Source organism: Listeria rocourtiae FSL F6-920, from assembly GCF_000525975.1.
In the GTDB taxonomy this organism is placed as follows: Bacteria; Bacillota; Bacilli; order Lactobacillales; family Listeriaceae; genus Listeria_A; species Listeria_A rocourtiae.
Map to the genome: position 1 here is coordinate 1 of NZ_AODK01000030.1, position 57,671 is coordinate 57,671.

The following is a 57,671-nucleotide window of genomic DNA, read 5'->3' on the forward strand; positions in this document are numbered from 1 at the left end:
TTAATACATGGAAAAAAATATTGAACAAATCTTCTTTTCGGAAGCTAAGTATACTCAACTTACTATTTTACTCCGATTCTTATATCGAAAAGCAGCAAATGTCAGATAAATTAGGCATCACTATAAAAACACTCAACAAAGATATCGATGAAATAAACCAGCTTTATGAAACGTTTTCCTTTCAAATTGCAGTGTACCAAAAAATTTATTATATTTAAAAAAGCATAATGATACTACCATAAATATTTCATTAATAAGCGCTTATATGACATATCATAGTGATATCTATAAAATAGCGAAATTAACATTTAGTGATACTCCTGAATTCGTCGAAAAAATTGCGGAGTCAGAATCTATTAGTATTTCCAACGCCTATTTAAAATTAGAAGAGTTCGATGCTATCCTGGCAGAGAATCGTTTATTTTTGGGGCGACAACCTCTAGAAATTTTAGGAAACGAAGTAAATATTCGATTTTTTTAATTTTCATCTATTTGAAAGAGCCTACCTTTTTTCAGGTTGGGATTTTCCAGGCATTCCTCTGGAGATAATAAATACATTTATAGAAAAAACAACACGTTTTCTTGGCATTTATCTGCCACCTGCCTCCAAAATTGACTATGCTATTGCGCTTGGTATAAGTCTCACTCGAATAAAGAATGGTCACTTTGCGCAACTATCTAAACAGAGTCTTTCCTTAATAAATGATTTTTCAAGTTTATACTATCTAGCTGCGATTGATTTTACTATTTTAGAAGAAGGGATAGGTCTAGAATTACCAGATACTGAGTGTTACTTATTACTATTGGCATGTTTTTTAACTCCGTTTACTTTTTTTGATAATGACATTATGTTCCGAATGCTCACCTACAACAAAAAATGGCGACCCGCAAGATATAATCTTGTTAATCAGTTAGTACAACTGATTGGAGGGAAAAATAAAAATTTGGAGGCCTTAAAAGCTGACCTTCTTAATTATTTTTCTAAGTTCACATTCATAGAACGAACCACCCATATTGTTGATATTGATTATTTCTCAAGAACAACTTATCCTGAATGGCTAGATAAGAACAAAATTCAACAGATTATTGATGAGGCATCACAAAATAAAGAACTCGAATTCATTAAAGATAATAAAGCTGTTATTCTTACCTACTTGTACGAGTTTATTAATGTCGCCACCTTATCAAAAACAATCTATAGCCCTATAAAAATTAAAGTTTTATCAAAAAAAGGACATCTGTGGGAGCAATTCATGAAATATGAGATTCGAAAATGTTTTCCTAAGGAACTTGTAGACTTTAGTGAGGATCTTTATTCATACGAACACTTAGAAGAGTATGACATAATCATTAGTGACTACCCACTCATATTATCCAATACAGTAGAGACTTTATTATGGAATATGCCTCCCACAAAGGGAGATCTGGACCGGCTCAAATCTATTGTTGATAACTTTTAATATCTCGAATCTACAATTGAAGTGCGACAGTATCGAACATGAAATAACAACGTGAACGCTTAGATATGTTTATACATCTTGCTCCTTCTATAACATATTCCCTTTATTGACCTTTTCTGGACGAAAGTCTCGCAGAATAGATGTCTTTTCTCTCCCAGACATGGTATCTTGCCACACATTCTAAATGCTGTATTTTTTATAAATAAAAAGGGCTGCAATCTATTTTATATCCATAGGTTACAGCCTTTTTAAAATTTTTTTAGCATTGTATATCAGCGTTTTGCTCTTCCTCCCCCTACTAAACGCTGCTTGAAAATCACCATAACTAACGTAACACATAATACTTACAGATTTAACGCGCCACTCATCGTATAGAAAATCCAATACATTTTTCAGAACTGCGGGATATCCCCAATTATATTGTGGAAAAACAAGGACGAATCCATCATATTCATTAATCACACGACTCCAAGCTTTCGTGTGCTACTGCTCATAATTATGATGTACTGGAATCTTTGGTTCATCTAAAAATGGAAGATTTACCTTAACAAGACCAATCAAATTAGATTTAGCAATTCATGTTACACCTCTTTCATTGCCCATTCTGCCACCGTGTGGCAAGCACGCATTGGACGAGTGCTCTCAATAATGAAGCCTATTATTGGTTTTTCTGTCATTTTATTCGCTCCTATACAAGAAAATCCGCACCTCCAAAAATGGGGATGCAGACCTTTCCTAATTTGCATGCAAAATATCTTATTTTTCTACGCCTAGAGTCTATACAAGAAGATACTATCCACCTATCTGGCTCATGCGTCGTGTCGTCGGTTTATGAGACTGCATTTCATCCTGCAAAGCAATCGCCATCTCGTGACTTTCTGGTTTATTATCAATAGATTTTTGCACGAGCGCCATTAATTTTTCTGGGTCATTGATGAACGGGCGAATATTCATTTCTTCATCCCAATAGAGACATGCTTTAATGTAGCCATCCGCAGTTAAGCGCAACCTGTTACAACTCGCGCAAAAATGAGAACTAACTGGGTGAATCAAGCCAAATGTGCCTTTCGCGCCTTCTAACCGATAGTTCTCCGATGGACCGTTGCCACGAATCGAGTCTACTGATTGATAGGAAAGTCCGGCCTCATCACATGCATCGAAAATTGTTTGTAATGATAAATACTGTTTTTTCCAACCATCACCAGCGTGACCAATCGGCATATATTCAATAAAACGGATGTTGATATCCTTATCTTTCGTAAACTGAAGAAAATCTAAAATTTCATCGTCATTCTGGCCTTTAATCAAAACAACATTCAGCTTAATCGGAAAAAAGCCGACTTCTTCTGCTTTCGCGATGCCGTCCAATACTTTTTGTAGCTTACCACCACGTGTAATTGTTTTGAAACGGTCTTCATGTAAGGAATCTAAGCTTATATTAACGCGTGTTAGCCCAGCTGCTTTCAAGGCTTCTGCTTTTTTGACAAGGTACATTGCATTCGTTGTTACTGCGATATCTTCAATTTCTGGAATAGCGCTGATGCCTGCAATAATGTCTACAATATCTGTTCGTAAAAGCGGCTCACCACCTGTAATTCGAACTTTTTTGATGCCAAAACCGACCATGATTTTCATAAAGTCAATAATTTCATCTTTGGATAAGACTTGTTCGTGAGGTAGGAATGTCATACCTTCATCAGGCATACAGTATACGCAGCGCAAATTACAACGATCTGTAACAGAAATGCGTATATAATCATGGACGCGTCCAAAGCGATCGGTTAATAATTGCATAATACCTGCCTCCTATTTATTATTTATCGAAACGGAATTTTCCGCTTTTACCTCCTGTTTTTTCAACAAGATGCGTGTTTTCAATGACTATTTTTTTTATCTATCGCTTTGCACATGTCGTAAACTGTTAATGCGGTCACAGTTACAGCAGTAAGAGCCTCCATCTCGACACCAGTTTTGCCGATAGTCACAACCTCTGCGATAATCGTTAGATGGTCTTTACCATCATCAGTAAACATGATATTCACTTTGGTCGTCATAATCGGGTGACACATTGGGATTAGTTCACTTGTTTTTTTCGTAGCCATAATTCCTGCTACTTGTGCAACAGCGAGTACATCACCTTTATCAATACGTCCATCTTTAATACGTGTCAAAGTCGCTTCTTCCATATGTAGCGTCGTTTGAGCAATAGCACGTCTTTGTGTTTCACTTTTCTTCGTTACATCTACCATGTGAGCACGCTGTTCCTCATTGAAGTGTGATAATTCATCCGTCATTTTATCGTCTCCTTCATCTCATCCTCCGCTTACTGGAGGGATTATCGCGATTTCTGAAACATCTGTCAATTGGTAATCATCTGCTTGGAACTCCATGTTGACCGCGATCATGCATTTGGCAACATCAGCTTCAATTGCTGGAATTTCCTTACTCACTAACTGTCTCACATCTGCAACAGTCTTGCAATCAGAAAGGTCGAAATTTATTTGAGAAAAGCCTGCTTTCTGGACAAGAAAAGCGAATAGTTTAATGGGCGTCATCTCGCTCACCTCCCCATCGAACACGATCCGTATCCATCTCTTCTTTCCAAATAGGTACCCGTTTTTTTTAGTTCCTCAATGATAAAACGTGAACCTTCATAGGAAGCGGCACGGTGAGGCGTTGCAACCCCAATGAATACAGCGATATCAGTCAACTGTAACTCGCCTAAACGGTGAATGACAATCACATCCGCATCATATTTCACTTCTACTTCATGCGCCAATTTCGACAGTTCCTTCATCGCCATTTCTTTGTATGCCGTGTAACGAATTGTCTGCGTCTGAATCTCGCCGGTCCATTCGCGAATCGTACCGACAAACATGTTCACAGCGCCGAACTTAGCATTCACTAACGCTTGGTATGACGAGCCTACATCAATCGGCTCATGCTGCAATCTAACATCTATCATTGTAAAAATTCCTCGATTATCTTTTGACATAGTGCTTCTTGTGCGGCTTGTGTGCCTACTTTCAAAATGTCAGCTGGAAGACTGTCATACAACGTTGCTATCGTATGGATTGCTGGCAGTGTTTTTAATGTTGCAATGTCCTCTGCATCTCGTACCATCACAATTTTTGGAAATGGCGCCTCCTTATAACCCTCGATTAGAATTACGTCCGTCATCGGCAAACTGGCAATCATATCTTTCAGTGTGATTCCTCGATCTACCATAATCGCGTGTTGGGATGCGGAGGATAGAGCGACAATATCTGCGCCACTTTCGCGAAAGGAATAGGAATCAGTATCTGGGTGATCGATTGCGAACGCATGAGCATCATGTTTAATAACAGCAACCGTATAATCCTTCATTTTTAACTGTTGCACAAAACAGTTTGTAAGCGTTGTTTTGCCACTTTTTTTGAATCCTGTTATTTGGAAGATAAGCGCCATATCTCAATCTCCTCTCCTTTATATTTGCCCGTTTTGCCACTCGGTATTCTGATAAGGCATTCCGTTAAGTGTAAATTGCCAAGCGCACTCGACATGTCGCTACCGACTGGAACCGCGATGAGTTCGCTTCCTTCGTATAGCAATTGCCCACGTAGAAAACGATCGTAAGCATTATTTTTCGAATAATCCGCCCCCATTTTTGCCCGTTGAAAAGTAAACTGGGTTTCGATATCTCCGCTCATTTTGGCAAGGATTGGTGCAATTAGCAAATGGAATGCGGTGAAACATGCGCCGGGATTACCGGAAAGAGCTGCAACTAGTGTGTTTTCATAGCGCATCGCTGTCGTGACGCTTCCTGGTCGCATTTGAATTTTATTATAGAGAAGTTCGGCATCTTCTTTTGCAATGATTGCCATAAAATCGAAGTCTCCGACAGAAACTCCGCCTGTTGTGAGGATTAGATCTGCTTGTTTGGCAAGGTCGGTGAGCCGTTTTTTTGTTAACGCTAAATCATCCTCTATTTGTTCTATTGCAATGACTTGTGCGCCTGCATCTTTTGCTAAAGCCGCCAACATAAGGTGGTTACTATTGAAGATTTTACCGTCTGGGAGAGACTCTCCAGGTTGGATAAGTTCGGAGCCTGTGGATAAAATTGCGACACGTGGCTTGCGGAAAACTGTCACATTTGGAATGCCGAATGCGGCAAGTAAACTGATAGAGCCAGGATTCAAGTGATGATGTGCTTGGAGTAGCGTAGCGCCTACTTCAAACTCTTCGCCGCGCTCTGTAATATTTGTATTTTTGTGCGTATTAATGAGTGTAATCGTTGCTGGATTATCCGTTTCACGTGATTGCTCCAACATAATAACTTTACCAGCATTCTCTGGAACTTTGGCACCTGTCATAATTCGCACCGTCTCATTTTCCTGTAAGTCATGATTATAGGTAGCACCACACGGCACGTCTGCCACAACTTGAAAAGTTCGCGGATAGTCCGTATCATCTTCCGCCCGAATCGCAAAACCGTCATAGCCTGAACGCCTAAAATATGGCATTGCCATCGCTGCTTTTACTTCCTGCGCTAGAATCCGACCATTTGCGTCTGTGATTGCAAGCTCTTCTACACCAAGCATGACAGCGTTCTCCATTAATCGCTTTTGTGCTTCCTCTATTCGAATTGCTACTCGTCTATCCAACATGCCAGACACTTTCCTTTCTCGCAAAATTCAACTAGTTCCACTATACATCAATCCTTGTGAAAATAACAGTGTAAGCGCTCACTTGTAATTATTTTACCTCACCAAATCCATACTTCTTTAAAATACGCTGCGCTTGATTTCCTTTCATGTACTCCATAAATTGAGATGTCTCATCAGCCATATCAGAATCTTTAATCACTGCTGCATAATAACCAATCGGATTATACAGTGCACTATCAATTTTATATGCTGTTTGCACTTTTTTCGAAATCATTGCATCTGTTTTATAAACAAATCCAATATCTGCATTGCCTGATTCCACATACGCAAGGACTTGTCGAACGTCACTTGCCTTCACGAATCGTGATTTTACGCTGTCCATTAACTGCTCTTTCATTAAAAATTCCACTGCATATTTTCCAGCTGGAACAGAGTTCGGATCACCGATAGCAATCACATGGGCCTTTGCTAATTCTTCCTTAATATTATTAGTTGGAATACTCTTATTCGGCATCACAGCCACCAAGGTATTTGACGCAATTTGTTGCTTATTGCCAACTAATTTTTTATCCATCAATGTATCCATATCCGTCACGCTTGCCAATACAACACCATCAATTGGTGCTCCATTAACCACACGCTCACGTATCTGCCCTGAACCAGCAAAGTCAAATTCCAATTTCACATGATTATGACTCTTCTCATACAAAGGCTTCACGTCATCCATTACGTCCTTCAAACTCGCCGCCACGGAAATATGTATTGTTTGCGTTTCCTGTGTGCCACATCCAGCCAAAATAGCCAGTAACACAACAAAAACTAAACTACTTGCCATCCATTTTTTCATCAAATTCCCCCACTTCAATCTATCCCTATTGTACGGAATTTCTTTAAAAAAAGACAGTGAAATAGTTTCACTGTCTCAGACTGTAGAAAAACTATTTCACCTGATTTTTCACCAAACTTCAGCATGTCGACAAATCATGTTGTTACAACTGGTTTCCGTAGATAAACAGCCCAAACTGTTATAAGACAAACGAACGCAAACACGCCAAGTAAAATAAATCCGAGCGCATAAGAACCTGTATTTTGTTTAATAATACCGAGTAGAAGGGGCGGGAAAAAGCCACCAAGTCCACCAGCAGCACCAACAAATCCCGTTACTGCTCCTGTATTTCCTTTTGAAACCATCGGTACCATTTTGAAGATAATCCCGTTTCCAAGTCCCACGATAAGTGCTGTAATGAAGATAAGCGTTGTGAACAAGCCGTATTGTGTCAGCGAAAAAGCAATCAAGAACGCCAGCACAGCAACCATCGCAAAACCTGTTGTCAGCAATTTTGTCGGGTTCAGCCTATCCGCTAGAATGCCGCCAACAGGGCGCATGAACGTTGCAGTTGCTGCGAAACCAGCAGAGAATAATCCAGCATTTACGGCACCAATCGAGAACTGATCTCCCATGAAAGCTGGTAAATAATTGCTAAGCGCCACAAAAGAACCAAATGTAAGGAAGTAGAACAAAGATAAGTACCATGTATTTTTATCCTTAACGACCGATAAAGATTGCTTCAATGTTTTCTTCTCTTCTGGAAGCTTCATCTCTTTGGCAAAGATAGCAAAGATAGCGACAATAATCACAATCGCAATCATCAAGGAATAGTAAATCCAATCGAATCCCCAATTCGCATTAATACGCGGAATTATAAGACCTGCTAAAGCATTACCTATATTCCCCATTCCGGCGATACCTAAAATTAAGCCTTGCTTTTCAGCTGGAAAAAATGTAGAAACGTAGGAAATTGCGATAGCAAATGTTGTTCCTGCCATACCGATGAAAAATGCGCAGGTTATTAAGTAAACATAGGAGCTAGCGAATGGAATTAAAACTAGCGGAATCAATGTAAATAGCATCGTAATGATATATATTTTTTTTACCACCGTACCGATCGCTCAAAATCCCCATTGGAATTCGCATAATCGAACCTAGAAGTACCGGTGTGGCAATAAGTAAACTTTTTTGCGAATCAGACAAACCAAATTCCGTAGCAATCTGATTGGAAACTGGCGATAAAGAAGCCCAGACCATAAATGAAATCGCCATCGCAACCGTGGCAATAGTAAGTGCGATATACGCATCTTTTTTCGATGTGTGTTGCATTTTTATTTCTCCCTTCCGTTTAGAACCTCAATATGCATGTGAACGAAGTGAACATGTAATCCATGTACTGCGCCTCCCAAGCCAGCCCTTCGAAAATTTCGTGGCCTCCGTAAAAGTCAAAGGAGGACTTTTACTGCGCCTCCTAACATTTTTTTCAGGGCTAAACGGGCTTCTTCGGCTTTTCATTTTCGATAAATAATATAGCTCCTCTTCAAATATGACAATGGAACGCTCCATGCATGTACCAATCTTGTATATGGGAACAACGCAAAAATGATAAAAGCGCTAATAATATGCAACTGGAAAAACACCGGCACATTCGCCATTAAACTCGCATCTGGCTGGAAAATAAACAATTGCCTAAACCAAATAGCAATCGATTCCCGGTAATCAAATCCAGGATTCGCTGGATTGGCGAATAACGTACTCGCCATTCCAAGAAACAGCGTCAACAGCAAGGTCACATTTACGATGATATCCATAATCGAGCTCGTCATTCGCACGCGATCATTTGACAGTCTCCGGAACGTCAATAAAAACATCCCTACAAACGCCATAATCCCGAACACGCTACCAATCCCGACAGCAACTAAATGATACATATGCTCACTAATCCCAATTGAAGTCGTCCAACTTTTGGGAATGACTAATCCGATAAAATGACCGCCAACAACAAAAATAATACCGACATGGAACAAAATACTCCCAATCATTAATTGTCTCTTTTCAATCATTTCCGAAGACTTCGAGGTCACTGTAAAATGGTCATAACGATAGCGGAAAATATGACCGAACACAAAACTTGCCAAAACAAGATAGGGCAAAACAACCCATAAAAAATTATTCCACATGTTGCTTCTCCTCTCCCTGCTTCACACAAACACGCAATTCATTTCGCATTGCCTCAATCACATAACGGTACGGATTCCCAGCTGCTTCAAGCGCTTGGAGCAAATGATACGAACCATCCTCAATAACACCAATCAAAAGCTCAAATGCTCTCTCCAGAACGCTCATCCATATACCAATCGCCCGCATCAATAAACTCGAGCATCAGTGGCAAATAATCTGTTAACTCAGCATCATCTGGCAATAAACCGAACATCTCATATAGCACTTTCAGCTTCGCCAGCATCTGCCCACGTTCCCGCGCATCCTCAAATTTATAGAAAGTCATGTAAAGCGTTGTTTTTTTTATTAAAATCAAATGTATCCACATATGTCTCCGTTATCTGCCCAAATGTCAACGTCGAAATTTCCTCCCAAAACGCCGTAATTAAATCTAGCGTTTTAGGATTCTTAAATGTTTCTAAAAGCAAAAATCGATCATTAATAAAGCGTTTCTCTGGATACGATAGCACCGCCGAAAGAGCACCAAAAACAGCACGTTTTTCGTCTAGTAAGGCATAATTAATCACGCCAAATCCCCCCATAAAAACTTTCTTCATACATGTCTTGCGTCGATTTTGACGGTTGTTGCGTACTACTTCCCATCGGCATTGGTGTATTGGTCACATCTGGATTATTAATCTGGTCCGCTAAGCTACAACCACCACAAACATCCTCAGAAAAGCCGGATGAGCCTTGCGCTTTATACGTATCAATGTATTCCTCTTTATGGCTCGCAGGGATTACAAAACGGTCCTCATATTTGGCAATCGCCAGCAAGCGGTACATCTTCTTAACTTCTTGCTCTGTCATACCAACCCGCGCCAATTTCTCTGTATCAAAATCCTTACCAGAGCTCACCGCTCGCATATACATCCGCATCATCGCCATTTTTTGTAGCGATGTCTTAATCACATCTGTATTCCCAGCCGTCAGCAAACTCGCCAAGTAATCGACAGGAATCCGCATTTCGTCAATCGCTGGAAAAATCATATCTGGATTATTAATCGAATCTTTCCCTTCAAAATAATTCATGATTGGTGAAAGTGGTGGCACGTACCAAACCATTGGCATTGTACGGTATTCTGGATGTAGCGGAAACGCAATCTTATATTCCTTCGCCATTTTGTAAATTGGTGAGTTTTGCGCCGCTTTAATCCAATCTTCTTTAATTCCATCTTTACGCGCCTGCTCAATTACTGCTGGGTCATGCGGATCAAGGAACAAGTCCAGTTGCTTCTCATACAACTCTTTTTCATCCTCCACCGAAGCCGCCTCCTTCACACCGTCCGCATCATAGAGCATCACGCCAAGATAGCGAATCCGACCTGTACACGTCTCTGAACAAACCGTTGGCAAACCAGCCTCGATACGAGGAAAACAGAAGGTACATTTTTCGGCCTTATTCGTTTTCCAGTTAAAGTAAACCTTTTTATAGGGACAACCAGTCATACAATAACGCCAGCCACGACACGCTTCCTGATCGACAAGCACAATCCCGTCCTCATCACGTTTGTACATCGCACCGCTTGGACAAGATGCCACACAAGATGGATTCAAACAATGTTCACATAAACGAGGCAAATACATCATAAACGCCGTCTCAAAATTCGTTTTTATCTCCGTTTCAATATTTTTCATGTTCGGATCAAGCGGCATCGTCGTTGGAGCACCCGCCAAATCATCCTCCCAGTTTGGACCCCATTCGATTTCCATATCTTTTCCTGTGATTACAGATTTTGGACGAGCAACTGGCTGATTTTTCTTCTCTTTCGGTGTGAAAAGCGTATCGTAATTATATGTCCACGGTTCGTAATAATCCTTTAACTCTGGCATATCTGGATTGTAGAAAATTTTCCCAAGCATAACCTTATTCCACTTCGAGCCAGCTGCAAGCTCCAATTTTCCTTTCTTCAGTTTCCAGCCGCCTTTGTAGCGCTCTTGGTCTTCCCATTGTTTCGGATAACCAATACCTGGCTTCGTTTCCACGTTATTAAACCAAACATATTCAGCACCAGGGCGGTTTGTCCACGTATTTTTACATGTCACACTACACGTATGGCAACCGATGCATTTGTCTAAATTCATTACCATTCCAACTTGCGCTTTAATCTTCAAGCCAATTCACCTCATTCAGTTTCCGGACCGCAACATAGAGATCTCGCTGATTTCCAATTGGTCCATAATAGTTAAAGCCGTAGCTAAGCTGTGCATAACCGCCAACCATTTGTGTTGGTTTCACGTGGATTTTCGTCGGCGCATTATGACTACCACCGCGTGTCCCCGTAATCGAAGTTCCTGGAACGTTGATATGACGGTCTTGCGCGTGATACATGTACATCGTTCCTTTTGGCATTCTATGACTAACGACCGCACGTGCCGTTACCACACCATTTCGGTTGTAAACTTCCAACCAATCGTTATCTTTAATTTTGCCAGCCTCAGCGTCTTCATGATTAATCCACACATTCGGACCACCGCGGAAAAGCGTCAACATGTGCTGATTGTCTTGATACATACTATGAATATTCCATTTACCATGTGGTGTCAAATAGCGCAAAACAATCGTATCTGGTGTCTCAACAATCTCTTTATCACGGGGTGCAAAAACTTGTGGAGGTAACGTCGGCTTGTAAACCGGAAGCGCCTCCCCGTATTGTAAAAACATCTCATGATCAATGTAAAAATGTTGTCGCCCAGTCAGCGTACGAAACGGAACTAAATGTTCAATGTTCGTCGTAAACGGCGAGTAACGCTTGCCATCTGTGTTCGACCCTGTAAATACTGGCGTTGGAATTACTTCTCGTGGTTGTGACGTAATGCTCTGGAATGTAATTCGCTCTGCCTCGCGCGGCTTCGCCAGATGACTTAGCTCCATTCCTGTCGCATCTTCTGCCACTTCCCAAGCACGGACCGCCACTTTTCCATTTGTAGCACTAGAAATATGCAAAATCGCATTCGCTGCTTGTCTTTCATTTTCCATAATTGGCATCCCGTCTTTAATCGAATCGTCCTCATAAATCCCATTGATGCCTTTTATTTCTTCATACTCATTTGCAACCGGGAACTGTGTCCCATGTGCGCCGACCTTGCCCGTTCCAACATTTGGACCCAGCGTAATAAATTTATCGTAAATCTGTGTATAATCACGCTCTACAAATTGGAAATGTGGCATCGTTTTACCTGGAATTGCCTCAATTTCACCTTTTTTCCAATCCTTGATTTCACCATAAGGTTGTGATATTTCCATTTGCGTATCATGATTCAGCGGCAACATAATCACATCACGCTGTACCTCATGCAAATGATCTTTCGCCATCTCAGAAAACGCATGACTCAAATCTTTGAAAATGTTCCAATCCGATTTCGACTCCCAAAGCGGACTAATCGCTGGGTTAAATGGATGCACAAAGGGATGCATATCTGTACTCGAAATATCCGTCTTCTCATACCACGTTGCAGCAGGAAACACTACATCCGAATAAATTGGCGTCGCCGTCATCCTAAAATCAAGCGTCACCATCAAATCTAGTTTTCCTTCTGCCTCCTCATCACGCCATACCATTTCCTCGGGCTTAAACTCATCGTTTGGCGTTGACAATAGATTATTCGTCGTTCCAAACAAATGCTTCATAAAATACTCTTGTCCTTTTCCACTAGAAGAAACAAGATTTGAACGCCACACAAAAAGGCCACGTGGGAAATTCACAGGGTTACCTGGGTCTTCCACTGCAAACTGCAATTTCTCCGACTTCAAATCATCAACAATTCCTGACACGATTTCCGCATCCGATTTGTCCTTATTTTCCGCCGCAAAGAGCAAACTATTCTTGTTAAACTGCGGATAAGAAGGCAGCCAGCCAAGGCGCGCCGCCAGTACATTATAATCTGCCGCGTGTTTATAGCTCATTTTTTTGGCTAGAGGTGATTTCAAAGCATCCGTATCCATTTCTTCATAACGCCATTGATCCGTGGCAAAATACCAGAAACTCGTTGCATTCTGTTGTCTCACTGCGCCTTGCCAATCCTTCGCAAAAGCCACTGTTTGCCAGCCTTCGATGGGACGACATTTCTCCTGACCAACATAATGCGCCCAGCCTCCGCCGTTCACACCTTGAGAAGCAGTCAAAATTACTAAGTTCAAAATCGAGCGGTAAATCGTGTCACTATTAAACCAGTGATTAATACCTGCACCCATAATAATCATCGAGCGACCGCCAGTATCAATCGCATTCTGTGCAAATTCCCGCGCAATCTGCGTCACGATATCTGCCTTCACACCCGTAACCGACTCCTGCCAAGCAGGTGTATATAAACTTTCCGCATCATCTAAACCACGCGCTGCCAGTTGATCTCCGTCATGTCGCGCCACACCATATTGACTTAGCATCACATCATAAACCGTTGCTACTAAGCGCTTCGAACCATCAGCAAGCGTAATTTCGCGAACAGGCAATTCCCGTTCAAAAATACCATTCCCATTGTTATCAAAGTAAGGAAACGCAACCGTATCGATTCTATCCAAACCAACCGTCATCGCAGGCACAATCATCGATCCATCCTCGCGTTCAAGCGACAAGTTCCATTTTACGCCCTCTTCCCAACGCTGCCCCATCGTCCCATTTGGAACCACAATATCCCCCGTTGTCTCATCAATCAAGCACGTTTTCCAATCCGCATGCGTCGCTTTTTCCAACCCTGCATACAAATCATCCTCACGTAGGAACCGCCCCGGCGTCAAGCCCTTATCTGTCTCATCAAGCAGCAGCAAAAACGGTAAATCAGTAAACTGTTTCGCGTAATCCATGAACAGCGGCTCCGCACGTTCCACATAAAATTCCTTCAAAATAACATGCGTCATCGCTTGTGCAAGTGCAGCATCCGTCCCAGGATTCGGTGCTAGCCAGTTATCCGCAAACTTCACGTTCTCCGCATAGTCTGGTGCTACCGCAACCACCTTCGTCCCCTTATAACGAACTTCCGTCATGAAATGCGCATCTGGTGTCCGAGTAAGTGGCACATTTGACCCCCACATCATGATATAACCTGCGTTATACCAATCACTAGACTCTGGCACATCTGTTTGCTCACCCCAAATTTGTGGAGAAGCAGGCGGTAAATCCGCATACCAATCATAAAAGCTCAACATTTCACCACCGAGCAATGTCAAGAAGCGCGAGCCAGCTGCATAGCTAATCATCGACATCGCAGGAATCGGCGTAAACCCAGCCAAACGATCCGGTCCATATTTCTTAATCGTATAAATCAACATCGCTGCAACCATATAATACGCTTCTTGCCACGACACCCTGATTTGTCCGCCCTTCCCACGCGCACCCTTGTAGCTCTCTGCCTTCTCGGGGTCTTCCACGATACTCGCCCAAGCTTTAATTGGATCGCCATATTGCTTCAATGCATTTTGCCATAGGCGCCACAGTTTCCCGCGCACATAAGGATATTTCACACGTAATGGGCTATACTCATACCACGAAAAACTCGCACCACGCGGACAGCCACGAGGCTCAAATTCCGGCATATCCGGCCCACAACTTGGGTAATCTGTCGCCTGATTTTCCCACGTAATAATCCCGTTCTTCACGAAAACCTGCCAACTGCACGAACCAGTACAATTAACACCATGCGTCGTACGAACCACTTTGTCATGACTCCAACGATCTCGATACATCTTCTCCCAAGCACGGCTTTTCTCCTCCATTACCGTCCAGTTTCCATTAAATTTCTCCGTCCGTTTAAAGAATCGTAAACCTTTCTTCCTCACTATGTACCACCTCATTTTGTTATTTTATTCACAAAGAAAATCAGTAAAATTGCTATTTAATTTGATGGTACAACTTCTATCGTTTTCACGCATCGGGAAAATCCCTATATTTTTTATATTTGATATTACATCACGCAACAAGTCTCTTTTGACGACAATTTTAAATAGTGCTATAATTGCATTGGAAAGAGAGCCATACTAAGCGCATGACTCTTTTTAAGAGTAGAATCTGTTAAGGTGGTAGCTCGTGTTAATTAAATAATTCCTTTATAACCATCTATTGCTCTATTAAAGTGAATAGATGGTTATTCTCTGTCTGTTGCATTGTCCGATTAAATATGCAATAAGCTTCCTAAATCGAGCGTACGAACCACTCTTGTACATGTGTTTAATCAACAATACATAAAAATTTGGAGGTTTATTCATGCTCACACCAGTTCTACACTCACTTATAGTAGCATTTGTATCCACGTTTATCGCTTTTATTATCATGCTTCCACTAAGCTACTATTTCACAAATCGTAAATCACGCTTCCAACTAATTACAGAGGTTATTATTCTCCTGCCACTCGTTCTACCGCCAACAGTCGTAGGTCTCATTCTGCTCAGCTTGTTCGGTAAAAACGATCTAATCGGTGCTTTTTTATGGAATAACTTCAATTTCAGTTTCATCTTCACATTAGCCGGTGCAATTATCGCAACAACGATTATCATCCTACCAATCATGTACCAAGGATTAAAAAGTGCGTTTCTTTCTATTGATCATGACCTCGTTTGGGCTGCAAAAACTTTATCCGCAAACGCTCGAACTATCTTTATAAAAATCATCTTACCAAATTGTTGGCAACCAATTCTAGCAGGAATCTTACTCAGCTTTTGCCGAGCGATGGGTGAGTTTGGGGCTAGCCTCATGATTGCCGGTTACATCGAGGGGAAAACGGATACTATCGCCTCTAGTATATTTTTCATGGTACAGCAAGGTGACATGCTCACTGCCATTTATTTGGGCCTTATCAACGCTGTCATCGGTATTATCGCGCTGCTAGTTATTCACATCCTGACAGTGCGCCAAACTAACTTAACGAGAGGAATGTGACTCATGGGACTGCGTTTAAAATTTAAAAAAGAAACTACCATTTCACGATCTCGATATTAATCACGATTTTATAACTCCAGTCACAGCTATCATGGGGGCGAGCGGTTCCGGCAAATCGACACTATTCCAATGTATCAGCGGTTTAAAAACAATCGATGAAGGCATTATCGAATTTGGCAACACCGCTTGGGACGACACATACAGCGATATAACCGTCCCAACTGCCGCTCGCAAAGTCGGCTATCTCTTCCAAAATCTAGCCCTATTCCCAAATATGAACGTTTTTCAAAATATCGCATTCGGCCTGACTGTCCATAAAAAAAATCGCATCGAAATCGAACAAAAAGTCCGTAAAATTAGTGATTACCTAAAGATTTCCCATCTTTTGTTTTCCTCCGTCCAAAAATTATCTGGTGGTGAAAAGCAGCGTGTAGCAATGGCTCGGGCAGTGATTATTAACCCCAATTTACTCCTCCTTGACGAACCTTTCAACGGTTTAGATGAAGACACTCGTAACATCTGCATCGAACTCGTTGGTCAGATGGCGCGTGATTTTGAGATTCCTGTCATTTTTGTTACCCATTACCACCAGGAAGCCGCCTCTCTCACAGGAGAAATTCTAAAACTAAAGGATGGTCGTCTTGTCAAAAACTAAGAAAATCGCAGGAATTGTACTTGCAGGTGGAAATTCCAGAAGATTCGGTGAGGATAAAGCTTTGTATAGAAAGACATCTGATGCACAAACTTGGGTAGAACAAACTGCTAATAAAATACTTCCAGTTGTCGATCATGTATTCATCGTAACTAACAGAGGGCTGTTCACGAGCATTGATTCTCTATTCAATGACAGCAACATAACTGTGCTATCAGACCAAGAACCATTCCTTGATAAAGGGCCACTTGGCGGTATTTACGCGGTCATGAGCAATACAAAATACGAATATTACCTCCTAACGCCGACTGACACACCACAAATCACAACAGCCATTTTTGCGGAGCTTATCCATCAGGGAAATGCCTATGCTGCAACTGAAAATGCTGAACATTATCTCACAGCTTGCATCCCCTACTGCAAAAACGAAACCCAAGCCTTGCTAAATAGCGGTAACCTTCGTATCCGTCAACTTTTGCAGACAATCAACACTCAAAAATACATGTTTCCAAACGAATCCCCATTCCAAAATGAAAACTACAAATAACCATCTTCAGGAGGTACTAGATGCGATTTCTATCCCTACTCTGGCAATTCACATGGACACAAATACTTTGTTGTATTTTCCCAGCTATCATTTTTCTCTCACTCGCTCTTTCTAAATATATCAACATTTCCCTTATTCCAAGGTACGACATATTGCTCGTCATCTGCATCATCGCACAAATGCTTTTGATTAAATTCGGTTTAGAAACGTGGGACGAGCTCAAAGTCATCATGCTTTTTCACGTCATCGGTCTTGTTCTTGAAATCTATAAAATCCAGATGGGCTCATGGGCTTACCCAGAAGATGCCTATACAAAAGTTTTTGGCGTCCCACTATATAGCGGTTTCATGTATTCGAGCGTCGCCAGCTATATTTGTCAAGCTTGGAAACGCTTCGATCTCAATGTCAAAAACTGGCCCAAGAGTGGCTATGTTATCACGCTCTGCGCTGCGATTTACCTTAACTTTTTCACGCATCATTACATCTGGGACTTTCGCTACATACTCATTATCGCCGTCCTAATCCTCTTTCTGCGCACTGTCGTATCATTCACTGTTGGCGACAGACGCTTAAAAATGCCATTATCTCTATCCTTCTTGCTCATCGCGTTCTTCATCTGGGTTGCAGAAAACATCGCCAGCTTCTTCGGTGCTTGGTATTATCCCAATCAAGAAGTTACCTGGCAACTCGTGGGATTCGGCAAAATTACTAGCTGGTACTTGCTGATAATCATCAGCGTTATGATTATCGCTGAACTGAAATTCCTCAAGGAAGAGAGGCAAGGAGACAGCAAAAAGCCACCGATTCGATATTGATTCGATGGCTTTTTGCTCATTCTATTGATATTTTTCCGCTTTTGCACATACTTATTAATGAAAAATATACCCTAAACATGGCCACGAAAATAATAATTTGATACAAATATGGAAAACCGTAATTCGGAGCTAAGATCGCAACACCAACGAAGCAGGCAACGTTACAGCCCCGTACGTTTAGCCAAACCTTTTTAGTCATGCCTCCGCTCCTCCCTCTTTATCCGCTTTTCATAAGGAATCAGTTCTAAACCAATTCCCTTTTGCTCCTTAAATTCCGTAAACGCCTCCAGGTCAAATGGTCCAAAAGGCTTTTCCCTCTTCAAATCAAAAAGCCAATACTGCGGATTGCGATGCTTCAAACGACTCGCCCCCGTTTCCTCCGTGTCCTCTGATTTAGCAATTAAATACGTCTCATCCCAATCTAACGCTACAATATTCCCAATCGGTTCTTCTGTATCATCTTTGACAACTTTAAAAACATTATCCATAGCACCATCAGGATATCTTCGTACAAAATCATGTTCCATCGTGTTAATCGCTACAATTTGATACTTATCATTCACATCAATCTCATAATCACCGGCACCAGAACAAGCCGCCAGCGTCAATATACTCAAACTACCAAACAATTTCTTTATCATCTAAACCACTCTTCCTGCGATTCCTTGCGTAATATATTCCATCTCACCATATCATATTCCGTAGCGTTACAACAAAAAATAAAGGTATATTAGGTGACATTCATCGGAATAGCAACACTCCCACGAGGTATTCTCCTACGCTTTTAAAAGAATACGGTGCTTTGTTGGGTGATTACAGTAATATCCGTTTTATTAGCGTGAATTCTCTCTAATAGGCTAAGTTACTGTACTACAAAAGATAACTCTATGACACCTTACTTATTAGATTTTAACACTTCGATTGCCTTTTCACTCATTCGTCTTTGGCAACTATAGCAAAGATATTTATCTCCAAATACACTAGTTAATCCAAGAATATCATCTGTTAAATAAGGGCATAAAAAAGGAGCGAAGACCAAAATACTGACCTCCGCTACTCCTCTTCATCCTCGTTTCCACTTCAACCAACTGTACGAATCCATAATCTGCAAAAATCGGACCAATCTTGATAAACTCATCCCATCCTCATTCCCAAATGTTCGCGAAAATCGCTCCTCCATCTCTGGAATTGTCGTCTTCCCGTCCATTTGCGTAAGAATAAAATAACCATGCTCATCCAACTTAATTCGCCGCTCTGTTGGTTGTTTCAAAAGCTTCGTCGCCACGCGCTCCAACCAAGCAGAGCGCGGTACAATCAAATACTTCTCTTTATCTATAACTTCCAAAGCTAGATTATCTTTCAAAATCGGAATTTCTTCCAACATATTTCGCCGTTCTTTTTTTCGCATATTCAGCACCTCATTTATGCTTTTTGTTTCCTTGGTACTGTAGAGAAGTAAAGCAACGTACATACAATCAAGAATACCAGGAACGGTAGCCATTGATTTGTCAACAAGTACTCCGTTGGAATAATATTCGGATTAACTGAAATCATGAACGCAATAATAACGCCTAGTAATGATTCCCCAGCAATTAAACCAGATGCAAATAATGTCCCACGCTCAATCCGTGCTGCTTTTTCCTTATCTTTTTTCACTTTGATCACTTGGTTTACGATTAAGCGCACGAACCCACCGAACATAACGGTTGCACTGATGTTTAGTGGCAAATAGAGACCTACCGCGAACACAAGCGAGTTCATACCTAAGAATTCAATAACAATAGCAATCGAAACACCGATAAAAATTAAGGTCCAAGGCAAATTGCCATTTAAGATACCTTCTGCTAAAATTTTCATCAGCGCAGCTTTTGGAGCTGGTAAAGCTTCTGAACCCATGCCATATGCGTTATCTAGCAGTGTCAAAATGTAACCCATCACAAGACCACTAGCGATAACACCAATCATCATCGCAACTTGTTGCTTCCAAGGCGTTCCACCAACGAGGTACCCTGTTTTTAAATCTTGTGAAATATCACCCGCAACAGCAAGTGCCGTACAAACAATCGCCGCAACCGTCAATGTCAGTACAATGCCTTCTGTGCCACTATAACCGAATGATTTATAAGCAATCGCTACGATCAGAAGTGTCGCAATTGTCATCCCAGAAACTGGCGAAGAAGAACTACCAACAATCCCAACAATTCGCGATGCAACCGTAACAAATAAGAATCCGAAAATCGCAATTGCTAAAGCACCAATAATGCCCACATTCGTAAATGGGTCAAACGCGATAATAACGATTAACACAGTAATCCCGATTAAAACCCATTTCATTGGAATATCTTTATCTGTACGCTCAATTTCTAGCATTTTCTGTCCTTTATTCTTATTAATTCCAACCATCGTGCTACGCAACGTCTGGATAATCGCTGGCATCGTTTTCGCAAGCGTAATCAAACCACCCGCTGCAACTGCACCGGCACCAATATAGCGAATGTAATTATCCCAAATCATGCTGGCATCTAGCGTTTTCAATGCTTCTGAAGCTGGAAAAATAATGTCTGAACTACCAGCACCGAAAAACGCAATAGCTGGAATCAAAACAAGGGACGCCATCAAGCCACCCGCTACCATCTGACCCGCAATTTTTGGACCAATAATAAAACCAACACCAAGTAGAGCCGGATAAATCTGTGTACCGATAAAAGCATTTTGAAAATTATAAATACCCGTCTGTACGTCACTTCGGAAAACTTTGAAACCATCTGTAAGAACTTTCACAAGAGCCCCAATTCCGAAACCAAATACAACGAGTTTTGCCTGTGCCCCGCCACCTTTCTCACCTGTTTTTAGAACTTCCGCACAAGCCGTTCCTTCTGGATAAGGCAATGTCTCATGTTCATTAACAATCAGCATTCTTCTAAGCGGTACCATCATGAACACGCCCAGGAATCCCCCTGTTAGCACGATGAATACTAGCATAATCTGGTTGATGTCTACACCTAGCATAAAGAGCGCTGGAATCGTAAACACCGCACCAGCACCGAGCGCTTCCCCTGCTGTTGTCATCGTCTGTACAATGTTGTTTTCTAAAATCGAATCCCGCCTAAAAATACCACGCAAAATTCCCATCGAAATAACAGCTGCCGGAATTGACGCAGATACCGTCAAGCCTACTTTGAGCCCTAAGTAAGCATTTGCCGCACCAAATAAAATTGCAAGAATAATACCAAGAACGATAGAAGTTACTGTCAATTCCGGAAGTGATTTGGAAGCAGGTATGTAAGGCTGAAACTGCTTGCTACCCATTTTATCATTCATTTTGTAACTACTCCTTTTAAGTTTTGTGTAATCTTTGTTCCTTTAAAGCAAAGATTCAGTTCTATTTTACCCCTACATACCCATTTTCGCAACGGATATATGGAAGAAACAACAAGAAATCACAATCACGGTAATTAATTTGAGAGCAGAAAGATACTATCCTTAACAACCTACTCTAGACGACAAAGCGACGAATCTTCGCTCTGATTCGCCGCTCTTCTGCTTATAATAACCCTAAACGTTGTAATCCCTTCAAAACCCCGTCATTATCCACGGAATCCGTCACAAAGTCAGCAATTGCCTTTACTTCATCACGTCCATTCTCCATCGCGACTCCCGTGCCAACTTCTTGTAACATTTCAATATCATTCAACCCATCGCCAAACGCATAAGCATCCTCAATGTTGAAATCCAAGCGCTTCAACATTTCTCGAATTCCAACCGCCTTCGAGCCGTTTGCGGGAGCCACGTCCATCGACACATCATGCCAGCGCAAGAAACCATACTCTGGAAAATTATCCTTGTAAAATGCATCATGGCTCTCATCAGCGAACAATAAACATTGATACAGCGTTCGGCCTTTATAAAATTCTGCGTCAAGCTCTGGATAACCTTCTTTCAGCGAATTCATACCCTCATGTACCTTATGATGATCCGGAATATTCGTCCGCAGTGTCTCCTCATTCATAAACACAAGTGGATGGTCCAAATTCTCCGTAATTTCAATTAAGCGCTCCATTGAATCCTGTGGCAGGGGGTTATCAAACACCATTTCCCCCTCAAAAACAACATATTGTCCATTAAAACTCACATAAGAATTAATATTCAATTCCTCACATATATCTTTCAGTAAAAAAGGAGCCCTCCCAGATGCAATCGCCACATAAACACCTTTATCTTGTAAGGCTTTCACAGCTTTTCTGGCTGAATCTGGAATCTCCTTGTTGTCATTAACCAACGTACCGTCTACATCAAAAAACACAATTTTCTTCATCGCTCAAATCTCCTCAGACCAAATTTGCGGGAAAAATGCACCCAATTACTAATCTCATCATAAGTATACCAAAAAAAAGTGCGATAGCGGATAGAAACTATGCAATTAATCTCACCACTTTGAAAACAAATCATACCTCTATAAAAAATATCTGTACAATCAAAATATGATTTTCCAAGCTTCTATCACTTTTTCAATCTATTTGAGTAGATTGTAGTAGCATTTATCTTTTTTTATGGTATATTAGAATTCAAGGATAAAAGTTCGGATTTTATTTTTACAAAGAAGTGACTTATGAAACCTACCGTGAATTGAAATCATTTGCTGTCCATTTTGTTTAAAATGCGCAGAATAATGGTATTCAATTGGAGTAGGTGAAAAAAACGCAGAATGTCATGTATATTCTAAAATCGTAGCCAAACTTTATGCACGGCTACCATTGTTTCTTTTTGCCTTTTTCACAAGTCATACCATTTTATCCATGAATTTATTATGTAAATAGATTGCAAATGAGGAGCAATGCTATTTTTACAATGAATAATAACGAAACATAAAGGAGAGAAAAAAATGATTTTTAAAGTTTATTATCAAGCAACAAAAACCGAAACACCTGTCAGAGAAAAAACACAGTCCATCTACGTGGAAGCAAGTGGCGTGCCAGAAGTGCGCGTTATTCTTAAAGACCAACCCTTCCATATTGAGTTAGTAGAACAATTGAGTGAAGCCCATCTACAATACGAAAAACAAAATGAAGATTTCCAACTGTGGGGGCAGTAAACCGCTATGAAATTTGTAAAAAATAATGAAACAGCTGTTTTCGCACTCGGTGGTCTAGGCGAAATCGGAAAAAACACTTACGGCGTGCAGTTTCAGGATGAGATAATCCTCATCGATGCTGGTATCAAGTTCCCAGAGGACGAGCTACTTGGTATTGATTACGTTATTCCTGACTACACGTATTTAATCAAAAACAAAGAAAAAAATTAAAGGTTTATTCATTACGCACGGTCACGAAGATCATATCGGTGGCGTTCCTTACTTGCTTCGTGAGCTCAATATTCCCATTTATGCTGGAAAACTCGCAGCAGCACTTATCCGCAATAAATTAGAGGAACACGGCTTACTGCGTCAAACGAAAATTTACGAGTTTGAAGAAGAAGATGTTTTCAAATTCCGAAAAACAAGTGTTTCCTTCTTCGCAACGACGCACAGTATCCCTGATTCCTACGGGGTTGTTGTCAAAACACCATCTGGAAATATAGTTCACACAGGTGATTTCAAATTCGACTTTACACCTGTTGGTGAGCCTGCAAACTTAACAAAAATGGCGGAAATAGGAAAAGAAGGTGTGCTATGCCTCCTTTCAGATTCTACCAATGCGGAAGTTCCTAATTTTACGATGAGCGAGCGTATCGTTGGCGAAAGTATTAAAAATATTTTCCGCGATGTCGATGGTCGGATTATTTTCGCGACATTTGCATCCAATATTTATCGTCTGCAACAAGTTGTAGAATCATCTGTTGCAACTGGTCGTAAAATTGCTGTTTTCGGTCGTAGTATGGACTCGGCTATCACAATTGGTATCGAGCTTGGCTACATCCAAGCGCCGAAAGACACATTTATCGAATGGGGACAATTGAATAAACTACCCGCCAATGAGGTCACGATTCTTTGTACCGGTAGTCAAGGAGAACCGATGGCTGCACTTTCGCGTATTGCGAACGGTACCCATCGTCAAATCCAAATTCAACCCGGCGATACCGTTGTCTTTTCTTCCTCACCAATTCCGGGAAATACACTTAGCGTAAACCGCACAATTAATCTACTTTTCCAAGCCGGTGCAGAGGTTGTTCACGGTAAAGTTAACAACATTCATACATCTGGTCACGGTGGCCAACAAGAACAGAAACTGATGCTTCGTCTCATGAAACCTAAATATTTCATGCCAATTCATGGGGAATTCCGAATGCAGAAATTACATGCCCAGTCCGCGTTTTATTGTGGTGTTCCTCATGAAAATAGCTTCATCATGGAAAATGGAGATGTGCTGGCTCTAACTGCTGATACTGCACACGTTGCAGGAAAAATCCAAGCAGCCAACGTATATATCGATGGTAGCGGAATTGGTGATATCGGTAATATCGTTTTACGCGATCGCCGTGTCTTGTCCGAAGAAGGCTTAGTTATCGTTGTTGTCTCCATCAGTGCGGCTAAAAATAAAGTGATGGCTGGTCCAGATATCATTTCCCGTGGCTTCATCTACATGCGTGAATCTGGCAATCTGATTAATGAGGCACAAGGTTTATTGCGCCGTCATTTAAACAAAGTAATGGACAGCAAAACGACACAATGGTCCGAGATTAAAAATGAAGTCACAGATACGCTACAACCGTTTTTATATGAAAAAACAAAGCGCCGTCCGATGATTTTACCAATCATTATGGAAGTTTAGTATAGAAAAGACTCCAATCAGAATTTCCTGATTGGAGTCTTTTTTGCATGATTAAGCTTTTCGTCTTACGTAATAAAGTCCAACACCGATTAACACTAATCCACCGAGCACAATACCCGTTTGATTTTCGTCACCAGTTTGTGGCAAGTTCTCATTTTTCACAGGAACAACCACTGATGATTTATCCCCTGTTGCTGGAGGAATAACCGGTTCTAACGTTGCCGTACTGCCGTTCCCATTACCCATATCCGGTAAGTCTATGTCACTCCCGTTATTATCGCCAGGAATTTCTTCACTACCACCATTATCAATTGGATCTGCAGCCATAACAGCTACTGTAAATGTCTTGCTGTAACCGTCTGCATCCGTTACCGTGATGCCAAATGTATCTCCTTCTTTCAAATTTTCACTACTCATATCAATTTCAAAATTACCATCTGCATCCGCAACAACTGGTGCTACTCTTGCTTGCACTGCCAAAGTGTCTAACGAAACGGTTGCGCCTGGAATTGTTTTTCCTTTAAATACAGCATCTTTTTCTTTATACGATACAAAAGTCGTACTATCCGTAATCGCTTGAACTGCTGCATCTTCTTTTTCCTTCGCTATTTCTGCTTCTGTTTTGAAAGTTTTGCGACCAAGTTCAGGCGTTACAAGCTTGATCTGTGATTGAATATAATTGATAAATGTGTCTGTATCAGGATCAATAACATCGACTTGTTTTCCTTTTGTGAAAGCAAAGAAAGAATCACCTCCGCCAAATAGGAAATCATTGATTACTACACGATACGTCGCTGCTGTGTCTAATTTCGTGCCATCTTCCTTCATCACATCAACTACGCGCTTCTCACCAGCATCACTTTTTGTGTACGTGTATGTCAAACCAGAAATTTGTAAGAAGTATTTTTCAGATTCGTCATATTGCTGATTTAAAGCTTCAATAATATCTGCTCCAGAAAGTTCGACTACTTGCAAAATATTTCCAAAAGGTTGTACGGCTTGCGCTGCGCCCCAAGTAACTGCATATGAACCGCTTGCCGCTGTTCCAACAAGATCTGCACGAATCCCACCGTTATTTGTCATCGCAAAATCAACCGGAATTCCAGCTTGCTTTGCCATTTCGCGTTGACCGTCTGTAATTAAATTACCCAGTGGTGATTCATTATCCGCATTTGTATCACGTGTCAGCACTGCACTATCCATTTTTCCAATCGGCTTGCTGATGACAGGGTTCACTAATGAATAAGCTTCGTCAATAACACTGCGAACCGCCGAATCTGGCGTTACGTCTTGTAAATTGTATTTAATTTCCGCATTAGGAGTTGCCTCAAAATCTTTTGTCGTTTTGTTAAGTATACCTGTTACATTCGAATACGCTTTCCCATTGTTGTAGCTCTGCACCAAGCGTGTATTCCCTACTTTTCCGTTCGTATATTGATGATTGTGTCCGGCTAAAACAAGGTCGACGCTATTGTTAGGGGCTATCTGATTCACCTTGTTAATCATATCCACAGCTGCACCAGAAACTGCACCTTCTCCATTTGTTGGATTACCTGGAGTCAGCGCTGGAACGTGTGACAAGACGACAATTGCATTCACACCTTTTGCTTGTAATTCCGCCGAGTATTTAGCGATTGTCTCCGCTTCATCTAAGAAATTGAAATTTTGAATATGATTCGCTAGTACTAGTGATGGAATCTCAGTCGTTACAACGCCGATAAATCCAACGTCCACACCACCCATATTTTTAATCTCATACGGCTTGAAGCCATAAGGAACCGCGCCATCAGACTTGTTCACCACGTTCGCAACGACAATTGACATGTCGGATGCTTCATGATTGTAGTTCTGCGTGATTTCATTAAAATCGGACGTATCTCCACCATCTAAAATTCGCTTAAATTCCGCTAAGCCTTCATCAAATTCATGATTTCCAAGCGTCCCAATTTCGAATTTCATCCGATTTAGCACTTTGATTGTTGGCTCATCTTGCAATAAACCTGATACTGCTGGACTCGCACCGACCATGTCCCCCGCTTGCACGCGTATCGAATTACTTGCCGAGTTGTCCGCTAAACCATTCGCTGCCAAAAATGTTGCTTCTGTATTGTTCAAGTTTGTAGCCAAGTAATCCGCACCGCCAATTTTACCAAGTGGTGAGCTTGAAGGCGTATCCAATGCCCCGTGAAAATCATTCACTCCCAAAATTTGGATAGGCGCAAGATTAGGGTTGACTGCGGCGTTTGCTAGATAGGCGCTACTCCCAATCGATGTTGTACCAATTCCAACCGTCAAACTCGCTGCTAAAACAATTTTTAATCCTTTTTTGTAAAAATGCTTCACGTTTTAAATCCTCCCTTTTTTTGTGTGCAGTAAAACATTAGATATGTTATGTATATAAATTAGCTGTTCACACCACACTTGTAAGCGTTTTAGTTGTACCTCCTCATTGTAACAAAAGCCACACTCCATTTCAATGGATTAAAATACCTTAACAAAGAACTAAATCAAGCCTACTTTGTCAAGGTATCGCCAAGCTATTTCAATTGAATTTTAAAAGTTTTCACCTCATACGGTGTAACTGAAAAACTCCATCTACCAGTCTCTTTTTCAGCAATTGGCCGTTCCATCAAATCACATTCCTGCCATGATTCTATTTGAAAGTCACTTGTTAACACTACATGACAACGACCACCCGTAAATTCATGCAATCGAACAATAATCGCATCATCATCCTCTGCTTTTTTCACGGCATCAATTTGAATCTGCTCATGATTCGATCTTAACAATGAGCGATTATCATGCGATCCAAGTGCAGCACGTAGCGGATTGTTAAGCGCCCAAGCCTCCTGCACTACATCGCCTTCCACAAAATCACCTTTATGCGGCAGTAGTGCATACGTAAACATGTGCTCGCCTTGATCTTGCGTGACGTCCGGATATATTGCTGATTTCAGTAGCGTTAAGCGCATGACATGATCCTTAATATCGTGACCATATTTACAATTGTTTAAAATACTGACACCGTATCCCGTCTCACTCAAATCTGCCCACTGATGTCCAACTGTCTCAAAACGCGCATAATCCCAGCTCGTATTCCAATGCGTCGGTCGCTTCACATTTCCATATTGAATGTCATATGTCGCCTCCGATGCCATAACATCCACTGGGAATGCCACTTTTAGCAACTGTTGCTTTTCATGCCAGTCAATCTCCGTTTCAAAATCAATTCGCGCACTATCTCGGTAAAAATGAATGTTTTGCGCAATCGTCGAGCTACCATATAACCACTCCATTCGAACTGTCGCTTGAAGTTCACCATTTTGGGTCACCGCCACACTTTCTAGCTGCGTCACCTCACGCATTTTTTTCTTGGTAATAAATATCAATATCCCATGCATCAAAATTCAGCGGTTTATCCTCAAAAACCTGCAACACATTACCGGCCTCATTCTTTGCCAGAACCTCACGCGCATGTCTTTTATCAAAGATTTGCGTAAACTGCCCAGCTTCATTCCAAGTCACACGATAACGATTCGTCTCCAAGCCATTATGAACAACTTGTGCTAACGGCTTCACCTCGGTATTTTCAGCAGTCACTTCATACGTCAATGTTTCCGTCCCAAAGGAAGTCAAACCATCCAAAGCAACTAACCAACTCCCCGCCAAATTCCGCTCAGCATCCAAACGTTTCCCAACCGCATCCTTCCAAATCACCGTCTCCAATGTTGGAATCGCAATTTCAGCCAAACGCGGTCGCTCCCAAATCGAACTATTCATTAACGTCACACAATTTAGCGTATTCTCATCCATTGCACTCATCTCGTCATATGCCATCAACGCCAAATTTTCCGCCTCATCATACTCCACGACACAATCCTCATACACCTCCTGAATCGAGGAACCTGGAATAATATCGTGAAACTGATTTCGCAACACAATTCGCCAACTTTCGCGAAGAAGATCACTTGGATACGCTTCAAAATCTCCTGTTTGTGCTATCTGTAGCACTTGAAACCATTCAGCATCTCGAAGCAACAACTCCAATTTTCGGTTCATTTTCTTGTTATGCGCCTGCGAAGTATATGTCCCGCGGTGGTACTCAAAATAAAGCTCACCATTCCACGTATGTACATACTCCTCCGAATTCTCCACACGTTCATGCAATCTTTCAAAATAAGGCCCAGCAAGCCCCGTTTCTACTTTTGGCATACCCGGCATCTTATCAAATCGGTCAATCATCTCTAGCATCTCGCGTGTCGGTCCTCCGCCACCATCACCAAAACCATACGAAACGAGCAACTCATTGTTCAAATTTTTATCATTATAACTGTCCCAAACGCCCTTCACCGCACGCGCCGTAATATTTCCATTATACGTATAATAGATATCATGCGCATTATCAGGTGTCGTAATAAAATGCGTCAAAATTTCCGAACCGTCAATCCCGCGCCACCAAAATGTATCATGTGGCATTTTATTAAACTGATTCCAACTTATCTTCGTCGTCATAAACGTCTCTAGGCCTGATTTCTTCAAAATCTGAGGTAACGCCCAACTATAGCCAAACACATCTGGCAACCATAAAAACTTACTATTCTTGCCAAACTCCTCCTTAAAGAACCGCGTCCCTTGTAATATTTGGCGCACTAATGACTCTCCAGAAGGAATGTTACAATCCGCTTCCAGCCACATCCCACCATCCGCTTCCCAGCGCCCATCCGCAACTCGCGCCTTCATCTTTGCATAAATATCCGGATAATCCTCTTTAATATAAGCATATAGCTGTGGCTGTGACTGCAAGAATTCATAATTCGGGTACTGCTCCATCAATCGCATCACCGTTGAAAATGAGCGTGCCGATTTCTCACGCGTATGCTTCAAACGCCACAACCAAGCTACATCAATGTGCGTATGGCCAACACACGTCACCGTCACATCAAAATTTTTCGGCATCGCATCAATCTTTAAATTAAGCAACCTTCCGGCCTCATGTAACGATGCCACATGCTCCGCGCTACCAGGATTCGCCCAATCAATCACTCGAAAACTATGATCTAGCGCCTGCATCAAACCGTAACGCTCTGTGCTATTCTCTGCCAAATAGTCAAGTGTCTGTAAAGTGGCAAAAGCCGTGTAATAAAGATCATCCACCGCCACATCTAAGTAGCCGATAAAAGCCTCCTTAATCCGATGCTCCTGCGCACTAACTTGACCACCACCCTCAAGGCCCGACCACAATCTAAAAATCAGTTCCACCCGTGTTCCCGCCAAATCATCCGAAAAAAACACTTCTTTATGATTCTGATCCACCCCCTGATAAGGCTCCCCATTCATGAACAATAGTGACTCAAAACCAGAATTATTACCATCTCCTGTTTTCCCAAAATCAAAAAAACCCAAAATCCGATGCCCTTCTCGTTTAGCTGGTAATACAACACTTGCCCTCAACCAAACATAACGATCTCGACCACACCAATTCTCTCCAAGCGCGATTTTCTCCTTAAAATTTAATCCAGTAGGATAACTCCCAATCGCACCTAGCGAATCTTCCATGATATCAAAATCTGAAATCAGCTCCGATATCACATAGCGATATTGGCTAAGCTCCCCATTTCGGTTTTGTACCTTTTCTTTCGTCCAAAACATGCTATCACACCTTCCAGTTAGTTAAACGCTTTCATAAGTGAAATATATCATAGAAAACCAACAAGTCAACTAGACAAACTAAAGAAAAAGAAATTCGCGTCTCATCACGAATTCCCTTTCAAACTATCAACAAAGCGCGCTGTAATCAATTGCGGCCTCGTAATTGCACCGCCAACCACAATCGCAAAAACACCAATCTGTTGAATCTGTTTTGCAATTTCTGGTGTCAAAACATTCCCTTCCGCAATAACGCCAGCCATTCGAATCTCGCGCACCATTTGACGCAAAAGAGCGAAATCATCATCCGCAATTTTTTTCCCGCTCGTCTCTTCCGTATAACCAAACAAAGTAGGCGCTACAAAATCAAATCCTAACCGCTCTGCCTCAATCGCTTCCTCCAGTGTAGCAACATCTGCCATAAAAAACTGCTCAGGATACTTCTGTCTAATTTCAGGAAACAACTCCGAAATCACAGTCCCATCAGGCCTCACTCGACTCGTCCCATCCATCGCTACAATCTCCGCCCCCGATGCGACAATCTCGTCCACCTCAGTCATTGTTGGCGTAATAAAAACTGGACATGTGCCATAGTTTTTCTTATAAATTCCGATAACCGGTAACTCCACTTCCTCTTTTATCGCTACAATATCCACAGCTGTATTCGCCCGAATTCCGACCGCCCCACCTACCTCAGCAGCACGTGCCATTTTAGCCATAATATGTGAACTATGTAGCGGCTCATCTTCCAAAGCCTGACACGAGACAATCAAACCTTGCGACATTTTTAAAACCTTATTTTCTTCTTTCATGGCAAAATTCCTTCCAATTTATCATTAAATTCTAATTTGATTTATAGCCCTTGGAGTGATAACATTATGATAGCATTAAGTTTAACAATAAAGGTCAATTTATACCACTTATAAATATTACTTAGATAAAATAAGACGTGTCAACACACAGAAAGATAGGACTAAATATGGATACAATTCGCTTTCAACCCTTCGAGAAAAAGCCATCCAGATTGATGCATCGACTGCAAATCTCCTTTGTTATCCTACTAGGCATTATGTTCACACTAGGTGCCTTTGCGATTCACTATTATAACGGTATCCAACAAACATTGAACGGCATTCACGTACCATTGTCTAAAGATAAAGCCTCGACTAGTACACTAGCAGATGGTCATGCTTTTTCAATTCTGATGATTGGGACAGATGCCCGGGCTGGTGAAACAAATGGACGTTCTGATTCTATGATTCTCGCGACAATTAATAAAGAAAAAAAATTCCGTCAAAATGCTTAGTATCCCACGAGATACGAAAGTGACCTATGATGACGGCAATATAGGCAAAATTAATGGTAGCTACTCTAAAGGAGGCGCAGAAGGTACTGTAGGTGCTGTAGAGAAACTGATGAATGTTCCCATCGACTACTACGTTACTATCAATATGAAAGGCTTCAGTGATCTTGTATCTGCTGTGGGTGGCGTCCGTGTTACGAATGATATTAATCTAACCAACGTTAACAAACGCTTTGTAGAAGGCAAGATTGATTTGAATGGAAAAGAAGCCTTGCAATACGTTCGAATTCGTCATGAGGACCCCCGCGGAGATTTTGGACGTCAAGATCGACAACGTGATGTCATCATGGGCATCAGTAATGAACTAGCCGGCACTTCCTCCATCACTCATTTTAATAAGCTTCTAAAAGCAGTGGGGGATAACTTTACGACAAACCTTGCGATGGATGATATCCTAGAAATCGCTACTAGCTACTCCAGCGTAAGAAATGATGTCGACACACTCAAAATGGAGGGCGAAGGTGTCTCCATTTACAGTGAAGCTTACGGTTTCAATCTCTACTACTACGAACCAGAATCCAAATCAAAAGCTACAGCAACAAAAACTTTCCGTGAACATTTAGGTTTGAAAAACTAACAAAAAAACAGATGAGGATTGCGATTATGATCCCTATCTGTTTTTTTGTTATCATAATTTAATTTCCGAACTAATTTTCTCAAAAAGTCGATCTAATGTTTGCTCATGGAAAGCAATAGCCTCTTTTAAACCAACCTCTGCATCACCTGAAATTGGATGATGATACAAAATTTCCAAATTATGTAGCATCTGCTCTAAATCATGAATGAGCGATAACATCGGTTCGGCATCCTCTACTTTCGGTACAAAACTGCTATCATTCACAATCGTCATCCGTTCTTCCTTCAGCACCTGCAAAGCTTTCCAAGCCACAAGCAAATCATCATGAAGATCTTTTTTACTTTGATACTTCATTCGAATTTTTTCAATGTGCGTTAAACAAGCCTTTGCATGATTGTAAAATACGCGGTTCATCTCTGTTTTCTTTTTCGGGTAAAGTGAGTAAACAAGGAAACCTATAACCAATCCTATCAATGTATCCAACATCCGATTATTAATGTAAAGAACCGGTTCACCTTCCCCTTTTCCAACCAAAACCATGACCGTGATAACTGCCATAACCGGTGTAAACTTCCCAACAAACAAGTAACCCCATAAAACAGCAATCGTTGTAGCAATCGGTATCATGAAAAAGTGATGATCTGGAACAATAAAATAGAAGACTACACCAGTTAGCCCACCAACAATCGTCCCTAGAATCCGCTCCATACTCGATTTATACGTCGCACCTTTTGTCAATTGTGCGGTAATATAAATCGCATTAAATACATACGTCGGATAAACAATGTACTTTCCCAAAAAAGGATATAAAGCAACACAAATAACTAGACTAATTAACACTTTGGCAACACGAGGATCTAGTGCTAACCGTTCTTTCAACGATGTCTTCATGCCACTTTACCCTCATTAAGCTTTTGTATACTCTCATGTATCGCGTCGATCCCTTTTGTAAACTCGTTAATATGAAAGCTTAGCACCTTATCCCCATCAATCTCGGTCGCAACATCACTCATTCCAAGTTTGCTTAGCTCGTTCTTAACGGTTGCATCCACCCGGTATTCTCCCAATTCCGAAATCGTTAACAAACTAAAGTAAGCCTGAACATAAAACGTCAATGTTTTTTGATAAATTTCCACATGTACAGGATTTTTTTTTACGTCCCTGCGCATACTCATGAATCAACATCTGCGACTGCAAAAAAATGCCATACAGCGGTTTTGATCGCCCTGGTTCCTTTTTTAATAAAATATTTTGTAACTCTTTTTGGAGTAGTGATACTGTTTGTCCCATCATTATCTGAATCGACTTCTCAATCGGAATGTGCACAAATCGTACAATAAAGCGTACTACGAAAAAAAAGAGGCGATACATCAACTAACGCGATAAGCAACACAGCCCAATAAGGTATACCCATATCTGACGTATCAAGAAAAAATAGAGCTGTCCCAACCGCCATCGTTATTACCATGTATTTTTGCGGCATGATAAAATTAATTACTAAAAGTGCGGTAGCCATGACCACGAAATAAACATACACACTATTATCAAAAAATGTTGATGAAAAGCCTACAATCATACAGGCTACGATGAACATTAAGCCTATTTTCGATATCGCTTTTTTTGTGAAACCACTCGTTGATTGAAGCGAGATAATCCCCATCAGCAGGGCAATTGGTAATAAGCCTATCAGCTGCGGCAGAATCAATGTGTGGAAACCGACACAAATAATCGCAAAAATAAAGACTTGTAACATATGTATTAAACCCTTCATTCCGACTTTTGCTAAAACTAGTTTTTTCATTCTATATTCTCCCCTCGTTTAATTTAATTTTATTTATAACTTTTTAATATTTTGATGTATTCGAATAGCTGTTTGTATATACCCTTATTTAGCAGCGAATAGGCATTTGTTTGAGACAAAATAAAAAGGCCGCGTATCACTTCCACGCCAAGCCCTCTCACCCTATTGAATTTGTTCCTGTAAACGTTCAATATCATCGTCACTACCAATCACAATGAGAACATCACTAGACTGCAATACGTCCGTTGCTTCCGGTGTAATAATCATCTGCTTATCACGCTTAATTCCAACAATATTCACACCAAATGAATTCCTGAAATCTAGTTCGTGTATGCTTTTACCAAGAAACTTGCGATTTGAAACGGAAATCTCAACCAAGCTATACTCATCCGATAGCTCCAAATAATCCAACATATTTTTAGAGACGATATAATGCGCAATTCGGCGCCCCATATCGCGTTCAGGATGTACGACACGATCTGCCCCAATTTTATCAAGCAATTTCGCGTGCTTATCATTCGTTGCTTTAGCCGTGACATACTTCACTCCCATCTCTTTTAAAATAAGCGTTGTCAAGATACTTGACTGAATATCCTCACCAATCGACACAATCACGTGTTCAAAATTCCGAATCCCAAGTTGACGCAGCGCATTCTCATCCGTGGAGTTACAAATAACCGCATGCGTTGCAATCGATATAAATTCGTTAACCCGTTCCTCGCTTGAATCAATTGCTAGCACTTCCATTCCTTGCTCGACAAGCGACTTACAAATACTACCGCCGAAGCGGCCTAATCCAATAACTGCAAATCCTTTTTTCATCGCAAAAATTCGCCCCTTTACTCTTTATCAACAAGGTCGTGTTTAAACGCATAAATCGCCGCTTGCGTACGATCCTGCACATCCAGCTTCGATAAAATATTACTCACATGTGTCTTCACCGTTTTTAGCGTAATAAAAAGTTCATCTGCAATTTCCTGATTCGATTTACCTTCTGCAATCAATAGTAAAATCTCGTTTTCTCGATTCGTCAAATCATCGTGCAAATTCTTCTCTGGTTTTGCCGTCAAACGCTGCATCATTTTTCCGGTTACTTCTGGCTCTAAGACAGAATCCCCACCATATGTAGCACGAATAGCATCTGCAATCTCGCCCGCCGTCGATGTTTTCAACATATAACTCGATGCACCCGCCTCAAGCGCTGGATACACTTTCTCATCATCAATAAAACTCGTCACAATGATAATTTTCGCCGTTTTCCATTGACGCATAATCTCCTGTGTCGCCTCGATGCCGTCCATTTCATCCATCACTAAGTCCATCAAAATGATATCCGGACGTAATTCCATCGCCAGCTGGACGCCTTCCCGGCCATTCTCTGCCTCGCCAACGACTTCCATATCATCCTGAACCGAAAGATACGCGGAAACACCGATTCGCACCATTTCGTGATCATCTACAAGTAAAACTTTTATCATTCGCCGTCCACATCCTTTTTCTTCACCAGTGGAATCTTGATTTCCACACTCGTTCCCTTTTTAGGAAAACTAATGATTTTAATCGAGCCGCCAAATTCAGCCACCCGCTCACGCATATTTTGCAAACCATACGACCCAGTCTGCGGTTTATTCATATCAAATCCAATTCCATCATCGACTACTTTTAAAACGACCAAATTATCAATCACAATCATCCGAACTTCCAATAGGTTCGCCTTTGAGTGACGCAACGTATTAGATAGCAATTCCTGCACAATTCGGAATAAATGATCCTCGATACCTTTTTGGAACGAAATATCTTCAATCTGCCATTCAACCTGAATCGGTAACTTCGTCGTCAATTCCTTCAGCAATAACTCAATTCCATTTTTCAACGACTTTCCTTCTAATTGAGTTGGACGTAAATGCAACAGTAAGGCGCGCATTTCCGACTGCGATTCATTCACAATCGACTCGACCATTCGCAACTGCTTTTGCATCGTCGGCGTTGCATTCTTCTCACTTTGTTCATTGAGTGCCGACAAAAGCATCATCGCCGCGAAAAGTTGCTGACTCACAGAATCATGCAATTCCCGCGCAATCCGGTGTCGCTCCTCCGCCAAAATAGCCTCTTTCGATTGCCCGGTTGTCTCCGCACGCTCATTCGCGATTTCCTGTGTCATCATCGTCTGTGCCTTCATTTTGTAACGTAATCGCTCAATCTGTTTGTACACCTGCTGAATCTCTGCATAAACTTCCTCTTCATCGGCTGGCTTCTTCTCCAATTCTCCTTGCTCCAAAAGCCGTAGTGAAAAATCAATTGCCTCGAATTTTCGCTTAATAATGTAACCAATCACCGCTCCGACAATGAGTCCGACCGAAACAGCCATCAATACAATAAACACAATAAAGGGTAAGTAAAAAAATCTTTTTACCAATCAGAAGGTCATACCATGAAATGTTGCTACTCGATTGATAAATTACTGTCGTTCCAAGCGTTGCAATCAATAACAAAACAGTTGTAGTCGCCATCGAAGCACGTGTAAAGGTCATAGTCTAATCACCTCTAAATCACCAAGCACGACAGACGTAATGATTTTCACCTTACGTGGTGCCATTTCATAGTTATCCGAATAAAGCTTAATTGTGTCATTTTGTATGATTGTACTTTTTTTATCATATTGTAAATGCCCGAAAATCGCTGAGTGTTCCAGACAAATTCCTAAATCAAACGGTACTAACAAGCGAATCTTGCCCGAAAAGCTCCGAATCAACACAACACTCTCACCCGTAGGTAATACTGTGTTCCCAAGATCGATAATTGTGTCACCGATTCCTGTTTGAATGTTGATATCATCCCATTCATATACCACATCTAGCACCCGCTGATTACCAAACCACTGATTGCGAATAAACGTGTTACGCGGATTCAAGTTTTCCGCCGTTTCCTTCGTCTTTACCATTAACAACTGTGGCGCACGCTTACGGCTCACATAATAATATACTGCAAAAATCCCGGCGACGACCAAACCGATTTTAAACGTTGCCGTCAAAAGCACTGAAATTAAAATAAATACTGCCGCAATAAAGAGCCTTGTCCGAGCTTTCTTTTTCGGGACTCCTTCTTTGCGCGATGTAAATAAAAAGCAAATACCAATCGCAAACAGAACGAGTAATTCCCACCTGAAGAGCATTTCAAATGCGATACCCACTGCGATTAAAACTAAGAATAAGAAAATAAACGAACCTTCTAATTTTTTCATCTGAATACACCCCCTTTGTTGTCAAATTTTGAGCTAGACTCAAGCGAACGGGTAACTAGAATATTAACTTTCTGTCCCCATTATAAACAGCCCAGCCCAATCATAACAGCCGCTGTAGCTCGAACTGTCTCTCCATCTTAAGTCTTATTTTTCGGTATCATCCTCCGTCAGGTAAGTAAAACCGTCCTCTTGCTTGATACGGCGCTCTTTCATTAAGCTCCCTAGCGCTCGCTTAAATTGCGCCTTACTAACACCAAATTTAGCACGAATGGCATCCGGATCAGATTTATCGGAAAAAGCCATCTTACCACCAACACTTCGTAAATACGTCAAAATCATTTCCGCATCATCGCCTAGCACTTCATGAACCCTTCCACGCAAAGACAAATTCAATGTCCCGTCAGGCTTAACAGCAATCACGCGGGCATCCAAATTCTGCCCAAGACGCGGTTCTGATGTCCGCTCTGTCTCATGAATAAAGCCAATATGAGCCTCTTCCGTAATCACAAACGTTCCAACTTTCAATAAGCGATAAACCGTTCCTGTCACATTTTTGTTAAACATATCTTGCGTTGCCTTTGTCGAAATCGCTTTAAAATCATGTTCCTCACCGAGCACACCCCAAATCCGTTCCTTCTCATCCACCCGCAACATAATCATCAAACGGTCGTTCTTTTTCGGCCACAGATGGTTCAGCGCCGGCATGTCATCCATCGAAACAACGACATCTTTTGGAATTCCGATATCCACAAATACACCTAAATCCTTACGTACATCCGTCACCGTACCCCAAGCAAACTTCCCAACTTGCACTTTGGGGATAATTGTTGTCGCCACAACCTCATGATCATAATCACGATAAATAAATACCGTTTCCGTATCCCCAACCGCCAAATCTAAATTAGACGCGTTCGTAAGCGGCAACTTCACTTCCACGCCACGTTTTTCAAGCATAAAGTATTCTTCCTCTTTTGCAATAACGGCCATCACTTGCACCGTCCCAATCATATTTATCAACTTTTCCACCCCATTAGTTATTCTGTTCCTATTATAGCTTAAATCAAGAAGTCGGTACAGCCCCAGAAAAAAACCGAACCATCACTAGTTCGGCCTCCCCCTTTTATTTTATCGCTTCCTGCAACGCCTGAATCTTCGCAGCATCCAACCCTTTACTGAAATCACCGTCAATACGCGCACCACCACCAACATGGTATTGCGTGTTCCGAAGCGTTTCGTGTAACAAAGCAATGTTACCCGGCGTTACACCACTCCCCACCAAAATCTCAAAAGAAGTCATGTCCGCTTGGCTGTCCAAAACCCACTTTTTCAAGCGATCAATCGTATCTGTCGCCTTATCTCCACCACCTGACGTCAAAACTTGTGTAATATTATTTCCATACTCACGAAGAACCGCGTAAGCCTTATCAATATCTTGTGCACTCTCAATTGCTCGGTGGAAAGTCAAATCCATATCACCTTTCCAATCAATCACATTCTCCAATAAATCACGATCAATCTGCCCCGATTTCGTTAACGCCCCAAAAACAATCCCATGCGCGCCAAGTTCATTTGCCATCAAAATATCTTCCTGCATAATGGCAATATCGTATTCATCATAATGAAAAGAATGGCTATGAGGACGTATCATGACCATCGCGGGAACTCTAATATCCTGCGTAATCTGTTTAATAACTCCATAACTAGGCGTTAAACCACCTTCACTAATAGCTGAAACAACCTCTAACCGATCCACACCAAAATGCTCCGCTTCCGATGCTTCACGTATATTCTCAACAATAACCTCAAGTACCATAATCTTCACTCCTTCACCTACTATAACTATGTACTATTTTATCTTAAATTCCTTCGAAAAGAAATGAAAAGCACTGTCCCATAGAACAATGCCCAGACTGTAGAAAAACTGCTTCACATGATTTCCCGCCAAACCTCAGCGTGTCGACAAATGCTTAGTTTCTAGGCAAAAGCGAGTACCGGCGCGGAGCGTACTTGGGTACGTGAGCACTGGAACGGAGTTTTTAACGACAAAAATGAGTGTTTGTCGACACGCTGAGCACTGTCCCATAGAACAATGCCCTTCCTATTATTATTTTGCTTTCGATTCAAATACAACTGTATCGCCAGCAACAACATCAGTCACAGCTTTCCAATCAAAGTCATATTTATTCTCCATACTGTTTGTAACAACCATCGGAATCACCGTGCTACTTGCATTCTTCTCAATGAAATCAAGATCTGCTTCCACAATCGGCTGTCCTACAGTCACTTTATCGCCGAGAGTGACAAGCACTTTGAAGCCCTCACCTTTTAATGCAACTGTTTCTAAACCAATATGCACAAGAATTTCCTGACCAAGTTCCGATTTAATACCAAACGCATGTAACGTATCAGCAATTTGAATAATTTCACCAGTAACTGGGGCTACAACCGTACCGTTTGTCGGTTTAACAGCAATCCCCTCACCCATCATTTTTTGACTAAAAACTGGATCTGGAACGTCTTCTAATTTCACAAATTGTCCTGTTGCATGTGCCATTACTGCTTCTGCTTTATCTTTTTTAAACATTTTCTTAAACATAGTATCAATTCCTCCTAAAAGTTATCCTACTTCCTATTGTACCTTATATCGGAATAAAAAGCTCGTTAAAATTAAAATATTGTTTCATAATATATAATTTATCATGAAATTTAATTACAAAAAAATGATTAGCTTGTTTACATTATAACATATGAAAAGGCATTCTTACTTTTTATCTAGACACATCTCGCTTCCTTTTGTTAGAATGATAGCAGGTCTGTATTTAGTAGAGGAAGTGACATATTGGAATTTGTGACTCGCTGGTTTGAAAATATTGATTGGGATAAAATTTGGCTCGCTTCTATTTCTAAAATAATTAGCATAGTTATTCTACTCATTTTATATTTTGTGCTTAGCTGGATTGGACGTAAATTAATTCGGAGCTTTTTTCAAAAATATCGTTCGCAACAAATGGTCTCTGAAAGCCGCGCCAAGACACTAGAAGGCTTAATTATGAATGTTTTTGGTTACATTATGTTTTTTACTTTTGCGATTTTAATTTTGCAGAACTTCATCAATGTGACAGCAATAGTCGCGGGGGCTGGTGTCGCTAGTTTGGCCATCGCTTTTGGTGCACAAGGTCTTGTGAGCGATGTTGTGACTGGTTTTTTTATTTTATTGGAGCGCCAGTTGGATGTTGGCGACAGTATTACGCTAGAGCAAGTGAATGGCCATGTAGAAACGCTTGGTTTGCGAACAACACAAGTGCGTGATTTCGATGGTACCTTGCATTTCATTCCGAATCGACAAATTATGATTGTCAGTAACCATTCTCGCGGTAATATGCGTATCTTAGTTGATATTCGCATTGCCCCGACAGCAAACGCAGAAAAAGCCATGGATATTATTAAAAACGTCTGTAAACAGGAAAAAGCCACAAATAAAAATATTGTGGACGGTCCTACTGTTCTTGGTGTTCAAGAAGTAAGCGCAACAAGTACCGTTATTCGTGTAATGGGAAAAGCTGTGAATGGCGAACAATTTGAAGTCCAACGTAATCTGCTAAAAGATATTCGTGAGGAACTCGTTCGCAATGAAATTGAATTACCGCTTTCCTATTTAGCACCACTGGAACCTGGGAAGTAAGCGTCTGGAATATGCTAGTCTGCCAGCAAAATTCGTTCGCATTGTGGGACTGTTCGACATGAAGCGAGTTACAGTCCCAATATGCATGAGAGCAAAGCGAACATGTAATCCACCAATGGCTGATCGAATAAGTGATGAGTTACAGCTCCAATATACACGTGAACAAAGAGTATGATTAATCCTTTAGAAAAATATCCTAAGTAGAAACACTTTCGCTTAAATTATTTAATCATGATTTCCGTCTTACTCCAAATAATGAGTAGGGCGATTTTATTTTGTTTGGAGTTTGTCCTAACTCCTCTTTCATTCTATATTTTCCAAGTAACCAGTCAAAACTTCAACCGCAAATGGAATTGCTGCTTCATCTGGATTTAATTTCGAATGATGTAAGCTATATTCGGAATCGACGCCAAGCCAGAACATAAAGCCTGGAATTTTTTCTAGGAAATAGCCGAAATCCTCGCCAGTCATCGCTTCTTTACAAGAAATATAGCTTTCTGGATAATTGTTTTGCAAATAGTCGATGAATTTTATTAGTTTCAGCCACATCGTTGTCTACTTCCATATAATCGGAACCTGGAATGAAGTTAACCTCACATTGATAGGCTTCTTCCCAACCTTTTGCGAGCTGCTTAAGACGCGTCCACACAATATCCATCGTCTCCTTGGAAAGCGTGCGAATCGTGCCATCCAAATAGGCTTCCTCAGCAATGACATTTTGGACCTCGCCGCCACGAATTTGGCCAATCGTTATAACCGCTGCATCTAGTGGATCGATGTTACGACTGATAATCGTCTGCATCTGACCAACAAAAGCGCTTGCCGCTACGACCATATCATTCGCTAGATGAGGATATGCCGCATGTCCACCTTTTCCTTTGAACGAAATAAATAATTCAGAGGTGTTCGCAAAAAGGAGGCCTGGCTTAACTGCTATTTGACCAGCTTTGTATTCTGGCGCGATATGAAGTCCAAACATCGTATTTGGCCACCAAACTTTAAATTCTGAGCTTTCCATGATTGGTTTTGCACCACCTGGCCCTTCTTCTGCTGGCTGGAATACGAAAAGAAGATTATCACGCAACGGCTTGCTCGCAAAATGAGTCAACAAGCCAAGCGCGATGCTCATATGACAATCATGACCGCACGCATGCATTTTCCCTGGATGAATGCTTGCAAATGGCAGCCCCGTTTCTTCCGTGATTGGCAGTGCATCGATGTCTGCTCGGTAGCCAATTGTTTTCGTCGGCTTCGTCCCTGATATTCGCACTAAAATCCCTGTACGCCACGTTTTTATCTCCAAATTTTCTTGTGGTAATGTTGCTATATAATCTATTAGAAATTGCTGCGTTTTGAACTCTTCATAGCCGACTTCTGGGATTAAATGTAACTCTCGACGCAATTTTATGAATGGATTTAATTCAGTCATCCTTCTTCTCCTCCTAAAAAAGCGCCTACCCCTAACAAAAGTTAGCACTTTCACTAAGGGTAAACGCCGAATCATTTCTTATAATTCGCGAAGTTCTTGCATAATTTCTGTTTTTGACTGCGTTTTCGCATCGATTTTTTTTGATTTCTTTTGCGGGAATACCGGCAACAACTGTATATGGTGCCACATCTTTTGTAACAATCGCACCTGCTGCAACAACAGCACCCTTTCCAACACGTACGCCTTCTAAAACAACTACATTAGCACCAATTACAACATCATCTTCAACGATAACTGGTTGCGCGGATGGTGGCTCAACAACGCCTGCTAGGACAGAGCCAGCCCCAACGTGACAGTTCTTACCAACCGTTGCGCGTCCACCGAGTACAACGTTCATATCAATCATCGTGCCATCGCCAATAACCGAACCGATATTGATACTTGCACCCATCATAATAACCGCATTATCGCCAATTTCAACTTGATCACGAATCACAGCACCTGGCTCAATGCGTGCATTAATATTTTTCATATCTAATAATGGAATTGCCGAATTACGACGATCATTTTCCACAACATAATCTACTAGTTTATTCTTATTTTCCTCAAGAAGTTCACTAACAACAGACCATTCGCCAAAAATTGTCCCAACTTCTCCCGTGATAAATGTCTTTACATCTTCTGGAAAATCAATACTCGAAAGTTCACCTTTGACATATACTTTCACCGGTGTAGCCTTTTTACTATTTTGAATGAATGAAATAATCTGATGTGCGTCCATTTGTTTCATGAATGAATAACCCCTTTCAAATATGTGCTTCTATCTAATAGTGCCATAGCTAGTAATGAGTTTCAAGATATTTATCTACAATTTCTAGAAACGCCTTCACTTGTGGCAATGCGAGTGACTGTTCATAGCCAATCAGCGACGTATCCCGACTTAAAATTTCCCCAGATTTATCGATGAGCGGAACCTTGTTAATATCTTCACTGGCCCCAATTAATGTGACTTCTGGCAAAATCGCAAAGCCAATACCGTTAAAAGCCATTTGGCGACACGTCTCAATTTGGTCCATTACCATCGCTTGCCGTGGCATCTTACCAAAATTGCGTTGCCAATAATCTTGAATCACCTGGTAATAATTCGAATCGCTCTGGAACTGAATAAAAGGTCGCTCCGATTCTAATACCTCATCCAATTGCTTAATTTCTTTATCCACAAGAAAAAGCTTGTCTTGAAACAGCGGTTTTTGAACACTCTTCCAAGCAATATTACCACGAACAATTCCCACATGCGCCGATCCATTCACAAGTGCTTGATGAATTTCACTACTCCAACCAGTAACAACCGAAATATGAACATCTGGATAGGCACTGATAAATTCTTTCAATACGCGTGGTAACCACATTTGGGCAACAATGCTGGCACAAGCAATTTTCAACGTTCCACGAACAATACCATCTTGCGCCTCTAAACGCTCTTGAATTTGACGCTCCCGCTCGATAACGCGTTCTGCATGTTGTACGATCGCCTCACCTTCCGGTGTTAACAATAAACCTTTTTGCGTGCGCAGAAAAATTTTCGTTTCCCATCTACTTTCAATTGTTTGAAGTCGTTGTGAGAGCGCCGGCTGTGACAGAAATAGCTTCTCAGCACTTTTTCGCATATTGAGTTCTGCCGCTAAGCAAACTAATAATTCATATTCTGTGACAATCAATCGACTCTCTCCTATCTACTCATGAATATAGCGTTGTACTTGTTTTAAAATAACATGACGCGTGATAATTCCTTCAAAAATTCCTGCCTCATCAACAACGCAGATAAATGGATTATCAACGAGTAACTTCACGATTTTCTCCACATCATGCGAATTCACCAAAACTGGAATCTTCGTCTGCATTACATCCTCTACCTTTAGCGTTTCTAGGCGTTCATATTCAATACGTTCTAATCCAAGAATCGAATCGGTTATCATGGCCGAACTAATCAATCCATGTAATTTAAATTCAAAATCAAGCACAGGAATGACCGAATAACCACACTTCGTCAAAACTAGCAAAGCATGCTCTAAGTTGTTCCCCATTTGGACATGCGCTACTTTTTCGGCGGATATAATATAATTTTCTAATTTATCATTCAAAAAATTTCCTAGTCTACTAGAGATCATAAAAATCTCCCTCATCTCTGTTCATTATTGGCGTGTTGGAAAGTTGACTCCCAACCTTTAGCAATAGCCCTCACTATTCTAAACCCCTTGTGTATTTATCCCAAAAGAGAATAGTTCAAACCTGCTCATGCCCATTTTACCATAAAGAAAACCGTTTCAAAAGAGAATTGGGCTGAGAACAGAGGATTGTTGAGGCTCTTAAGAAGCGAAGTGCGCTGAATTAGAGCCTCAATATGCAGGAGAACGAAGTGAACATGTAATCCATCAGTGGCTCTTAAGCACAGAACAGGGAGTAACTAGAATCAAATAAGAAGCAGTACGCAAGAGAACCTCAATATGCAGGAGAACAAAGCGAACATGTAATCCATCAGTGGCTCTTAAGCGCAGAACAGGGAAGTAACTAGAATCAAATAAGAAGCAGTACGCAAGAGAGCCTCAATATACAGGAGAACAGGGCGAGCATGTAATCCATGTACTGCGTCATGTGAAGCTCCTCCGGATCCAGCTTCACACGCCAGCCCCTCGAAATTTTCGTGGCCTCCATAAAAGTCAAAAGAAGACTTTTATTGCGCCCCCTAACAAATTTTTTTCGGGTCTAACGGGCTTCTTCAGCTTTTCATGTGATCCAGCTTTGTTGTGGTTCTTGAAAAGCGTATTTTGCTTTTTTAGAACCTCAATATGCAGTTGAATGTAATGAAACTGCCTTCCTTTACTCAGCCCTCGAAAACTTCACACCCTCCATAAAAAGCAAGAACGGCTTTTTACTTCGGTCGCTCCAGTTTTTTTTCAGAGCTGAACGGGCCGTTTCAGCTTTTCATGTGATCCAGCTTCAAGAGCCAGCCTCTCGGAAATTTCGTGGCCTCTATAAAAGTCAAAAGAGGACTTTTACTGCGCCCCCTAACAATTTCTGTCGAGGCTAACGGGCTCTTTCAGCTTTTCAAACAAAAAGATTACCAAAAGCAACAGAGTTTGTCGTCTTTGGTAATCTTTCAGTTACTATTTACTTGGAGACTAGTCTTGTTTCGTAATTAATCGCTTACTGTAGGATTTCGAAAATTTCAAGTGTAGTCATATCAATATCATCAAATTGATACTTGTTCTTATCTCCATAAATTTCAACTTCGTAAGAATTCGAAGCATGGAAATATCTCACTTCACACAACGGCTCTCCATCTTTTTCGAATCTTCGTGATTGTGTATCCGCCGTTTCATCCTCTTGCATTGCTTGTAAACGTTGAATAATTCCCAATAACTGAGACATTGTACATTCTCCTCTCTATTCAACCATCGATTATCATTTGTTTAAAACCGTACTAACAGATTTTATCGCACCTTACACCTATTTAGCAAGCGTTCTGTAAAATTTATAATAAACAAATAATTTATGACTTGTTATTACTGCTTTCCTCCTATCCCATCCTTTGAAACCTATTTTATTTTCAAACAATAAAAAAAACCATAGAATCAGGGTTAAAAATTCCTCATTCCACAGTCTATTATCCAGAACACTAACCTTGATTCTTATTTTTATTTACAGTTGTATCCAGCATCAGTTTTACTGAACGCATAATTGTTTTTTGACGATGAAAACCTTTCACGCATACCGTCTGCTCATTTAGGGTTGTATAAACCTCACCCCAGGAACCTACTGGATTAAAACCATATACATGCAATTTCAACATCCCGTCTTTTGTCGGGAAATAAAATGATTCTACTTTGCCTGTTTTATTCAAATGCCATCAAGTCCCTTCTAATTGAAAATGATTATCATTATTGTTAGTATACTCGAAAATTCACTAGAATACAAGTCGTCTTTGAAAAAGTTATCCGATAATTCAAGAAATGTGGCATTATTAAACGAAAGGCGTGAAAAAGCTGACACATTTGCGATTTTTTTGATTTTTTTATCTAATTTTACTTTTTTCTCCACGCTTTTTCCGGTATAATTAGTTATAACTGGAAAGGAGGGATACAATGTCTACTGCGAGCAAAAAAAATTGCTGAAGCGATCTTTATTGTGAATCGCCATAGCAAAGCCGCAATCGATCCACGCTATCTTTATCAATTGAAGAAAGCTGCGATTGAAAAACTACTACACGAAGGCCATGCGAAAAAGCTAGGTCTCCAATTTTCAAACAATCCAAAAAAGTCCTACCAACATTCTAATCTTCTCATTGATTGCCACGGTTTCCTGTTTCATCTTCCACCGCAAAAAAAAGATATGAAAGATCTACCGCACCTTGGGACTATGCAACCAATTAAAACAACGAATCAAGTCAGAATGTCGCTATCACACGCAAAAACAACACTAGAGAATTACACTGGCGTCAAACCAGATCCTCTCAAGAAATCCGCGTTCTATGAAAATGCCTCCCCATATTTCCGCTAATGAGATGTTCGACCTAGCTTTTATAAACAAATGAAATTATTTGGTAATCTTATAGGAAGAGAGGGTTTTTCCATGTCAAAACAGTTAAGACAAGCTGTACAAGAAATTGAAATTAGTGGTATTCGTAAGTTTAATACGCGAGTTGCGGGGATACCTGATATGATTCGACTAACGCTTGGTGAGCCTGATTTTCCAACGCCAGAGCATGTGAAACAAGCCGCGATTGAAGCAATTCATAATGATTTTACAAATTACACACCAAATGCTGGTACACCTGAACTTTTAGAGGCTGCCTCACAGTATTTTCGTGAAAAATATGATTTAAAGTATAGTACAAAAGAAATTATTGTGACAGTCGGTGCAACGGAAGCAATCAATACGGCGCTACAGACGATTTTAGTAGCCGGTGATGAGGTTTTATTGCCAGATCCGATTTATCCTGGATATGAGCCTTTGATTCATTTGATGGATGCTACAGCAATTAAAATCGATACGACCGAGACGGCCTTCAAATTGACCGCGGAACAATTACGCGCATCGATTACGCCAAAAACGAAAGCATTAATTTTGCCGTACCCATCTAATCCAACCGGTGTGACGCTTACTGTGGAAGAATTAGAGCAAATAGCAGAAGTCATTCGTGAAACTGGCATTTTTGTCATTGCAGATGAGATTTATAGTGAACTGACATTTTTCGGCACGCACACTTCCATTGCAACAATGATTCGTGAACAAACCATTGTTATTAACGGGTTATCCAAATCTCATGCGATGATTGGCTGGCGTATTGGTTTTTTAATGGCTCCTGAGGCGATTACAAATCAGCTGATAAAGGTTCACCAATATGCCGTTACATGTGCATCTTCAATCTCTCAGAAAGCTGCCCAAGAGGCGTTGCTTCATGGCAAAGATGATGCTGTGCAGATGCGTACAGAATATAATACGCGCGCTGGCTTTGTGCAAGATCGGCTCACCAAAATGGGATTCTCAATTATCCGACCCGACGGTGCTTTTTACTTCTTCGCCAAGCTACCCGATTCTGTTCAAGAAAATTCATTTGACTGGGCAATTGAACTCGCCGAAGTGGCCAAAGTTGCTGTGGTACCAGGGTCAGCTTTCTCAGAAAAAGGCGACCGCTACTTCCGACTTTCATTTGCCGCTTCATTCATTCAACTAGCAGAAGCGATGGACCGAATGAGCATATTTATGGAAAAATACGAATAAACAAAGCTCTGTACACAACGCATAATTCAGCGTTAGGCACAGAGCTTTTGATTATTTTTCGTAATATTTAATGAGAGCCTGGGTTCCATTATCAGCAAACCCTGACTCAGCTAGCTGTTGGTACATTTGCTCTGCCATCGTCAGCCCTGGAAGGTCAAGCTCCATTTGTTTCGCCTCATCTAGCGCGATTCGCATATCTTTAATGAAATGCTTTATGAAGAATCCTGGCGAAAAATCATCCTTTAGCACCCGCGGAATCAAGTTTGATAATGACCAGCTTCCCGCCGCACCACCAGATACCGATGCCAAAACCTTTTCAGGATCCAGTCCCGCTCGCTTCGCATAAACAATCGCCTCTGTGACACCAATCATATTTGATGCAATTGCGATTTGATTCACCATCTTAGTATGTTGACCAGCGCCCGATTCCCCTTGCAAAATAACACTTTGTCCCATCGCTTTTAAAATTGGTTCCACCGTTAAAAAATCCTTCTCATTCCCGCCCACCATAACAGTAAGCGTTCCATTTTTTGCACCGATATCCCCACCAGAAACAGGTGCATCGAGCACCGCAATCCCAGCTAATTTGCCTTCATCTGCAATTTTCTTAGCAAGGTTTGGCGAAGACGTCGTCATATCAATTGCAAAAGCTCCCGAACGTAGCGTTGTCAAAAAGCCATCCTCTGCCAAATAAAGTTGCTCCACATCCTTTGGGTACCCAACCATCGTAATTAACACATCCACATTTGGTGCCAGCGCTTGCGGCGTATTATACCAAATAGCCCCAGATTCTATCACCGCATCAGCCTTCTCTTTCGTTCTCGTATAAATATGTACCTCGAACCCCGCCTTCATCAAATTTTGAATCATACTCGCACCCATGACACCAACACCAACGAACCCAATCTTCTTCATTCCAAAATTCCTCCCTTATATCGATCAATTTTCGTATAGACAAAGTTTACATCTGGTCAGAAGAAATTGCAAATTGAAGTGATTGAAGTCAGGGTGAAGAGGAAACTTATTAATGATTAGCTAGGAAGATAGGCCAAGTTGAGATTAGATATTTATCGCATTTCACATTACTTAGATAAAAACCCCGTGACTTTTCAGCCTTCTAATCTTACATATGCACCCTTCAAATACATCCTAATCCCTTTGATACCAGTCATTACAAGAAATCTGTCGATGCCCTATATTTTTTGCACTACTGGCGGTCGACAGATTTCTTCTTTTCACAAACAAAAACCCGAGGAGAATTCCTCGGGCGTTTCAAAACAACAAATTACTCTGCTATATATTTGTTAACTAACGCTACAACATCTTCTTCTGTTGCTTGTTGTAAAGCTTCTTCCGCTAATTTCGCCATTTCTGTGCGATCTAAGCGTTTGATTAGTGAACGTGATTTCAGGATACTTGATGCGCTCATAGAGAACTCATCTAAGCCCATACCAAGCAGTAATGGTATAGCTGTTTGATCGCCGGCCATTTCGCCACACATACCGGCCCATTTACCTTCTTTATGCGCCGCGTCGATAACCATCTTCACAAGGCGTAAAATAGAAGGATTATATGGTTGATACAAATAAGAAACCTGCTCGTTCATACGGTCTGCCGCCATTGTATATTGGATTAAATCATTTGTTCCGATACTAAAGAAATCAACTTCCTTCGCAAACTGGTCTGCTAGAATTGCTGCTGCTGGAATTTCAATCATAATACCAAGTTCAATTGTGTCAGATACTGCCACACCTTCTGCTAAAAGTTCTTTCTTCGCGTCTTCCAAAAGTCCTTTGGCTTGGCGGAATTCATTAACTGTAGCAATCATTGGGAACATGATTTTTAGATTGCCGTGAACACTTGCGCGCAACAAAGCACGTAATTGCGTACGGAATAATTCTTTATTCGCAAAACATAAACGAATCGCACGGAAACCAAGGAATGGATTCATTTCATGTGGCAAGTCAAGATACGGCAACGTTTTATCGCCACCGATATCAAGCGTACGAACAACAACAGCTTTTCCGTCCATGCCAGAAAGCACGGCTTTATAAGCTTCATACTGCTCTTCCTCCGTTGGGAAGTTGTCTCGGCCCATGTACAAGAATTCTGTACGATAAAGTCCGACTGCTTCTCCACCATTCGCGATAACACCTGTCAAATCTTCTGGCGTACCAATGTTGGCGCCAAGTTCTACATGATGACCATCTTTAGAAACGGTTGCTTCGTTTTTAAGTTTATTCCATTCTGCTTGTTGTGCTGCAAAATCAGATTTCACTTTTTCATAATGAGCGATTTGGTCAGCAGTTGGGTCAATGATAACATTGCCTTCCAAGCCGTCCACGATGATTATTTGTCCTTCGTTCGTATCATGCGTGATTTCACCAGTACCTACAACAGCAGGAATCTCTAATGAACGCGCCATGATTGCCGAGTGAGAAGTACGTCCGCCGATATCTGTTACGAAACCTTTAACAAAATTACGGTTCAATTGCGCTGTATCAGAAGGTGTCAAGTCTTTAGCGACTACAACAACTTCCTCATCGATTAACGCCGGATTCGGAATCGTTACGTTCAAAAGGTGTGATAAAACACGCTTGCGAACATCACGAATATCAGCCGCACGTTCACGCATGTACTCGTTATCCATTGATTCAAACATGCCAATAAACATGTCTGTTGTTTCTTGTAGAGCAGATTCTGCATTCACTTTATTGTTCGTAATATTTTCAGAAATTGGTGTAATAAGTTCTGGGTCATTTAAAACCAAAAGATGCGCATCAAAAATTTGAGCTTTATCTTCGCCTAAGCTTTCCTTCGCGATATCACGAATTTTGCCAAGCTCCGATCCAGAAACTGCAACCGCATCCTGAAAACGTTTAACTTCGGCTTCTGTATCAGCAACTTCCGTTTTGTCAAAAGACAAGTCTGGCTCCACTAATAAGTAAGCTTTCGCGATAGCAATACCATCGGATGCTGCGATACCTTTTAATTCCTTAACCATTACTCAGCCAAGCCTTCTTTTTTAAGTACTTCTGTTAGGCCAACGATTGCGTCTTTCTCATCGCTACCTTCAGCGTAAATTGTGATGTCAGCGCCTTTACCAATACCTAAAGACATAACGCCCATGATTGATTTTAGGTTAACTTTTTTTTCCAGTGTACTCAATTTGTACATCTGAACTGTATTTGCTTGCCGCTTGAACTAAAAGAGTTGCTGGGCGTGCGTGAATTCCTGTTTCATCGATTACTACAAAGCTTGCTTGTTCCATAATTTACATTCTCCTTCATATAAGAAATTTTATTGTGACTTTTCTCACTAAAAAAAAAATTCAGCAAAAAAAAGACTATCCCTCAATTAAAAAGATTACCATGTTTTCGCGCCCGACACAACTATTTGATGCAAATTTATTCTGATTTTAAAAATTTTCATTAAAAACGCTATCATTCAGTTAAGATATCTTCCAATTCCAGACTTTTTCACAACGCTTACAAGGTCTTTCATTTGCATTCTAACTATCTTTCAGGCAAAATGAAGTCAACGTTTTATATTTAGTGAATTGCTTTAGTAACGTTTCTATGAATCGGGAGTGATAAACATGGCAAAAGCACAAGTAGGAGACATTATTGAGTTCAAAGATGGTTTGACAGGTGTTGTTGAAAAAATAAACGAAAATTCTGTCATTGTGGATTTAACATTAATGGAAAATTTCAAAAAGCTAGCCATCGAAGAAAAGACAGTGGTCAATCATAAAAAATACAAGATTGTACATTCAGTAGATGACGAAAAATAACTACTACTATTGTTCATGATTTTCCGTAAACGTCAGCGTGTTAGCAAACATTTAATTGCTAGGAAAAAGCAAATATCGAAGTGACATGTATGATTTTTACACAAGCTTCGGAAGTTGGCTTTTAACAGCGAAATTGAGTGTTTGTTAGCACGCTGAAACCATTTTCATGTGCTTTTCTATCTATAAAAACTGCGAATTTGGGAGTGAGCAAGCATGTCGAAAAAAAATCGCGATAATTGGTGCCGGACCAGGTGGTTTAGCTGTCGCTATGCAGCTAACAGAACAAGGCCACGACGTACATATCTATGAAAAAGCTGCCGAAATTGGTGGCAGAACCTCTCTTTTAAAACAAGATGGCTTCTCTTTTGATTTAGGTCCAACGGCACTAAATATGCCGAATGTGTTAACAGCTTTGTTTGCGGATTGTAACCGTAATATTCAAGATTATATTAAACTGATTTCATTAGACCCTCTTTACAGTTTATACATAGATGACATTGTTTTCAGTCCATCTCCCCACCAAGATAAGACAAAAAGAGCGATTGCACAACTTTTTCCTGGCGAGGAAGAACATTATGATCGATTTATGCGTGATAATGCCAAGAAAATGATTTACTTGTTACCTATCTGGCAAGAACCTTTTACATCATTGTGGTCAGTGTTTCGCTTGCGCACATTGCGTGCACTTCCTAGCCTTACACTCGGTAACCACTTAATCGATGAACTGGCTAAATATTTTGAAGATAAGCGATTACGCCTCGCTTTTTCTTTTGAAACTAAGTTTTTAGGCATGTCTCCTTGGCAAACACCTGGTGCTTTTTCTGTTATTCCATTTTCTGAGCATTATTTTGGCGTTTTTCATATTATTGGTGGAATCAATCGTCTCACGTATGCTATGAGTGAAATCATACAAGAAAATGGGGGAAACATTCACTTAAACCAATGCGTGCAACAAATAAATATAGCCTCAAAAAACATTACATCCCTAACGCTGGAGAATGGGGAAACAGTTGAGGCCGATTATTTCTTTTTAAATGCAGACTACGCATATGCTATGAGCCATCTTTTTTTCTTACCAAAAAGCACCTACTAATCTAAAGAAATTGTCTAAGAAAAAATACTCATGCTCTGCTTTCATTATGTACCTTGGCTTGGATACGACGCTCCCACTAAATGTGCACACTGTTATTTTTCCTAGTGACTTTCGTATTCATATGGATCAAATCATGCATAAGAGCATCATCCCAGAAGAATTATCGATTCATTTAACCTACCCTACAGCTGTTGATAAGACAATGGCGCCAAAAGATATGTCAACACTTCGCATCCTAGTTCCTGTTCCAAATAATAATAGCAATATTGACTGGACAAAGGAATCCTCCATCATGCGCAAGCTAATTTTTAAAACGATTGAAAAGAAATTAGGGTTAAATAATTTAGAATCTCATATCCTCACTGAAAAAATTATCACACCCTATGATTGGGAAAATGACTTTCATATTTTTAAAGGGGCCATTTTCAACCTTACACATCAATTGTCGCAATTAGGTCCATTTCGACCAAATAAAATGCCTGCCATCAAAAATATGAAAATTGTAGGCGGAGCAGTACATCCAGCAAACAGTCTTCCCTTTATATTAGAAAGTGCCAATATTGCTGTTCGTCAGTTTAATAAAGAATTGATGTAATAAAAAACTGTTGTCTCCACTCACGCAACAGTTTTTTTCTTCATATCATTTTCTAAACTTAAATAATAACAAACCGTAAACAAAATGTTTCCTACCAAAGTAATGAGTATAATACTCCACAATCCCATGAAATAACCTAGAACAAGGAAAAAAGAAAGAACAATCCAATAAACAAGTACAAGTTCCGATTTTAATGTTGGAAAATGTAGTTTTCCCCATTGATCCGTTAAGCTAAGCATAAAATAAATCATCAAATGAAGTATTAAACCAAGCGTCCACCAATTAGCTACATCGGTCATTTGAATAATCGTCAAGGTGGTACTATCCATGGCAGATTGTTTCACTTGCATTGCAACAGGTTCTATCAACATTTCAAATACCATAACCATAGTAGCAGCGATAATCGCATAAATACCACCGCGAATCCAATCTATTTTAATTTTCAATGTTATTTCCCGGGAAATAACATGTGTCCCAACAACTAAAACTAGCCAAATAAACCCAAATGCAACCGGTATTCCATTGATTACAAGCCCAAAATCTGTTGTAACGTTACCAGTCTGCCCTGCACTTGTAAGACTCGTTTGCATCCATTCAATACTTGTGCTAACCGCAAAAATCAAAATAGTAATTGCTGAGCCCAACCCCTTACCATATTGTAAAATTAAAAAAAATGACTGCAAAAAAACCTGATACAATGAAAAATAAGGCATGAATCTCAGTCAAACGAAGTGGTAATACATTCAGAACAATCAGTATCACTGCAATGAAAAAGAGGGCCATGTAAAGCCAAACAAAAAATCGAAATCTTTTCTCTACCATGAAAGCAATCAACTCCTATCCTCTAATTATAAATGTTTTCAGGAAAACTACAATCAATTACAAAAAAATAGTCGCCCAAAAGAGTTCCTTGTTGCTAAATATCTTTTTTTTCTATTAAAGTATTCATAGAGCGTAATGGAGTAAAGAGGTGTAAAAAATTGAAAAGCAACAAGATTGATTTCCGCCTTTATTTAGGCATCTTATTAGCAGCAGGACTCATGTATGTCACATTTGAACATGCTTCTGTATTCTGGTATTTATACGGAGCATCCATGTTATTTCTTATTAGTTGGGTAGTATTGAACGATGAATTAAAAAAACAGTTTTCCATCTTAAAAAGTATTATTCCAGGTATTTTTAGTGGTATTATCCTTTATATCTTGTTTTATATCGGTGCACTTCTACTAAAATTTATTCCAGGTAACTTTGATGCGCTCGTTGCAAAAGGATATACAAAATACGAACCAGAATCATTACTAATTTGGCTACTACTTGTCGTTGCCATTGTACCAGGAGAAGAGATTTTCTGGCGCGGTTTTGTATTAAAACGATTGGAACACGAATTAGTTCCGTGGGTGGCCGTGCTAATCATGGCTACATTAAACGGTGCTTTCATGTTGTTCAGCGGTAATTTTGTTATCGCCCTAGCAGCAACCTTAGCGTCAATATACTGGGGTTTTATCTACATAAGACGCCCAAGTTTATCGCTTTTAATCGTGTCACATTGGACTTTTAATTTATTATTACTATTAATTTTGCCAATCTATTAATTAGAAAACATATCCTAAAATAAAGTCGCCATGCCCAATTTCAGCATGGCGACTTTATTTTATTTATCGCGTACTTCCACACTACCGTCAGAAAAGCCAATCACCAAGGTAGAAGCGTAATTTAAAAACAAGCCATTTTCCACCACACCTGGCAAATTATTTAACCACGCATTTAATTCTTTGGGATTCGTTATTTCACTCATTTGTAAATCTAAAATATAGTTTTGACTATCTGTTAAATAAATACTTCCATCTTCGTGGTGTCTTAACAATGGTTGATAGCCTCTATACTCTAGCTGACGTAACACTTGCTTATACCCAAAAGGAACGACCTCAACAGGCAACGGAAAGGTGCCTAGCGTAGCGACAACTTTGTCCTCACCAACAACCCAGATACTTTTTTTCGATGCATGGGCCACCAGTTTCTCAAATAATAAAGCACCGCCGCCGCCTTTTATACCACAAAATTCTGCATCTACTTCGTCTGCTCCATCAATTGTTAAGTCGATTTCTGTAACATCATTTAAATCCATTAAAGGTATATTTCTTTCCCTCGCTAACTCCTCTGTCGCTTTAGAGGTAACAACTCCTGTCACATTCAATCCTTCCGCTACCCGATCGCCTAGCTTTTGAATCATATAGTACGCTGTTGAACCAGTTCCTAATCCTACAATCATACCATCTTGAATATACTCACATGCTTTTTCTCCAGCAATTTGCTTGCTATTCACTATCACTAACCCCCTCAAAAAAGTTTACACTGCTTTTATTATATATAATTTCCAATCATTCGCATAGCCGTATCCTGTATTCTCTAAAATAATAATACTATAAAGTTACATATTATTGTATCTAAATACCAATTTATCATTATAAAAGAACTTTATTTTGACATGGAAAGTTCTTTTTTTTAAATTCACAAAAAGTTCATAATTTCAGTCCTATAACCATGTAAAACCGCTCTAAATGGTGTCTTGAGCTTCTAATAACATTTTTTATGTATTTTTTCATACTTTTGCAAGAAATTTTGCATCTATTTTCTCCTGTATAACGAGCTATTTGAGGTCCAGAGTGCATTCACTTACATAACCTTACAAAAATGTAATTGGACATTTCGAGATAAATGCGTTACATTATATAAATACATGACACTCCATCTTAACAATTGTAACATTAGAGAAACATAAGAGGTGATATCTGATATGAAAAAATGGAAAGTGGCGATGACCCATCCAAAAGCTATTTTTATCTGGAAAACGTTATTTTATTTAGTTGTTTTACTTGGATTGTTGTGGTTCTATGGTTTCAAGAATCCGAACGATACGACATTTATTTACAATGAATTTTAAAAGAAAAGAGGCGATTACGAATGAGTGTATCTTTTTTCACCACTTCTATCAATGAGCGTATTGATGAGTGGGCGCTTAAGACACCTAACAAAGCTTGCTATGACTATAATGGCAATTCCCTGACATACCATGAACTAAAGGAACAATCAGACGCATTAGCAGTCTTTTTATTACAAGAACTAGATAATAACAATGCTCCGATCCTAGTATATGGACATATGGAGGCTTCGCAAATTGTTGCTTTCCTTTCTTGTTCAAAAGCAGGCCGTGCCTATGTGCCAATTGATACTTCTATGCCTGCTGATCGCATCAAGCAAATAACAGAGGTTGCACAACCAAGCCTTATTCTTTGTACTGAGGAATTACCTATGGAGGCAAGAGTTGCTGATGTGCCTGTTATAAATGCCGAGCAATTACAACATGTAATCACGCATAATAATGGAAAAACACCAGACTGTTCATATTTTGTCAAATCTGATGATAATTATTACATCATTTTCACCTCTGGAAGTACTGGTGTTCCAAAAGGGGTACAAATCAGTCATAACAATCTAGTGAGCTTTACGAATTGGATACTACAAGATTTTGAGATTCAAGAAGGAGATCGTTTCCTCAATCAGGCACCATATTCTTTTGATTTGTCTGTTATGGATCTCTATCCCTGTTTACTTGCTGGTGGAACTCTTGTGCCACTTGATAAGACGGTGAGCGCTAATCTGAAGAGCTTATACGAAACAATTCCCAACTTAGAAGTAAATGTTTGGGTTTCTACACCTTCTTTTGTAGACATTTGCTTGATGGATCCGAACTTTAAAGGGGAGACGAATCCAACAATTACACATTTCCTATTTTGTGGTGAAGTTTTGACTAAAGAGACGGCTCAGATGCTAATCCAGCGTTTCCCAAATGCTACTGTTTACA

At 40.5% G+C, this 57,671-nt stretch carries 50 protein-coding genes and 12 pseudogenes (1 of these 62 running past the window's edge); 19 read left to right on the forward strand and 43 right to left on the reverse strand.

Features of this window, described 5'->3' with window-relative positions; genetic code table 11:
* The 3 genes from PROCOU_RS10180 to PROCOU_RS10190 all read left to right on the forward strand — a co-directional run.
* A partial coding sequence (locus tag PROCOU_RS10180; RefSeq protein ID WP_036072152.1) for a helix-turn-helix domain-containing protein occupies nucleotides 1-218 on the forward strand: 218 nt, incomplete at its 5' end.
* Between the two features lie 35 nt (nucleotides 219-253).
* Nucleotides 254-481, forward strand: coding sequence for a helix-turn-helix domain-containing protein (locus PROCOU_RS10185; protein ID WP_279625185.1), 228 nt, complete (start codon nucleotides 254-256; stop codon nucleotides 479-481).
* A 463-nt stretch (nucleotides 482-944) separates the two neighbouring features.
* A complete protein-coding gene (locus PROCOU_RS10190) occupies nucleotides 945-1,460 on the forward strand; it encodes a hypothetical protein (protein ID WP_036072156.1) in 516 nt (171 codons plus the stop codon).
* 237 nt (nucleotides 1,461-1,697) lie between these two features.
* On the opposite strand, the pseudogene PROCOU_RS19345 reads toward PROCOU_RS10190, so the two are convergent.
* The 15 genes and pseudogenes from PROCOU_RS19345 to PROCOU_RS10255 form a co-directional block, all read right to left on the reverse strand.
* Nucleotides 1,698-1,931: pseudogene (locus PROCOU_RS19345) on the reverse strand (NADPH-dependent FMN reductase); the annotation flags it as partial.
* Between the two features lie 321 nt (nucleotides 1,932-2,252).
* Nucleotides 2,253-3,254, reverse strand: coding sequence for a GTP 3',8-cyclase MoaA (gene moaA, locus PROCOU_RS10200; RefSeq protein WP_036072158.1), 1,002 nt, complete (start codon nucleotides 3,252-3,254; stop codon nucleotides 2,253-2,255).
* Between the two features lie 19 nt (nucleotides 3,255-3,273).
* Nucleotides 3,274-3,754: pseudogene (moaC, locus tag PROCOU_RS10205) on the reverse strand (cyclic pyranopterin monophosphate synthase MoaC).
* An 18-nt stretch (nucleotides 3,755-3,772) separates the two neighbouring features.
* Complete coding sequence (gene moaD / locus PROCOU_RS10210; RefSeq protein ID WP_036072160.1) at nucleotides 3,773-4,015, reverse strand: molybdopterin converting factor subunit 1; 243 nt, start codon at nucleotides 4,013-4,015, stop codon at nucleotides 3,773-3,775.
* Nucleotides 4,002-4,425, reverse strand: a pseudogene (locus tag PROCOU_RS10215) (molybdenum cofactor biosynthesis protein MoaE). The gene moaD and the pseudogene PROCOU_RS10215 overlap by 14 nt, the downstream one beginning before the upstream one ends.
* The gene (gene mobB / locus PROCOU_RS10220) at nucleotides 4,422-4,907 is read right to left on the reverse strand and encodes a molybdopterin-guanine dinucleotide biosynthesis protein B (RefSeq protein WP_036072162.1); all 486 of its coding nucleotides are present in this window, start codon (nucleotides 4,905-4,907) and stop codon (nucleotides 4,422-4,424) included. Before mobB ends, PROCOU_RS10215 begins: the two are co-directional and overlap by 4 nt.
* Nucleotides 4,886-6,106 (reverse strand): molybdopterin molybdotransferase MoeA, encoded by a 1,221-nt coding sequence (locus PROCOU_RS10225; protein ID WP_036072164.1) that lies wholly within the window; start codon nucleotides 6,104-6,106, stop codon nucleotides 4,886-4,888. Before PROCOU_RS10225 ends, mobB begins: the two co-directional genes overlap by 22 nt.
* Nucleotides 6,107-6,194: 88 nt before the next feature.
* Nucleotides 6,195-6,953, reverse strand: a complete 759-nt coding sequence (gene modA / locus PROCOU_RS10230) for a molybdate ABC transporter substrate-binding protein (protein ID WP_036072166.1) — start codon at nucleotides 6,951-6,953, stop codon at nucleotides 6,195-6,197.
* 134 nt (nucleotides 6,954-7,087) lie between these two features.
* Nucleotides 7,088-8,264, reverse strand: a pseudogene (locus tag PROCOU_RS10235) (nitrate/nitrite transporter).
* A 182-nt stretch (nucleotides 8,265-8,446) separates the two neighbouring features.
* Nucleotides 8,447-9,115, reverse strand: coding sequence for a respiratory nitrate reductase subunit gamma (narI, locus tag PROCOU_RS10240; RefSeq protein WP_036072168.1), 669 nt, complete (start codon nucleotides 9,113-9,115; stop codon nucleotides 8,447-8,449).
* Entirely contained in the window at nucleotides 9,105-9,281 is a 177-nt protein-coding gene (locus PROCOU_RS18540; protein ID WP_244266290.1) for a hypothetical protein, read from the reverse strand. Before PROCOU_RS18540 ends, narI begins: the two co-directional genes overlap by 11 nt.
* Nucleotides 9,256-9,441, reverse strand: coding sequence for a hypothetical protein (locus tag PROCOU_RS18545; protein ID WP_244266291.1), 186 nt, complete (start codon nucleotides 9,439-9,441; stop codon nucleotides 9,256-9,258). Before PROCOU_RS18545 ends, PROCOU_RS18540 begins: the two co-directional genes overlap by 26 nt.
* Nucleotides 9,428-9,682 carry a hypothetical protein gene (locus tag PROCOU_RS18550; protein WP_244266292.1) on the reverse strand — a complete coding sequence of 85 codons (255 nt, stop codon included), beginning with the start codon at nucleotides 9,680-9,682 and terminating at the stop codon, nucleotides 9,428-9,430. The genes PROCOU_RS18545 and PROCOU_RS18550 overlap by 14 nt, the downstream gene beginning before the upstream one ends.
* Nucleotides 9,675-11,270, reverse strand: a complete 1,596-nt coding sequence (gene narH, locus PROCOU_RS10250; protein ID WP_036072170.1) for a nitrate reductase subunit beta — start codon at nucleotides 11,268-11,270, stop codon at nucleotides 9,675-9,677. Before narH ends, PROCOU_RS18550 begins: the two co-directional genes overlap by 8 nt.
* Nucleotides 11,260-14,934: a nitrate reductase subunit alpha gene (locus PROCOU_RS10255; protein WP_036072234.1), complete on the reverse strand. Its 3,675-nt coding sequence runs from the start codon at nucleotides 14,932-14,934 to the stop codon at nucleotides 11,260-11,262. Before PROCOU_RS10255 ends, narH begins: the two co-directional genes overlap by 11 nt.
* A gap of 421 nt (nucleotides 14,935-15,355) precedes the next feature.
* Between PROCOU_RS10255 and PROCOU_RS10260 the strand changes: the two genes are divergently transcribed.
* From PROCOU_RS10260 to PROCOU_RS10275, 4 genes are read left to right on the forward strand one after another with little or no spacing between them, the layout of a single operon-like run.
* Complete coding sequence (locus PROCOU_RS10260; RefSeq protein WP_036072172.1) at nucleotides 15,356-16,027, forward strand: molybdate ABC transporter permease subunit; 672 nt, start codon at nucleotides 15,356-15,358, stop codon at nucleotides 16,025-16,027.
* 55 nt (nucleotides 16,028-16,082) lie between these two features.
* Nucleotides 16,083-16,682 carry an ATP-binding cassette domain-containing protein gene (locus PROCOU_RS10265; RefSeq protein ID WP_051994341.1) on the forward strand — a complete coding sequence of 200 codons (600 nt, stop codon included), beginning with the start codon at nucleotides 16,083-16,085 and terminating at the stop codon, nucleotides 16,680-16,682.
* A complete protein-coding gene (locus tag PROCOU_RS10270; RefSeq protein WP_159101214.1) occupies nucleotides 16,669-17,226 on the forward strand; it encodes a molybdenum cofactor guanylyltransferase in 558 nt (185 codons plus the stop codon). The genes PROCOU_RS10265 and PROCOU_RS10270 overlap by 14 nt, the downstream gene beginning before the upstream one ends.
* A gap of 20 nt (nucleotides 17,227-17,246) precedes the next feature.
* Nucleotides 17,247-18,041: a DUF817 domain-containing protein gene (locus tag PROCOU_RS10275; protein WP_036072176.1), complete on the forward strand. Its 795-nt coding sequence runs from the start codon at nucleotides 17,247-17,249 to the stop codon at nucleotides 18,039-18,041.
* Nucleotides 18,042-18,232: 191 nt separating this feature from the next.
* Here PROCOU_RS10275 and PROCOU_RS10285 read toward each other — a convergent pair whose 3' ends face one another.
* From PROCOU_RS10285 to PROCOU_RS10300, 4 genes are all read right to left on the reverse strand, one after another.
* Nucleotides 18,233-18,682, reverse strand: a complete 450-nt coding sequence (locus PROCOU_RS10285) for a DUF3997 domain-containing protein (RefSeq protein WP_036072180.1) — start codon at nucleotides 18,680-18,682, stop codon at nucleotides 18,233-18,235.
* A gap of 422 nt (nucleotides 18,683-19,104) precedes the next feature.
* Complete coding sequence (locus PROCOU_RS10290; RefSeq protein ID WP_036072182.1) at nucleotides 19,105-19,449, reverse strand: PqqD family protein; 345 nt, start codon at nucleotides 19,447-19,449, stop codon at nucleotides 19,105-19,107.
* A gap of 14 nt (nucleotides 19,450-19,463) precedes the next feature.
* Nucleotides 19,464-21,362 carry an OPT family oligopeptide transporter gene (locus PROCOU_RS10295; protein ID WP_036072184.1) on the reverse strand — a complete coding sequence of 633 codons (1,899 nt, stop codon included), beginning with the start codon at nucleotides 21,360-21,362 and terminating at the stop codon, nucleotides 19,464-19,466.
* Nucleotides 21,363-21,585: 223 nt separating this feature from the next.
* A complete protein-coding gene (locus tag PROCOU_RS10300) occupies nucleotides 21,586-22,356 on the reverse strand; it encodes a Cof-type HAD-IIB family hydrolase (protein WP_036072186.1) in 771 nt (256 codons plus the stop codon).
* A gap of 567 nt (nucleotides 22,357-22,923) precedes the next feature.
* Between PROCOU_RS10300 and PROCOU_RS10305 the strand changes: the two genes are divergently transcribed.
* Nucleotides 22,924-23,133: a DNA-dependent RNA polymerase subunit epsilon gene (locus PROCOU_RS10305; protein WP_036072188.1), complete on the forward strand. Its 210-nt coding sequence runs from the start codon at nucleotides 22,924-22,926 to the stop codon at nucleotides 23,131-23,133.
* 6 nt (nucleotides 23,134-23,139) lie between these two features.
* A pseudogene (gene rnjA / locus PROCOU_RS10310) lies at nucleotides 23,140-24,808 on the forward strand (ribonuclease J1).
* 51 nt (nucleotides 24,809-24,859) lie between these two features.
* On the opposite strand, the gene PROCOU_RS10315 reads toward rnjA, so the two are convergent.
* The 3 genes and pseudogenes from PROCOU_RS10315 to PROCOU_RS10325 form a co-directional block, all read right to left on the reverse strand.
* On the reverse strand, nucleotides 24,860-27,151 hold the full coding sequence (locus tag PROCOU_RS10315) for a bifunctional metallophosphatase/5'-nucleotidase (protein ID WP_036072190.1): 2,292 nt from the start codon (nucleotides 27,149-27,151) through the stop codon (nucleotides 24,860-24,862).
* Between the two features lie 194 nt (nucleotides 27,152-27,345).
* A pseudogene (locus tag PROCOU_RS10320) lies at nucleotides 27,346-30,457 on the reverse strand (alpha-mannosidase).
* A 104-nt stretch (nucleotides 30,458-30,561) separates the two neighbouring features.
* Nucleotides 30,562-31,266 carry an N-acetylmannosamine-6-phosphate 2-epimerase gene (locus tag PROCOU_RS10325; RefSeq protein WP_036072192.1) on the reverse strand — a complete coding sequence of 235 codons (705 nt, stop codon included), beginning with the start codon at nucleotides 31,264-31,266 and terminating at the stop codon, nucleotides 30,562-30,564.
* A gap of 167 nt (nucleotides 31,267-31,433) precedes the next feature.
* Here PROCOU_RS10325 and PROCOU_RS10330 point away from each other — a divergent pair.
* Nucleotides 31,434-32,394: pseudogene (locus PROCOU_RS10330) on the forward strand (LCP family glycopolymer transferase).
* Between the two features lie 51 nt (nucleotides 32,395-32,445).
* Here PROCOU_RS10330 and PROCOU_RS10335 read toward each other — a convergent pair.
* The 10 genes and pseudogenes from PROCOU_RS10335 to PROCOU_RS10375 form a co-directional block, all read right to left on the reverse strand.
* Nucleotides 32,446-33,285 carry an FUSC family protein gene (locus PROCOU_RS10335; protein ID WP_036072194.1) on the reverse strand — a complete coding sequence of 280 codons (840 nt, stop codon included), beginning with the start codon at nucleotides 33,283-33,285 and terminating at the stop codon, nucleotides 32,446-32,448.
* The gene (locus PROCOU_RS17540) at nucleotides 33,282-33,569 is read right to left on the reverse strand and encodes a hypothetical protein (RefSeq protein WP_149023660.1); all 288 of its coding nucleotides are present in this window, start codon (nucleotides 33,567-33,569) and stop codon (nucleotides 33,282-33,284) included. Before PROCOU_RS17540 ends, PROCOU_RS10335 begins: the two co-directional genes overlap by 4 nt.
* Before the next feature lie 134 nt (nucleotides 33,570-33,703).
* The gene (locus tag PROCOU_RS16645; protein WP_051994343.1) at nucleotides 33,704-34,195 is read right to left on the reverse strand and encodes a hypothetical protein; all 492 of its coding nucleotides are present in this window, start codon (nucleotides 34,193-34,195) and stop codon (nucleotides 33,704-33,706) included.
* A gap of 162 nt (nucleotides 34,196-34,357) precedes the next feature.
* Nucleotides 34,358-35,017 (reverse strand): potassium channel family protein, encoded by a 660-nt coding sequence (locus PROCOU_RS10345; RefSeq protein WP_036072196.1) that lies wholly within the window; start codon nucleotides 35,015-35,017, stop codon nucleotides 34,358-34,360.
* A 17-nt stretch (nucleotides 35,018-35,034) separates the two neighbouring features.
* Nucleotides 35,035-35,673 (reverse strand): response regulator, encoded by a 639-nt coding sequence (locus PROCOU_RS10350; protein WP_036072198.1) that lies wholly within the window; start codon nucleotides 35,671-35,673, stop codon nucleotides 35,035-35,037.
* Nucleotides 35,670-36,726: pseudogene (locus PROCOU_RS10355) on the reverse strand (sensor histidine kinase). Before PROCOU_RS10355 ends, PROCOU_RS10350 begins: the two are co-directional and overlap by 4 nt.
* Nucleotides 36,723-37,436 (reverse strand): cell wall-active antibiotics response protein LiaF, encoded by a 714-nt coding sequence (gene liaF, locus PROCOU_RS10360; RefSeq protein ID WP_036072200.1) that lies wholly within the window; start codon nucleotides 37,434-37,436, stop codon nucleotides 36,723-36,725. The pseudogene PROCOU_RS10355 and the gene liaF overlap by 4 nt, the downstream one beginning before the upstream one ends.
* A gap of 144 nt (nucleotides 37,437-37,580) precedes the next feature.
* Entirely contained in the window at nucleotides 37,581-38,453 is an 873-nt protein-coding gene (locus tag PROCOU_RS10365; RefSeq protein ID WP_036072202.1) for a CvfB family protein, read from the reverse strand.
* 103 nt (nucleotides 38,454-38,556) lie between these two features.
* On the reverse strand, nucleotides 38,557-39,249 hold the full coding sequence (locus PROCOU_RS10370) for a copper homeostasis protein CutC (RefSeq protein ID WP_036072204.1): 693 nt from the start codon (nucleotides 39,247-39,249) through the stop codon (nucleotides 38,557-38,559).
* A 291-nt stretch (nucleotides 39,250-39,540) separates the two neighbouring features.
* The gene (locus tag PROCOU_RS10375; protein WP_036072206.1) at nucleotides 39,541-40,032 is read right to left on the reverse strand and encodes a PTS sugar transporter subunit IIA; all 492 of its coding nucleotides are present in this window, start codon (nucleotides 40,030-40,032) and stop codon (nucleotides 39,541-39,543) included.
* Nucleotides 40,033-40,275: 243 nt separating this feature from the next.
* Between PROCOU_RS10375 and PROCOU_RS10380 the strand changes: the two genes are divergently transcribed.
* Nucleotides 40,276-41,118, forward strand: coding sequence for a mechanosensitive ion channel family protein (locus PROCOU_RS10380; protein ID WP_036072208.1), 843 nt, complete (start codon nucleotides 40,276-40,278; stop codon nucleotides 41,116-41,118).
* A gap of 303 nt (nucleotides 41,119-41,421) precedes the next feature.
* On the opposite strand, the pseudogene PROCOU_RS10385 reads toward PROCOU_RS10380, so the two are convergent.
* The 6 genes and pseudogenes from PROCOU_RS10385 to PROCOU_RS10410 form a co-directional block, all read right to left on the reverse strand.
* A pseudogene (locus PROCOU_RS10385) lies at nucleotides 41,422-42,547 on the reverse strand (N-acetyldiaminopimelate deacetylase).
* 78 nt (nucleotides 42,548-42,625) lie between these two features.
* Nucleotides 42,626-43,337, reverse strand: a pseudogene (gene dapD / locus PROCOU_RS10390) (2,3,4,5-tetrahydropyridine-2,6-dicarboxylate N-acetyltransferase).
* Between the two features lie 49 nt (nucleotides 43,338-43,386).
* Nucleotides 43,387-44,265 carry a LysR family transcriptional regulator gene (locus PROCOU_RS10395; RefSeq protein WP_036072210.1) on the reverse strand — a complete coding sequence of 293 codons (879 nt, stop codon included), beginning with the start codon at nucleotides 44,263-44,265 and terminating at the stop codon, nucleotides 43,387-43,389.
* 15 nt (nucleotides 44,266-44,280) lie between these two features.
* Nucleotides 44,281-44,715 (reverse strand): cyclic-di-AMP-binding protein CbpB, encoded by a 435-nt coding sequence (cbpB, locus tag PROCOU_RS10400; protein ID WP_036072212.1) that lies wholly within the window; start codon nucleotides 44,713-44,715, stop codon nucleotides 44,281-44,283.
* Between the two features lie 1,036 nt (nucleotides 44,716-45,751).
* Entirely contained in the window at nucleotides 45,752-45,976 is a 225-nt protein-coding gene (locus PROCOU_RS10405) for a YkuJ family protein (RefSeq protein WP_036072214.1), read from the reverse strand.
* A 247-nt stretch (nucleotides 45,977-46,223) separates the two neighbouring features.
* Nucleotides 46,224-46,448: a hypothetical protein gene (locus PROCOU_RS10410; RefSeq protein ID WP_036072216.1), complete on the reverse strand. Its 225-nt coding sequence runs from the start codon at nucleotides 46,446-46,448 to the stop codon at nucleotides 46,224-46,226.
* A 263-nt stretch (nucleotides 46,449-46,711) separates the two neighbouring features.
* On the opposite strand from PROCOU_RS10410, the gene PROCOU_RS10415 reads away from it, so the two are divergent.
* Both PROCOU_RS10415 and PROCOU_RS10420 read left to right on the forward strand, forming a co-directional pair.
* On the forward strand, nucleotides 46,712-47,104 hold the full coding sequence (locus tag PROCOU_RS10415; protein WP_279625186.1) for a YkyB family protein: 393 nt from the start codon (nucleotides 46,712-46,714) through the stop codon (nucleotides 47,102-47,104).
* A gap of 72 nt (nucleotides 47,105-47,176) precedes the next feature.
* Nucleotides 47,177-48,328 (forward strand): aminotransferase class I/II-fold pyridoxal phosphate-dependent enzyme, encoded by a 1,152-nt coding sequence (locus PROCOU_RS10420; RefSeq protein ID WP_036072220.1) that lies wholly within the window; start codon nucleotides 47,177-47,179, stop codon nucleotides 48,326-48,328.
* A gap of 51 nt (nucleotides 48,329-48,379) precedes the next feature.
* Here PROCOU_RS10420 and PROCOU_RS10425 read toward each other — a convergent pair whose 3' ends face one another.
* The 3 genes and pseudogenes from PROCOU_RS10425 to PROCOU_RS10435 form a co-directional block, all read right to left on the reverse strand.
* Nucleotides 48,380-49,243, reverse strand: a complete 864-nt coding sequence (locus PROCOU_RS10425) for an NAD(P)-dependent oxidoreductase (RefSeq protein ID WP_036072221.1) — start codon at nucleotides 49,241-49,243, stop codon at nucleotides 48,380-48,382.
* A 370-nt stretch (nucleotides 49,244-49,613) separates the two neighbouring features.
* Nucleotides 49,614-51,332: a phosphoenolpyruvate--protein phosphotransferase gene (gene ptsP, locus PROCOU_RS10430; protein WP_036072222.1), complete on the reverse strand. Its 1,719-nt coding sequence runs from the start codon at nucleotides 51,330-51,332 to the stop codon at nucleotides 49,614-49,616.
* Nucleotides 51,332-51,599: pseudogene (locus tag PROCOU_RS10435) on the reverse strand (phosphocarrier protein HPr). The gene ptsP and the pseudogene PROCOU_RS10435 overlap by 1 nt, the downstream one beginning before the upstream one ends.
* A gap of 327 nt (nucleotides 51,600-51,926) precedes the next feature.
* Here PROCOU_RS10435 and PROCOU_RS10440 point away from each other — a divergent pair.
* The 3 genes from PROCOU_RS10440 to PROCOU_RS17995 all read left to right on the forward strand — a co-directional run bounded on the left by PROCOU_RS10440 (nucleotide 51,927) and on the right by PROCOU_RS17995 (nucleotide 53,809).
* Entirely contained in the window at nucleotides 51,927-52,121 is a 195-nt protein-coding gene (locus PROCOU_RS10440; RefSeq protein WP_036072223.1) for a YkvS family protein, read from the forward strand.
* Between the two features lie 268 nt (nucleotides 52,122-52,389).
* Nucleotides 52,390-53,214 (forward strand): phytoene desaturase family protein, encoded by an 825-nt coding sequence (locus PROCOU_RS17990; RefSeq protein ID WP_279625184.1) that lies wholly within the window; start codon nucleotides 52,390-52,392, stop codon nucleotides 53,212-53,214.
* A 121-nt stretch (nucleotides 53,215-53,335) separates the two neighbouring features.
* Nucleotides 53,336-53,809, forward strand: coding sequence for a phytoene desaturase family protein (locus tag PROCOU_RS17995; RefSeq protein WP_167549799.1), 474 nt, complete (start codon nucleotides 53,336-53,338; stop codon nucleotides 53,807-53,809).
* A 20-nt stretch (nucleotides 53,810-53,829) separates the two neighbouring features.
* Here the strand turns inward: PROCOU_RS17995 and PROCOU_RS10450 are convergent, their stop codons facing one another.
* Entirely contained in the window at nucleotides 53,830-54,492 is a 663-nt protein-coding gene (locus PROCOU_RS10450) for a DUF422 domain-containing protein (protein ID WP_244266296.1), read from the reverse strand.
* 297 nt (nucleotides 54,493-54,789) lie between these two features.
* Here PROCOU_RS10450 and PROCOU_RS10455 point away from each other — a divergent pair, with 297 nt between their 5' ends.
* Nucleotides 54,790-55,401, forward strand: a complete 612-nt coding sequence (locus PROCOU_RS10455; RefSeq protein WP_036072224.1) for a CPBP family intramembrane glutamic endopeptidase — start codon at nucleotides 54,790-54,792, stop codon at nucleotides 55,399-55,401.
* 59 nt (nucleotides 55,402-55,460) lie between these two features.
* Here the strand turns inward: PROCOU_RS10455 and rpiA are convergent, their stop codons facing one another.
* Nucleotides 55,461-56,135: a ribose-5-phosphate isomerase RpiA gene (gene rpiA, locus PROCOU_RS10460; RefSeq protein ID WP_279586562.1), complete on the reverse strand. Its 675-nt coding sequence runs from the start codon at nucleotides 56,133-56,135 to the stop codon at nucleotides 55,461-55,463.
* Nucleotides 56,136-56,603: 468 nt separating this feature from the next.
* On the opposite strand from rpiA, the gene PROCOU_RS10465 reads away from it, so the two are divergent.
* Both PROCOU_RS10465 and dltA read left to right on the forward strand, forming a co-directional pair.
* Entirely contained in the window at nucleotides 56,604-56,750 is a 147-nt protein-coding gene (locus tag PROCOU_RS10465) for a teichoic acid D-Ala incorporation-associated protein DltX (protein ID WP_036072226.1), read from the forward strand.
* A gap of 20 nt (nucleotides 56,751-56,770) precedes the next feature.
* Nucleotides 56,771-57,671, forward strand: a pseudogene (gene dltA, locus PROCOU_RS10470) (D-alanine--poly(phosphoribitol) ligase subunit DltA) (it continues 642 nt past the right edge of the window).

Bases quoted from the DNA above. Each gene is read 5' to 3' on its own strand.
- moaA (WP_036072158.1), bottom strand. From the start codon at position 3,254: ATGCAATTATTAACCGATCGCTTTGGACGCGTCCATGATTATATACGC.
- moaD (WP_036072160.1), bottom strand. From the start codon at position 4,015: ATGACGCCCATTAAACTATTCGCTTTTCTTGTCCAGAAAGCAGGCTTT.
- mobB (WP_036072162.1), bottom strand. From the start codon at position 4,907: ATGGCGCTTATCTTCCAAATAACAGGATTCAAAAAAAGTGGCAAAACA.
- PROCOU_RS10225 (WP_036072164.1), bottom strand. From the start codon at position 6,106: ATGTTGGATAGACGAGTAGCAATTCGAATAGAGGAAGCACAAAAGCGA.
- modA (WP_036072166.1), bottom strand. From the start codon at position 6,953: ATGAAAAAATGGATGGCAAGTAGTTTAGTTTTTGTTGTGTTACTGGCT.
- narI (WP_036072168.1), bottom strand. From the start codon at position 9,115: ATGTGGAATAATTTTTTATGGGTTGTTTTGCCCTATCTTGTTTTGGCA.
- PROCOU_RS18540 (WP_244266290.1), bottom strand. From the start codon at position 9,281: ATGAGCGTTCTGGAGAGAGCATTTGAGCTTTTGATTGGTGTTATTGAG.
- PROCOU_RS18545 (WP_244266291.1), bottom strand. From the start codon at position 9,441: ATGACTTTCTATAAATTTGAGGATGCGCGGGAACGTGGGCAGATGCTG.
- PROCOU_RS10260 (WP_036072172.1), top strand. From the start codon at position 15,356: ATGCTCACACCAGTTCTACACTCACTTATAGTAGCATTTGTATCCACG.
- PROCOU_RS10275 (WP_036072176.1), top strand. From the start codon at position 17,247: ATGCGATTTCTATCCCTACTCTGGCAATTCACATGGACACAAATACTT.
- PROCOU_RS10285 (WP_036072180.1), bottom strand. From the start codon at position 18,682: ATGATAAAGAAATTGTTTGGTAGTTTGAGTATATTGACGCTGGCGGCT.
- PROCOU_RS10290 (WP_036072182.1), bottom strand. From the start codon at position 19,449: ATGCGAAAAAAAGAACGGCGAAATATGTTGGAAGAAATTCCGATTTTG.
- PROCOU_RS10295 (WP_036072184.1), bottom strand. From the start codon at position 21,362: ATGAATGATAAAATGGGTAGCAAGCAGTTTCAGCCTTACATACCTGCT.
- PROCOU_RS10300 (WP_036072186.1), bottom strand. From the start codon at position 22,356: ATGAAGAAAATTGTGTTTTTTGATGTAGACGGTACGTTGGTTAATGAC.
- PROCOU_RS10305 (WP_036072188.1), top strand. From the start codon at position 22,924: ATGATTTTTAAAGTTTATTATCAAGCAACAAAAACCGAAACACCTGTC.
- PROCOU_RS10325 (WP_036072192.1), bottom strand. From the start codon at position 31,266: ATGAAAGAAGAAAATAAGGTTTTAAAAATGTCGCAAGGTTTGATTGTC.
- PROCOU_RS10335 (WP_036072194.1), bottom strand. From the start codon at position 33,285: ATGAAGACATCGTTGAAAGAACGGTTAGCACTAGATCCTCGTGTTGCC.
- PROCOU_RS17540 (WP_149023660.1), bottom strand. From the start codon at position 33,569: ATGAGTATGCGCAGGGACGTAAAAAAAAATCCTGTACATGTGGAAATT.
- PROCOU_RS16645 (WP_051994343.1), bottom strand. From the start codon at position 34,195: ATGAAAAAACTAGTTTTAGCAAAAGTCGGAATGAAGGGTTTAATACAT.
- PROCOU_RS10345 (WP_036072196.1), bottom strand. From the start codon at position 35,017: ATGAAAAAAGGATTTGCAGTTATTGGATTAGGCCGCTTCGGCGGTAGT.
- PROCOU_RS10350 (WP_036072198.1), bottom strand. From the start codon at position 35,673: ATGATAAAAGTTTTACTTGTAGATGATCACGAAATGGTGCGAATCGGT.
- liaF (WP_036072200.1), bottom strand. From the start codon at position 37,436: ATGAAAAAATTAGAAGGTTCGTTTATTTTCTTATTCTTAGTTTTAATC.
- PROCOU_RS10370 (WP_036072204.1), bottom strand. From the start codon at position 39,249: ATGGTACTTGAGGTTATTGTTGAGAATATACGTGAAGCATCGGAAGCG.
- PROCOU_RS10375 (WP_036072206.1), bottom strand. From the start codon at position 40,032: ATGTTTAAGAAAATGTTTAAAAAAGATAAAGCAGAAGCAGTAATGGCA.
- cbpB (WP_036072212.1), bottom strand. From the start codon at position 44,715: ATGATCTCTAGTAGACTAGGAAATTTTTTGAATGATAAATTAGAAAAT.
- PROCOU_RS10405 (WP_036072214.1), bottom strand. From the start codon at position 45,976: ATGTCTCAGTTATTGGGAATTATTCAACGTTTACAAGCAATGCAAGAG.
- PROCOU_RS10420 (WP_036072220.1), top strand. From the start codon at position 47,177: ATGTCAAAACAGTTAAGACAAGCTGTACAAGAAATTGAAATTAGTGGT.
- PROCOU_RS10425 (WP_036072221.1), bottom strand. From the start codon at position 49,243: ATGAAGAAGATTGGGTTCGTTGGTGTTGGTGTCATGGGTGCGAGTATG.
- ptsP (WP_036072222.1), bottom strand. From the start codon at position 51,332: ATGGTTAAGGAATTAAAAGGTATCGCAGCATCCGATGGTATTGCTATC.
- PROCOU_RS10440 (WP_036072223.1), top strand. From the start codon at position 51,927: ATGGCAAAAGCACAAGTAGGAGACATTATTGAGTTCAAAGATGGTTTG.
- PROCOU_RS17990 (WP_279625184.1), top strand. From the start codon at position 52,390: ATGCAGCTAACAGAACAAGGCCACGACGTACATATCTATGAAAAAGCT.
- PROCOU_RS17995 (WP_167549799.1), top strand. From the start codon at position 53,336: ATGGATCAAATCATGCATAAGAGCATCATCCCAGAAGAATTATCGATT.
- PROCOU_RS10465 (WP_036072226.1), top strand. From the start codon at position 56,604: ATGAAAAAATGGAAAGTGGCGATGACCCATCCAAAAGCTATTTTTATC.